General features: G+C 44.6%; 34 protein-coding genes and 1 pseudogene. 22 read left to right on the forward strand and 13 right to left on the reverse strand.

Translation table 11 applies throughout. The annotated features are described in order from the left end of the window. Positions 1-542 (forward strand): annotated as a pseudogene (locus AB4585_RS08875) (hypothetical protein); the annotation flags it as partial. A 2-nt stretch (positions 543-544) separates the two neighbouring features. Beyond that, entirely contained in the window at positions 545-2,224 is a 1,680-nt protein-coding gene (locus tag AB4585_RS08880; RefSeq protein WP_372169582.1) for a BatD family protein, read from the forward strand. Positions 2,225-2,293: 69 nt separating this feature from the next. Here the strand turns inward: AB4585_RS08880 and AB4585_RS08885 are convergent, their stop codons facing one another. From AB4585_RS08885 to AB4585_RS08905, 5 genes are all read right to left on the reverse strand, one after another. Then, positions 2,294-4,438, reverse strand: a complete 2,145-nt coding sequence (locus AB4585_RS08885; RefSeq protein ID WP_372169585.1) for a GGDEF domain-containing protein — start codon at positions 4,436-4,438, stop codon at positions 2,294-2,296. Between the two features lie 335 nt (positions 4,439-4,773). Next, positions 4,774-5,523: a phosphate ABC transporter ATP-binding protein PstB gene (gene pstB, locus AB4585_RS08890; protein ID WP_004732036.1), complete on the reverse strand. Its 750-nt coding sequence runs from the start codon at positions 5,521-5,523 to the stop codon at positions 4,774-4,776. Between the two features lie 90 nt (positions 5,524-5,613). Beyond that, positions 5,614-6,477, reverse strand: coding sequence for a phosphate ABC transporter permease PstA (pstA, locus tag AB4585_RS08895; RefSeq protein ID WP_017064256.1), 864 nt, complete (start codon positions 6,475-6,477; stop codon positions 5,614-5,616). A 15-nt stretch (positions 6,478-6,492) separates the two neighbouring features. Next, the gene (pstC, locus tag AB4585_RS08900; protein ID WP_050643356.1) at positions 6,493-7,422 is read right to left on the reverse strand and encodes a phosphate ABC transporter permease subunit PstC; all 930 of its coding nucleotides are present in this window, start codon (positions 7,420-7,422) and stop codon (positions 6,493-6,495) included. Between the two features lie 111 nt (positions 7,423-7,533). Next, complete coding sequence (locus tag AB4585_RS08905) at positions 7,534-8,355, reverse strand: phosphate ABC transporter substrate-binding protein (RefSeq protein WP_017064254.1); 822 nt, start codon at positions 8,353-8,355, stop codon at positions 7,534-7,536. Between the two features lie 480 nt (positions 8,356-8,835). Between AB4585_RS08905 and AB4585_RS08910 the strand changes: the two genes are divergently transcribed. Then, positions 8,836-10,479, forward strand: coding sequence for a methyl-accepting chemotaxis protein (locus AB4585_RS08910; protein ID WP_136981746.1), 1,644 nt, complete (start codon positions 8,836-8,838; stop codon positions 10,477-10,479). A 107-nt stretch (positions 10,480-10,586) separates the two neighbouring features. Here AB4585_RS08910 and AB4585_RS08915 read toward each other — a convergent pair whose 3' ends face one another. Then, positions 10,587-11,474 carry a lipase secretion chaperone gene (locus tag AB4585_RS08915; protein WP_065583797.1) on the reverse strand — a complete coding sequence of 296 codons (888 nt, stop codon included), beginning with the start codon at positions 11,472-11,474 and terminating at the stop codon, positions 10,587-10,589. Positions 11,475-11,512: 38 nt separating this feature from the next. Further along, positions 11,513-12,454: a lipase family alpha/beta hydrolase gene (locus AB4585_RS08920; RefSeq protein WP_372169588.1), complete on the reverse strand. Its 942-nt coding sequence runs from the start codon at positions 12,452-12,454 to the stop codon at positions 11,513-11,515. A gap of 487 nt (positions 12,455-12,941) precedes the next feature. On the opposite strand from AB4585_RS08920, the gene AB4585_RS08925 reads away from it, so the two are divergent. After that, positions 12,942-14,189, forward strand: a complete 1,248-nt coding sequence (locus tag AB4585_RS08925; RefSeq protein WP_372169616.1) for an SGNH/GDSL hydrolase family protein — start codon at positions 12,942-12,944, stop codon at positions 14,187-14,189. A 115-nt stretch (positions 14,190-14,304) separates the two neighbouring features. Here the strand turns inward: AB4585_RS08925 and AB4585_RS08930 are convergent, their stop codons facing one another. Continuing rightward, positions 14,305-15,636 (reverse strand): DEAD/DEAH box helicase, encoded by a 1,332-nt coding sequence (locus AB4585_RS08930; RefSeq protein WP_017061883.1) that lies wholly within the window; start codon positions 15,634-15,636, stop codon positions 14,305-14,307. Between the two features lie 369 nt (positions 15,637-16,005). Between AB4585_RS08930 and AB4585_RS08935 the strand changes: the two genes are divergently transcribed. Continuing rightward, positions 16,006-16,272 carry an Lpp/OprI family alanine-zipper lipoprotein gene (locus tag AB4585_RS08935; protein ID WP_017061882.1) on the forward strand — a complete coding sequence of 89 codons (267 nt, stop codon included), beginning with the start codon at positions 16,006-16,008 and terminating at the stop codon, positions 16,270-16,272. A 157-nt stretch (positions 16,273-16,429) separates the two neighbouring features. Here the strand turns inward: AB4585_RS08935 and AB4585_RS08940 are convergent, their stop codons facing one another. Next, the gene (locus AB4585_RS08940) at positions 16,430-17,404 is read right to left on the reverse strand and encodes a L,D-transpeptidase family protein (protein ID WP_029235199.1); all 975 of its coding nucleotides are present in this window, start codon (positions 17,402-17,404) and stop codon (positions 16,430-16,432) included. A 346-nt stretch (positions 17,405-17,750) separates the two neighbouring features. Between AB4585_RS08940 and deoD the strand changes: the two genes are divergently transcribed. From deoD to AB4585_RS08960, 4 genes are all read left to right on the forward strand, one after another. Continuing rightward, complete coding sequence (deoD, locus tag AB4585_RS08945; RefSeq protein ID WP_017061880.1) at positions 17,751-18,461, forward strand: purine-nucleoside phosphorylase; 711 nt, start codon at positions 17,751-17,753, stop codon at positions 18,459-18,461. Between the two features lie 82 nt (positions 18,462-18,543). After that, positions 18,544-20,013 (forward strand): lactate dehydrogenase, encoded by a 1,470-nt coding sequence (locus tag AB4585_RS08950; protein WP_017061879.1) that lies wholly within the window; start codon positions 18,544-18,546, stop codon positions 20,011-20,013. A gap of 186 nt (positions 20,014-20,199) precedes the next feature. Continuing rightward, complete coding sequence (locus AB4585_RS08955) at positions 20,200-21,669, forward strand: hypothetical protein (protein WP_017061878.1); 1,470 nt, start codon at positions 20,200-20,202, stop codon at positions 21,667-21,669. Next, a complete protein-coding gene (locus AB4585_RS08960) occupies positions 21,669-23,249 on the forward strand; it encodes a diguanylate cyclase domain-containing protein (RefSeq protein ID WP_372169591.1) in 1,581 nt (526 codons plus the stop codon). The genes AB4585_RS08955 and AB4585_RS08960 overlap by 1 nt, the downstream gene beginning before the upstream one ends. Before the next feature lie 32 nt (positions 23,250-23,281). On the opposite strand, the gene AB4585_RS08965 is transcribed toward AB4585_RS08960, so the two are convergent. Then, positions 23,282-24,184, reverse strand: coding sequence for a DMT family transporter (locus AB4585_RS08965; RefSeq protein ID WP_017061876.1), 903 nt, complete (start codon positions 24,182-24,184; stop codon positions 23,282-23,284). Between the two features lie 250 nt (positions 24,185-24,434). Here AB4585_RS08965 and AB4585_RS08970 point away from each other — a divergent pair, with 250 nt between their 5' ends. From AB4585_RS08970 to AB4585_RS08995, 6 genes are all read left to right on the forward strand, one after another. Next, positions 24,435-24,830 (forward strand): DUF3302 domain-containing protein, encoded by a 396-nt coding sequence (locus AB4585_RS08970; RefSeq protein WP_372169593.1) that lies wholly within the window; start codon positions 24,435-24,437, stop codon positions 24,828-24,830. Then, positions 24,830-25,960, forward strand: a complete 1,131-nt coding sequence (locus AB4585_RS08975; RefSeq protein ID WP_108111021.1) for an HlyD family secretion protein — start codon at positions 24,830-24,832, stop codon at positions 25,958-25,960. The genes AB4585_RS08970 and AB4585_RS08975 overlap by 1 nt, the downstream gene beginning before the upstream one ends. 302 nt (positions 25,961-26,262) lie before the next feature. Further along, entirely contained in the window at positions 26,263-26,811 is a 549-nt protein-coding gene (locus tag AB4585_RS08980; protein WP_017066579.1) for an ECF-type riboflavin transporter substrate-binding protein, read from the forward strand. A 6-nt stretch (positions 26,812-26,817) separates the two neighbouring features. Then, entirely contained in the window at positions 26,818-28,512 is a 1,695-nt protein-coding gene (locus AB4585_RS08985) for an ABC transporter ATP-binding protein (RefSeq protein WP_372169596.1), read from the forward strand. Next, entirely contained in the window at positions 28,509-29,348 is an 840-nt protein-coding gene (locus AB4585_RS08990; protein ID WP_372098644.1) for an energy-coupling factor transporter transmembrane protein EcfT, read from the forward strand. Before AB4585_RS08985 ends, AB4585_RS08990 begins: the two co-directional genes overlap by 4 nt. Before the next feature lie 223 nt (positions 29,349-29,571). Next, on the forward strand, positions 29,572-30,036 hold the full coding sequence (locus AB4585_RS08995) for a TetR/AcrR family transcriptional regulator (RefSeq protein WP_136973659.1): 465 nt from the start codon (positions 29,572-29,574) through the stop codon (positions 30,034-30,036). 96 nt (positions 30,037-30,132) lie between these two features. Here the strand turns inward: AB4585_RS08995 and glgB are convergent, their stop codons facing one another. The 3 genes from glgB to AB4585_RS09010 all read right to left on the reverse strand — a co-directional run bounded on the left by glgB (position 30,133) and on the right by AB4585_RS09010 (position 37,307). Continuing rightward, a complete protein-coding gene (gene glgB, locus AB4585_RS09000) occupies positions 30,133-32,313 on the reverse strand; it encodes a 1,4-alpha-glucan branching protein GlgB (protein ID WP_372169599.1) in 2,181 nt (726 codons plus the stop codon). A gap of 174 nt (positions 32,314-32,487) precedes the next feature. Further along, positions 32,488-34,668, reverse strand: coding sequence for a 4-alpha-glucanotransferase (malQ, locus tag AB4585_RS09005; RefSeq protein WP_372155629.1), 2,181 nt, complete (start codon positions 34,666-34,668; stop codon positions 32,488-32,490). 185 nt (positions 34,669-34,853) lie between these two features. After that, a complete protein-coding gene (locus tag AB4585_RS09010; RefSeq protein ID WP_069597239.1) occupies positions 34,854-37,307 on the reverse strand; it encodes a glycogen/starch/alpha-glucan phosphorylase in 2,454 nt (817 codons plus the stop codon). A 567-nt stretch (positions 37,308-37,874) separates the two neighbouring features. On the opposite strand from AB4585_RS09010, the gene malT reads away from it, so the two are divergent. The 7 genes from malT (at position 37,875) to sstT (ending at position 47,002) form a co-directional block, all read left to right on the forward strand. Continuing rightward, on the forward strand, positions 37,875-40,583 hold the full coding sequence (gene malT / locus AB4585_RS09015; RefSeq protein ID WP_017061867.1) for an HTH-type transcriptional regulator MalT: 2,709 nt from the start codon (positions 37,875-37,877) through the stop codon (positions 40,581-40,583). Between the two features lie 579 nt (positions 40,584-41,162). Further along, positions 41,163-42,083, forward strand: coding sequence for a DUF368 domain-containing protein (locus AB4585_RS09020; protein WP_017066617.1), 921 nt, complete (start codon positions 41,163-41,165; stop codon positions 42,081-42,083). Positions 42,084-42,286: 203 nt separating this feature from the next. Continuing rightward, positions 42,287-42,727 carry a hypothetical protein gene (locus AB4585_RS09025; RefSeq protein ID WP_017061864.1) on the forward strand — a complete coding sequence of 147 codons (441 nt, stop codon included), beginning with the start codon at positions 42,287-42,289 and terminating at the stop codon, positions 42,725-42,727. Further along, the gene (locus tag AB4585_RS09030; RefSeq protein WP_004732104.1) at positions 42,724-43,320 is read left to right on the forward strand and encodes an SCO family protein; all 597 of its coding nucleotides are present in this window, start codon (positions 42,724-42,726) and stop codon (positions 43,318-43,320) included. The genes AB4585_RS09025 and AB4585_RS09030 overlap by 4 nt, the downstream gene beginning before the upstream one ends. Positions 43,321-43,403: 83 nt before the next feature. Beyond that, positions 43,404-43,862: a copper chaperone PCu(A)C gene (locus tag AB4585_RS09035; RefSeq protein WP_017068936.1), complete on the forward strand. Its 459-nt coding sequence runs from the start codon at positions 43,404-43,406 to the stop codon at positions 43,860-43,862. 469 nt (positions 43,863-44,331) lie between these two features. Then, positions 44,332-45,396, forward strand: coding sequence for a ribosome small subunit-dependent GTPase A (gene rsgA, locus AB4585_RS09040; RefSeq protein WP_052879180.1), 1,065 nt, complete (start codon positions 44,332-44,334; stop codon positions 45,394-45,396). A 391-nt stretch (positions 45,397-45,787) separates the two neighbouring features. Then, on the forward strand, positions 45,788-47,002 hold the full coding sequence (gene sstT, locus AB4585_RS09045; protein WP_017068938.1) for a serine/threonine transporter SstT: 1,215 nt from the start codon (positions 45,788-45,790) through the stop codon (positions 47,000-47,002). The last annotated feature ends 181 nt before the right edge of the window (positions 47,003-47,183 follow it).

The raw sequence follows: 47,183 nt of genomic DNA on the forward strand, positions 1-47,183 counted from the left end.
AACAGCAACAGCAACAGCAAGGCGATTCTGACTCCAAAGACCAGAATGACCAAAATCAGCAAGGTCAGCAAGGTCAGCAAGGTCAGCAAGGTCAGCAAAATGATTCTTCGCAAAGCTCTCAGGATCAACAACAAAGCTCCAGTGGCAAGTCGCAAGATCAAAGCAGTAACCAAGATCAACGCGGTAGCCAAGACCAAAACTCATCTCAAGGCCAACCTGAAAATCACTCTGACTCTGAAAAGTCTAAACAAGACGACAAGCAAGCCACGCAACAAAGTAACAGTGATCAGCCGAAACAGAGTGACCAAGAAGGCGCTACACCTCAAAGTGCTAGCGCACAACAAGCTTCAAAAGAAGATGGTGAGCAAAGTAGTCAGCAAGCTGTAGCACAAACCTCAGATCAACCTCTGTCGAGCGACCCTGACATGCGAAAACTTGAGCAAGTAGAAAGCGCCCGTGACCCGAGCCAACTGCTTAAAGCGCAAATGATTTTACAAGCACGACAAAAAAGTGCTCCTAACAACCAGAACAAAAAGTGGTAACCATGCGATTTTTAAACAAGCCATTTTTATCCGTACTCCTAACATTGTTGTTGGGAGCTTTCTCGTCCTTCTCAGTATTGGCTGCAAACGCCGTGGCGAGCGTTTCACATAACAGTGTCACCAAAGATGAAGTGTTCCTTCTTAGAGTTGCAACCGATGAAAAGGTCTCCTCTGATGCTCTAGATCTAACAGCGCTCCAGCAGGATTTCTATGTTGGCACACCAAACTTTGGGTCTTCGATGCGAATCGTCAATGGCAGCCGTTCGGTATCAAGTGAATGGAACATTAGCCTTGCTCCACTGCGTTTGGGTAAGTTGCAAATCCCGAGTTTTGATATTGAAGGGGCAAAAACCAAGCCTATCACCATCAATGTTGCAATTAACAAAGCCGCTCCAACTCAACATGATATGGCAGAGTTCCAGCTTAATCTCAGCAAGAACTCGCTGTACCCAGAAGAAGTGGCTGAGCTTGATGTAAAACTCATCATCAAAGCTGACCCAAGAAGGCTGCAAGATCCTAAAATAGCGCCACCGAGCTCGCCGGGCTTAGATGTGGAACCTATTGGTGAATCGAAGCAATTTCAAGATGTTCTCAATGGACAAGAGGTGACGGTAGTTCAACAGTCTTTCCGTATCTCGTCACAAAAAGCAGGTCAATTTAAGCTGAACGGGCCGAAGCTAACAGGAGCTGTTGTCTACTCAACCAATAACTCTAGTACAACACGTTTGTTCCAACTCGACACACCCGTTGAAACCTTAGATGTCACCGTAAAGGATGTGCCAAAAGGCTACAAGGGTGAGTGGTTACCAACATCAAACTTCAAATTGATACAGCAATGGTCGGATAGCCAAGGTAACGAATTAACCAGTACCAATGGATTAGAAGGCGACAAGCAAGCCATCGAAATAGAAGCGGGGGATTCTTTAACTCGTACTATTACCATGACGGCGAGTAACTTAACGCAGCACCAACTACCAAAACTGAATATCACCTACCCTAAATCGGTTCGTGTTTATGAAGAAAAACCGCAATTTGGCACAACACAGTCCGGCGATGCGGTGGTGGTGCATAAACAGGTTCTAATCCCAAAAGAGGCAGGAAAAATCTCACTTCCGGATGTTTCCCAAGCTTGGTTCAATACTGATGCCCAATCAGAACAAACCAGTAAAGCTCAGGGCCTAGAGCTAACAGTAACAGCAAGTGATCGTGTTGTATCAAGCACACCTCCTGTTGCTAGCGCGCCGCTCCAACAAACAGCACCAACAGTGATTAACGTCGATAGCCCAGGATTCTGGCCTTATCTCACCGCCCTATTTGCAGCTTTGTGGCTAATCAGCTCAGCATTGGCATTCTACTTCTGGTCACGCCGCGGTGTAACGACAAAACCAACACACACTGTTGAACGTCAATCAGATACCGCAGAAGCGCTTATTGAAGCTCTAAGAACGAAAGATGGCGTGATGACCAGAACCTTATTTGAGCAATGGAAATCTGAAAATACAGATCTAAGTGATGAGACGTTACAAACCGTTGAAGCCGAACTCACCAAGCTAAACCAAAGCCTTTATGGTGAAGCCGGTTCACCAGCCCAAACATGGAGCCCTGAGCTGGCAATCAAAACGGTGAAGAAGCCCAAGAGAGTTGCGAGTAAAAAGCATAATAGTTCGCTAGAAAATCTTTAGTCGACGCTGTTCATCAAGAACAGTAAAACACAAAGGCCGTTGATCATCTTGAGATCAACGGCCTTTATTTTAAGAAAGAGAGGCTGTGACTTTTTTACGTTTTAAGGCAGAAACGATTCGATTTCTCCCAGAGTCTTTGGCTTGATACAAGGCTTTATCTGCCTTGCCATACAGTAGGTCGAAGTCAAACTGGTGCTGATCAGAAGTTATCGAGGCATAGCCAACGGATGCCGTTAAATATGGGCTGGTACTACTTTCACAATGCAGGATTTTTGCCTCTTCAATGCATTTTCTAATCGACTCTGCACGTTGCTTTGTCTCTGAGTGATTCGTGCCAATCATCAACAACATAAACTCCTCTCCGCCAATCCGGCAGAAGGTTTCTTTATCATTGTGAACATGGGCATTCAGTATCTCACCTACCGTCCTCAGAGCCGCATCCCCTTCAGTATGACCATAGACACTGTTGTACAAACCAAAGTGGTCGAGGTCGACAAGAATCAAGCCAAATGTAATTTCGTTCTGTAAGGCAAAGGCACCTTGATCGTCACCGTTCAAGTCTTCTAGAACCTGCGACAACATACGGCGGTTTCCAAGGCGCGTAAGAGGGTCAAGCTTAGAAATGATATCCAATTGCTCATTCGCCAACTCTAGCTCTTGGGTACGCTTACTGACTTCTTGCTCCAATGTTTCATTGAGCTTTTTCAGTTCTTCTTGAGCCATGGTTCTTTGCAGCACCTCAGCAAGGCTCGAAGCGAAGATACGTATTACCTCACGAAGCTGTGAGGTTAAAGGACTGCGAGTTAATAGGTTATCAGCAGCGATAAACGCAATCGGCTCACCCGTATTGGTGGTGAGCATGGTCATTGCCGTCCAACCGACTCCCACAATATTGAAATCGTGATAGATAGGAACTGATTCTTCAAAGGCAACTTGATTAGGGCAAGCACGAGCTGCGGCGACAATGTCACGCTCCACCAGCTCTGAGCGATAATAGGATTCATCGACAATATCGCCTTTTATGTCCGTGCCCCACGTACCTTGCATGTAACTGCAATTTTTATCGGTGAGGAAAACAGCCAGTCGGTCGATGCCTAAATGCTGAATCGCAAAGCTCACTGCAGATTTACACACTTCACTGACGGTATCGCAGCGAGACAGCTCCACCATACTTGAGTGCAGCATGCGTATATTTTGTTCTTGGCGCTTACGAATGTAGATCTGAGAAAGCAGAGATCCAAAGGATTCAAGCATCTGCTTTTGATAATTGGTGATGGGTGAACGGTGAATGTAGTTATCCATCGCAATCCAGCCGACGGGTTTATCGCCTTCACGTAAGATCAACATGCCATTCCAACCTTGCCCTACGACCTTGCCTTCGGTGTATAGCGGCGCTTTCTCAATAATAACTAGGTTGATGTGATTGTCAGACAACGCCTCAATGTATTCGGCTTCAAGTTGATGTAAATCGTACTGAGTATGATGCTCGCTGTTAGTTTTTCCCCGCTCATCGGTGCCGTAAGTGCCACTAAAGCAGCGCTTTTTCATATCGAGTAACATGAAGATCGCACGGTCAAAGCCTAGACGGTCGCGCACTGCCTCAACAGAAGCCTTATACAAAGCATCCAAAGAGTCCGGATTAGAAAGCTCTAACGCGACCTGATGGACTAGTTTCATGTTCTCAACAAATAGCTCTCGCAGCTTAATTTCATCAAGGTACTGCGCTTCACGTGTGTCTCTGTATTTTATCTCCAGCGCAGCGTTCTTTTCCGCACGAATACACTGCCAGCGAGCTGCGGCTAGTTGAAGGACATCAAGATCTTGGTCGAAGGTTTGGTTGATCTGGTGAGCATTGCAATTTTGAACAATTAAATAAGTTCTGCAGACAGGCGCGTTGTCTAGCATCATGATGAACGACTCACCACCCAGCACCTCCATGTGCTCCCACTTACAAGTATTGATAGACATTGGAAGCACACCATCTGCGGTATCGAATTGAGAAACCCATGGCCAAAACGTCGCAGGATAATTCTCCAGAGAGGTTAGCTCACCACAAGAAAATAAGGGTAACGAATCGCCTTCTGGTGTTGGCTCGGCAAATACTCCTATCCCTTTTGGTGCGAGCACCTCAACAAGGTAACCAAAAAGAGATTCTGCCAACAGACGGTGGTCGCGAGTAGCAGATATTTGTTTTGCAAAGGCTTTAACAGGCACAGCTTCCGTCCATTGGCTAATGAGATTGAAGCAAAAATACCGAAGCCTTGATATGCAATCAATGTAACTAAAAATGAGATGTTAAGCGGGTCGCAATTTCACTTTTTACATTATCACAAGCATGAGAAGGACGACAAAAATGGGATTTCCTGCCCAAAATTTCATCGACATTAAGACTTTTTTAGCGACATAAAAAAGCCCCACATTAGAGTGGGGCAAAACTTCCATCGCTTATAGTTATAGTGATAATTCTGTCGATCTATTCGATTATCTAACCTGCGTTTCAGTTAGCGTGCTGTCCTTTAAAAAACTAAAACAGCACTGAGTTAATCGAATTAACCAAAGTCACCGTTTACGTAACCTTTAGTACGATCATCTTTTGGTTCGCTGAAGATAACACTCGTTTCGTTGTGCTCTACAAGCTCTCCCATTAGGAAGAAAGCCGTGCGGTCTGAGATACGACGCGCTTGCTGCATTGAGTGCGTTACGATAACGATAGTGAAGTCTTTCTTCAGGTCTTCCATCAATTCTTCAATCTTGTGTGTCGCGATTGGATCAAGTGCCGATGTAGGCTCATCCATCAGGATTACATCCGGTTCCATAGCAATCGTACGAGCAATACATAGACGTTGTTGCTGACCACCAGACAAACCAAATGCGTGTGCTTTAAGACGGTCTTTCACTTCATCCCAAAGTGCCGCACTGCGTAGTGAACTTTCTACTACTTCATCAATGTGTTTCTTGTCTTTGATCCCTTGAGCACGTAAACCGTAAGCGACGTTCTCGTAGATGCTCATTGGGAATGGGTTTGGCTTTTGGAATACCATGCCTACACGAATACGTAGGTCAGCCACATCAATATTGCCGTAGATGTTTGTGCCATCCATATCCAGCTTACCTTTGATAGTAACGCCTTCAATTAGGTCATTCATGCGGTTCAAGCAACGCAGCAGCGTTGACTTACCACAACCCGATGGGCCAATCAGTGCAGTAACCTGACGCGTTGGAATTGGCAGGTTGATAGATTTAAGCGCTTGGTTGTCGCCGTAAAACAGATCCAGGTTCTCAATATCAAATTTGTTCATATTCGTAATCTCTAAATTCTTAAATTCGTGTCTAACTTGATGCTTTCTTTATCACGGTGGCTCTCTTTATTGTTGAGCCAGCTAATGAGCCTAGTAAGTTGCCGTGTTGAAGCGTCTCGCAATCAGTTTTGTAACCATGTTGATCAAGAGAACCAATACGATTAGGACTGTCGCCGTGCCGTAGGCTTGGTTCCACTCATCGATAGTAAATAGCTCTGTTGTCAGCTTATATAGGTGAACCGTTAGTGTACGGCCAGAATCGAATACCGACTCAGGAACACGTGCCACCATACCTGCTGTTAAAAATACAGGTGCTGATTCGCCAATTACACGACCAATACTAAGAATGACCGAAGTTAAGATACCTGGCATTGCGCTTGGTAAGATCAAACGCCAGATAGTGTAGATTTTTGAAGCGCCAAGGCCGTATGAGCCTTCGCGGTAAGTTTGTGGCACTGCCATCAATGCTTCTTCTGTAGTACGAATGATTACAGGAAGAATCAGGATACTTAGCGTTAGTGCACCCGACAGAATCGAGAAGCCAAGACCAAGAATCGAAACAAAGAAGGTCATACCGAACAGACCAAAGATGATCGATGGGATACCAGCTAGCGACTCAGTACAGAATCGAATCACTTTCACCAATCGGCTACCTACTTTCGCATATTCAGTTAAGTATATCGCCGTCATGATGCCTAGTGGTGCGGCTACCGCAATCGATGCAATTACCATGTAGATCGTGGCAATGATCATTGGAAAAATACCACGCTCTTCACCAGTACGAGTGTAATCGTCAGTGATGAAGTTCCAATCTACATATTGCAGACCGTTCGATAGGATGTACCAAATAATCCAGAATAAGAAACCAACGGTTACAGCTGCAGCTGCCCAGATAAAACCTTTTAGGATGTTATCTTTGGTTTGACGTGCTTGTTTTAGTTTTACGCGATCCATATTACTTATCCTCGCCTACTTCGCTTTTTCACGGTTAAGATAAAGTAGAGCACCATTTAACATCATGATGAACACTAGAAGTACAACACCTGTTGCGTACAGTGCGTTAGCGTGAACGCCACTTGCGTAAGACATTTCAATTGCAATGTTTGCTGTTAGCGTACGTGCAGAGTCCAAAATACCTTCTGGCATTGCTGGCGCGTTACCCATCACCATGATGATTGCCATCGTTTCGCCAAGTGCGCGACCGATACCCAAAATCACACCAGTCATAATGCCTGAACGTGCAGCCGGAACGAGTAGCTTAAAAATCGTGTAGATTTTCGAAGCACCCAGTGCAAGTGAACCTTCTTTGTATGTACGAGGTACAGCACGAATCGAAGTTTCAGAAACCGTTATAACGGTAGGAAGAATCATGATACCCAGAACAATGATACCCGCCAGGATAGTGTTACCTGCTGGTACTTGGAAAATGTTCTGAATCATTGGAACGATAATTACTAGACCGAAGAAGCCGTAAACTACCGACGGGATACCCGCTAGAAGCTCAACTGCTGGTCGAATAATATCTGCAAGACGCTTGGGAGCAATCTCAGCAATAAAAATAGCGGTTAATACACCTACCGGTACACCAACAACTACAGCTCCAAGTGTCGAAACAATCGATGCAACAATCATAGTTGCAACACCGAATAGAGCTGGAGGTAACCAGTCAACACCCAGAACGATGCCAGAAACACCGGCCTCTTGGAATGCAGGGATACTCTCTGCAACGATAAAGTAAGCGATAACGGCTAGTGATACGATGCCGATTATAGCACTCGATAAGAACAAGCCGTGGAAGATTCTTTCTCTCCAGTCAATGCGCTTCTTAGCACGTAGACTTGGCTTGTTGATTTGAGTCGCTTCAGTATTCATAAGCTTTTCACTATTTGCGATGGTCATATATAAAATCTCAAACTTTGTGGCTCAATAAGAGCTCGAAATAAACAAAGTTGAAAGAAAAGGCTCAGCCTAAAGCAGGCTGAGCAATAATTAAGATTGAGTCAGTTAAGATTAGTTAACTGTGATGTAGCCTTTCTTACCAGCGATAGCTTGAGCTTCATCTGCAACCATCCAGTCTAGGAATTGTTGAGTTTCAGCTGTTGGAGCTCCGGCTTTGTAAAGAACTAGGAATGGGCGAGCAACTTTGTAAGAACCGTTCTTAACGTTGTCTACAGTCGCAGCAGCGCCGTCGATAGTTAGAGCTTGAACAGATTCGTCAACTGTACCTAGAGAGATAAAGCCGATAGCGTATGGGTTGCTTGCTACAGAAACTTTAAGTGCGCCATTACCGTTTGCAACTTGTGCACGTTGAGAGATAGCCGATACTTTCTTATCGCCAATCTTCTTCTTAAGCTTCATGATGTCTTCGAATGCGCCACGTGTACCAGATGCAGTATCACGAGTGATTGCTACGATTGGCTTGTCAGCACCGCCAACATCTTTCCAGTTAGTGATATCGCCTTTGTAGATTGAAGTGATTTGCTCAGCTGTAAGAGCAGATACTTCGTTATTTGGGTTTACAACAACTGCGATCCCGTCACGAGCGATAACTAGCTCTTTCAGGTCAGCTGTTTTCTCTTCTTCTTTTAGGTCACGAGAAGAGATACCAAGGTCAGCACTTCCATTTTTTGCTGCTTTGATGCCTGCAGAAGAACCTGGTGCTTGAATTTCGATGAACACTGGTTCGCCTTTATTCATGTAGGTTTCTGCAAAAACTTCAACCAGTGGAGAAGCACTGTTAGAGCCAACTACAGAGATAGTTTCTTTAGCTGAAGCTGTATTCACTGTTAGAGCGCCTAGTAGTGCGATTGCACCGATAACTGTCTTTTTCATCACAAATTTCCTTTAGTGGCGTTATTGCCGTAATGTTTTGCTTGAACGAGGCCTACTTTAGAATCCGAATGTGACAGTTGTGTTTCACTTAATTGAAGCCTATATGACAACTACAAATTAATGGCTAATTTCTCTCCTACTCGACTAATTGATAGTCGCGCGCCCATCAGATGCAGTTATTGAATGCAGGTCTCACCATCGTTTTAGCACCAAAAAACTAGATTTCCCTCTCTATTTATATCCAACACTAACCAATATATTTCTCTATTTATCAATCAAGCGGCCCTAAGACGATGGATAAAAAGATGCACCTTTATCGCCATTTCGAACAATAAACAACCATCCATATCAAATACCTATCGCATATAACGAAATCAAAGCCTTTATTGATTGAATTGTCAGTCTCATTAGTTAGAATCGCCAATTAATTCTAATAATAATAATTCTCATCTATTTATTTTATTCAAAAAAGGACATTACATGCGCCAACTTCTCAGTGGCTTATCAATCAAAATACAAATTCTTATACCCGTACTATTTTCCGTCGTTTTACTTTTAGCCGGTGTCATTATCGGTGGTGAAAAGCTAGAAAGTGCATTCAAAGATGTGTCAGTAGCAACCGACCAATTAATCTTACATAAAGAAGAACTCAGCGAAATCGTCGACAACAGCTATGGCATGCGTATCAAAGCGATTTACAGTCTATTCAATGCTGATGACGTAAAAACACTGGTTGAAACACTAAACCAAAAACGTGATCAGAATACTCGCCTACTGAATTCATTAGACACAGTGCCAGGCATGCAAGATGAAGTAGCGGCGATGAACAAAGCGATGAATCACTATGTCGACTTTTCTCGCACCACCATGCTTCCTCTATTAAGAGCGAAACACGGCGATACATCACTCTCTTCAGATTTTGAAAACCGCTACCAGATCGCAATCGACCAATACCGACACGCGGGTAATGACATGGTGCAAGCGATCAACACGCTTTCTAAAAAGTTGAATCTGCTTGCGACTCAAGAAGTCGACATCAATGGTCAGCAACACACCAGCACACTCGATACCGCAACCATTGCGCTTCTAGTGATCCTATCTGTAGCTCTAATTATCAGTTGGACGCTGGCTGGTATCATTGTTAAGCCGATCAGCAACATTCAAGAAACGATGCGGGAAGTAGCAAAAGGTAACTTGTTAGTTAAAGCAGAAGAGTATGGCGACAACGAAATCTCACGCCTAGCGCAAGACGTAAACCAGTCTGTTGAACAGCTGCGTGACACGGTAAGCTCGCTGTCTCGAATCAGTATCGAAGTGGCTTCTGCGTCGACAGAGCTGGCGGCTGTAATGACACAGTCCAGCGTTAACTCAGACCAAGAGAAGCAAGAGGTGGAGCAAGTTGCTTCTGCTGTGAACCAATTGGAAAGCACAGCAGCACACGTTAATGAGAACGCAGTACAAGCCGACTCAGCGTCTAAGCAAGCTGACGAAATGGCGACACACAGCATGAGCTTGTTTAATGAAAGCAACAAAGCTAACGAACAGATGGCGATTCAGCTAAGCGAAGCTGCAAATGTTGTGGGTACGCTAAAAGAGCACTCTGAACAGATTGGTAAAGTGATTGAGGTGATTCAAAGTATCTCTGAACAAACTAACCTACTTGCGCTTAACGCAGCAATTGAAGCCGCTCGTGCAGGTGAAAGCGGGCGTGGTTTCGCAGTGGTTGCTGATGAAGTTCGAATGCTAGCGGCACGTACACAAGATTCAACCAAAGAGATCCAAACCATCATAGAAGGTTTGCAGGTTCAATCCGGTAACGCGAATGAAAGCATGAGCAGCTCATTATCTATGCTGGAACACAACCAAACTCTTGCAGGTGAAGTAAGCGCGGCGCTTTCAGGCATTGCTAACTCGGTAACGGACATGACTGAGATTAACACTCAGGTTGCCTCTGCCGCCGAAGAGCAAAGCCAAGTAACCTCAGACATCAACCGTAACATCTCAAACATCTACAGCCTAGTAAGCCAAAACGTTACCGGCATTACTCAAGCCGCTGCAGCAAGCCACGAGCTTTCTAACCTAGCAGAACAACAGAAGCAGCAGTTGGATTACTTTAAGGTATAGGCTTCAAGGTACGAAGTTCAAGGCAAACAGATTCAGGCTGTATGCTCTTTAGAACTCGCCGATAAACAAAAAGCCAGCCATCATGGCTGGTTTTTCGCTTTTAGACACTACTGACGAGATTCAGCCGCTCGAATTCTTTCAATCGCTTCTACCCTTCTAAGCTGTTCTGGTAGGAAATGTTCAGTCCTAAGTTGCGCAATCTTCTCTTGTTGTTCGGTTTTTGATAGGAATGAATCTTTCAAGACATCATTTCGTTCTGCGAAGTAGACCTCTAACGAGTCTTCAAAGGCCGCTCTTTGTTTATCAAGTGCTTCAAGTCTCTGGGTTGCTTCTTCACCGACAAGTTCGCTTCTCTTTAAGTATTTACCCTGTTCATCGAGACCTTCAGAGCTAGAGAGCTGTTGGAGTAACACCTGATTCTGGTGACTCGACTGAACATAATCAGGTTGCTCAGATAGATAGGATTCGAGTCTTTGTTGGTATTCTTCATCCTCTAATCCCTCCTGTTTCAGAAGTAACTTTTCTAAGGCGATTTCTCTCATTCTGTTGTCGTGCGTAAACAGAATACTTATCTCGCTCTCACTGAAAAACTGAGCTTGGAGGTCAAGGAGCGCTTGATTGAGTGCACGTAGATCATCAGCGGAAATGGATGTGGTACCGAACTGCACGTCCAACGATGTCAGTGCCGACTTATACTCAAGATATTTGGCAAACAGTGCTTCATCAACCACGGTTGTTGATGATTGTTCGTGGTGTTTCGCCACGTTGTCTCGAATATCTTCAAGGGTTAATTCTGTATTACCTGACACGAAATATTCCATCATGTCTTTTGCTGATGCGTTATCGATGTCGGTATCTTGCTGAGAGGTGACTTTCAATGAGGAGACGCGTTGTTCGTCGTCAGTATGTGTATCTTGATTATTTAGATATAAAAAGACCGCCGCTGTGCTCATCAGGGCTATCGTGGTTATCGACAAAATGGCGGTCTTTTTCATCATACTTCCCTTGTTTTCTTGTTAAACGGCTTTGCAGACTACAAGCCAGCCAACTTCAATCGATTGGCATGCTGACGATATAGAGTTACAGGATCTGTCTCAAACAAGTGGTGAATTCCCAATAACCCATTAATCTCATCTAGGTGGTTCATTTTGTAATCATCACCAATCACTTTGCCCAAATGCGCGCTGCATGCTCCTACTAAGCCATCATTAGGTTCGTTGAAGGCTAAGCCTAGGATTGTCATCGCTCCGTCGGTAGGATCAAGAAGGTTGGTAAAAGTGGAAGACCCTGTCCATGAATAGTAATAAACGCCGTTACTTGCTTGCCACTCACCATCGCCACACTCAGACGTCGGAACGCCCTCAGGGTAAAACTGGTTGAAGGCTAGCGAGCCTTCTGTGGTCAATGCTTCAAGAGAAGCGAGGCCGTCTTGGTCGAGATCCGTTCCACCAGATAAAAGGTTAATCAGTGTCGTTAATCCACCTGCTAATTTAACCGCGATACCTTCTGTGACAGAGCCTTCAGATACGTTCCCTCGAACGAGATCAGCGACCTTAGAACCTTTATGCACACCGCCAATACTGGTCACTGAAGCAACAAGATCAGGTCGAACTGACGCAACATAACGAGCCGTAGGCCCACCGTGGCTATGACCAACCAGATTCACCTTACTTGCTCCTGTTGCAGCTAACAGCGTTTCAACTTGGCTGAGTAACTGTTCACCACGGACCTCTGAACTGTTGGTTGCAGAGACGTGAGCGACATATACGTTCGCGCCATCTTTGGTTAGGGATTCAGGTACGCCATAGAAATAGTCAACGCCCGCTAATGTATCGAAACCAAACAGACCATGTACCAACATAATGGGGTATTTCGTTTCAGTGTATCCGCTGGCTTCTAATGCTGATGCGCTCGTTCCGGCATATACGCCAAAACTGGATAGGCAGGCTATCGTCCAAATTAATATCTTTTTCAATGCTCTTTCCCTAAACAGATTAGACCTCTGATGAGTAAAAGAACCGTAGATGATGATTTTATAAAACAGAAAGTAACGACTTCATATTTGTGATGGCGAACTTGAATTAAACAGGTGCGATGAACATCAGGCAAACAGAATCAGGAGAAAAAAACATAAGCAATTGATTAAATTAACATTTAACTAAGGTTGATGAGATTGTTCTTTCAATATCCCGACTCAAATATCAATTCAACATTCTCAATAAACCAAAATTATTCGACAAATAACCGTTTGGAAACAGGTATTTTTCAACCAAAACTCGTTGATAACTTGAGGCTTATTCCATTAACGACACACCACAACCCTGAATATATTGACGCTAATTATTGATTTTAGATATAGGTCGTACCAGTTATTTACTTATCCACTTATCAAGAAACAAGCAACAAGCAACAAGCAACAGCGTTTCTGTTTGGCTCATCTAAATATAAAAGAGAATACAGTGATGAAAAATACGGCTTTAATACTCACGTTAGCCCTGCCTTTTGGCGCTTATGCCGCTGAAGACTCAATACCAACACCTGAATCAATTACATCTGCACAAGTACTCAGTGCACAAGGCTCAGAGACCTATTCATATGTTAGATGTTGGTATCGAACCGATGCCTCTCATGATTCCCTAGCCACCGACTGGAAGTGGGCAAAGAAAGAGAGTGGTGATTACTACACGATCAACGGATATTGGTGGTCTTCTGTTTCTTTCAAAAACATGTTCTACAGTGATGCGCCTCAATCTGAAATCAAACAGCGTTGCGAACAGACGCTCGACATCCAACATGACGCCGCTGACATCACCTACTTTGCCGCAGATAATCGCTTCTCTTACAACCACTCCATCTGGACCAACGATAACGCGTTCCAGGCCAATAGCATCAATCGTATTGTCACCTTTGGTGATAGCCTGTCCGACACTGGTAATCTATTTAATGGCTCACAATGGTTTTTTCCGAACGCAGATTCGTGGTTTTTAGGGCACTTTTCGAATGGTTTAGTCTGGACGGAGTATTTAGCAAAAGCGAAAGATGTCCCTCTGTATAACTGGGCTGTGGGTGGCGCCGCAGGTACCAACCAATACGTGGCATTGACTGGTGTATATGATCAAGTCACCTCTTATCTGACCTACATGAAAGTCGCCAAAAACTATCGTCCGGAAAACTCACTGTTTACTTTAGAGTTTGGCCTCAATGACTTCATGAATTACAACCGAGAAGTCGCCGATGTAAAGGCTGACTTTAGCAGCGCGCTGATCCGCTTAACAGAATCTGGTGCGAACAATATCCTGCTGTTCACCTTACCCGATGCAACCAAAGCCCCTCAATTCAAATACTCTACCGAACAAGAGATAATAAAAGTTCGTGGCAAGATCTTAGAATTCAACCAGTTCATCAAAGCTCAAGCCGAGTATTACCAAGGTATGGGGAAAAACGTGGTGTTGTTCGATGCAAGTGCGTTGTTCGCCAGCATTACCGATAACCCAGAACAACATGGCTTTCGAAACGCGAGTGATGCTTGTCTTAATATCAATCGAAGCTCAGCCGCGGACTACTTGCGAAGCCACAGCTTAACCAATGACTGTGCCACCTATGGTTCAGACAGTTATGTATTCTGGGGCGTGACGCACCCAACCACCGCCACACACAAATACATTGCCGACCACATCTTGGCGTATTCGTTCTCGACGTTCAATTTCTAACTAAATATCGAAAAGTAATGGCTGAGCCAAGGTCGAGATACAAAAAAACCGCCTAATATTGGCGGTTTTTATTTATGTCAGTTTTACTAGCAAACGCTTTAAAACTGGCTGGTGATTACTCGTCGTCCACTTTTGGTGCGACTTTCTTCTTAGGGATAAACACGGTATCACCCACGGCCACATTTTGGTGGAAGCTCTTATCGCGCTTAACTGGTTTCTTCGGCGTTTTCTTCGCTTGAGTGTTGGTCTTCTTCTTAGCAGGACCGCCTTTAGCAAACGCAGGTTTACGTGGCTTAATGCCTTTGAATTTACCTTTTAGGCCTTCAAGTACAGAGAAGGTCAAATCTTGTTGAAGGTAAAGTTCAACACGCTTGAAGCTGTCCCAGTCTTTTGGACCAACCAAAGAAATCGCATCGCCTTTGTTACCCGCACGGCCAGTACGACCTACACGGTGCACGTACTCTTCCGTATGCTTAGGCATATCAAAGTTGATAACGTGGCTCACGTTTGGAATATCAATACCACGTGAAGCAACATCGGTAGTTACCAAGATCTTGTAAACCGCACGCTCGAACTGGCTCATAATAGCATTACGTTGCGTTTGGTTTAGGTTACCACTCAGTGCTACCGCTTTAAGCTTCTTCTCGTTCAACTTATCTGTTAAACGGTCAGTATCAGCGCGTGTTGCTGTGAAGATCATTACCTGACGGTATTCAGCTTCTTCCAGTACACGGTCTAAAATCGCTTCTTTGTGATCTAGGTGATCACATAAGTAGAATTTCTGTGTGATATCTAAGTGTTGCTCGTTAGAAACACCAACAGAGATACGCTTAGGTGCGTCTAGCATTTCATTTGCAATGCCATTTACTTCAGCGTGATCTAACGTTGCAGAGAACATCAACGTTTGACGACGACGGTGTTTAGCTGCATTGGCAATGCGACGAAGTTCTGGAGCGAAACCCAGATCAAGCATACGGTCCGCTTCATCAAGGATTAGCGTTTCAACACCATCTAGGAACAATGAACGATGTTCTAGGTGGTCAGCAAGACGGCCTGGAGTCGCAACGATAAAACGAGGGTACTTACGCAGTGCTTTAACTTGGTCGTTAAAGTTCTCACCACCTAAGATAAGCGCCGCTTCATAAGACAGACCACCAAGCATGCTACGCAGTTCGCCGTAAACTTGCTTCGCTAGCTCACGAGTAGGAGCCAAAATTACACCACGAGGATCTTTAGCAGAAAACGCTTTTGTTTTTAATGCTTTATGTATCATTGGCAACACAAACGCCAATGTTTTTCCTGATCCCGTTTTTGATGAAGCCAATAGATCCTTACCAGCAATAGCAACAGGGATCGCTTTTGATTGGATCTCTGTCGCCTTCTTGAAGTCGTAATGTTTTAAGTTCTTCAGTAAGCGGTTATCTAAGCCTAAATCTTTAAAGTGCAAAGGACTCTCCAGTCATGATGGTATTGAATAAAATTAATTTAACGTGACATGATACCGCGAAAGTACTTTATAAGGATAGAGATCACAGTAAATTTATCCCTTTATCCCTTTATCTATCTTTAGCTAGAACAACGTATGCATTGCTAGCAAAGGGATAGCTCTCCAAAAACACCTTCAAGTCGTCTCTAAATCCTTCATCTCATAAATGAGACACAACGTGATACTTAGCTAATTACCTCAAAAATTTAGCAATTTCTTTAGTTATTGTTTTTGCAGTTAAAAAATTAGTCGCTACAATCATTAATGAAGCGACTATATGATAAAGAATGTATAGCGCATCTTTTGATGATAAATAAGCAAGGAGTTCTTATGAATAAGACGTTAATCGCAGCTGCAGCATCAGTTTTCATTTTAGCCGGTTGTTCTTCAGAACCAGAAGAAGCTGCAGTGTCAGAAATGGATCAACTAACTAACCAAGTGGCTCAACTTACAAGCGAAGTTGAAGCACTTAAGAGTGACAAAGCAGCCGCAGAAATGAAGGCTCAAGAAGCAGAAGCAGCCGCTATGGCAGCGAAAGAAGAAGCGGATCGTGCTAACGAACGCATCGACAACATCGCTGAGTCTTACACTAAGTAGTTTGAGATCTAATCGCGATTAAGCTGTAGATTAAATAAGTCGCAAAAAGCAGTATATAGACAGCACCACTTCTTATCGGATGTGGTGCTTTTTTTGGGTGACACTAATGCGAGTAAACAAGATAAAACCGCCCCTTGTTGCAGAAGAGGCAATCGAATTAAAACTCAATCACAGGTGGTGCTATCTCTACAGGTACGCCGTTTTGAGCAAAGATAACCGCTTTCGCCTTTGAATTTGGCAGTTCTGCGTCTTCAAGCCACCATTTTAGTTCCACAGGGATCTGTAATGATTTCTTTGAACCATCACTTCGAGTTAATGGCTCGTGCGCTTCTACAAACACACTTCTATCAGGCTCTAATGACACCTTAATCGGCTCATTGATAATGGTGACCTGTTCACCACGGTTCACTTGCTCAAACAGCCACTCAATGTCTTTAGGTTCCATTCGGATACAACCAGAGCTAACTCGTAAACCTATCCCGAAATCTTTGTTTGTACCATGGATCAAATAGTCGCCAGCGCCATAAGCAAGCCTCAAAGCGTACTCTCCCAATGGATTTTCCGGCCCGGCAGGAACCACTCTCGGTAATTCAATGCCCTTTTCAAGATACTCGTTGCGGATTGAATTTGGTGGCGTCCATGTTGGATTCGGTCTTTTTTGGCTTATCTTGGTGATCATCTCGGGAGTATCACGCCCCACTCGACCGATGCCGACAGGGAAAACATGCACCTGATTTTTCTCAGGCTCAAAGTAATACAACCTTAACTCAGCAAGATTGATGACAATCCCCTTTCTTGGGGTGTCAGGCAAAATCAAGCGGCTTGGAATGCTTAACACATAGCCTTCCGCGGGAAGAAAAGGATCCACCCCTTTGTTGGCTGCCATTAAAGAGAGAAAACCAATATCGTATTGCTTGGCAATGATGGCCAAGGTTTCGCCCGCCGCCACTTCATGCTGCTGGATTCTGCCCACAATGCGGCTTTCCGTTGGTGGCAATTCAAAGGTTGCAGCAGACACCCACGATGAAGCTATCCCGCTGGCAAGCAAAGTAGTTCTTACAACAAGCGACGCCGCCCTGTGGAGTCGTGTTTTCATTGACTGCAAAGGCGTCGAGTTAACGCAATACGACATACAAATCCTTGGTTTGTCTTTTATCAAAGTTTAGATTATCTCTGATCAAACGTCTCTACAACGTATTGTTGTCTCGAAACTAATAGGCAACAAGTTTATATGTAAGCCTTTTCTTCTCATTCACTTGCAATTTACCCATACAAAATCGATTGCCTTTACGCTTTCAACATATTTGGTTATCAATATTAATAAAACTATAATGGCAGACCTATTTTGTGACTAAAGTCTCATGGAGCCACGTTCTAACTCGCTAATATTGCCTCAACAAAACGAATTCAATTCAACAGAATCGGTAATTGATTAAATCCTGTTCCTATAATTACCGTTTAAACTTTGGAGAACGACCATGGCTACACCTCATATTAATGCTCAAGCTGGTGATTTCGCAGAAACAGTACTTATGCCGGGCGACCCGCTTCGCGCAAAATACATTGCAGAAACATTCCTTGATGACGTGAAGCAAGTTTGTGACGTTCGCAACATGTTTGGCTACACAGGCACTTACAAAGGTAAGAAAGTTTCTGTAATGGGCCACGGTATGGGTATCCCATCATGCTGCATCTACGTACACGAGCTAATCGCTGAGTTCGGCGTGAAAAACGTTATTCGTGTAGGTAGCTGTGGCGCGGTACGTGACGACGTTAAACTAATGGACGTTGTTATCGGCATGGGTGCATCTACTGACTCAAAAGTAAACCGCATTCGTTTCAACAACCACGACTTCGCTGCTATCGCTGATTTCGGTCTTCTAGAAGAAGCAGTAAACCAAGCTCGTGCACAAGAAGTTCCAGTTAAAGTTGGTAACGTATTCTCTGCAGACCTTTTCTACACTCCAGAAGCTGACCTTTTCGAAAAAATGGAAAAGCTAGGCATCCTAGGTGTTGATATGGAAGCGGCTGGTATCTACGGCGTTGCTGCAGACCTTGGTGCTAAAGCACTAACTATCCTAACAGTATCTGACCACATCATCCGTGGTGAAAAACTAAGTTCTGAAGAGCGTCAAAAGTCTTTCAACGACATGATGAAAGTTGCTCTAGAGACAGCAATCAACATCTAACGATTTGATAAAAGATACATTGAAAAGCGTTACCCCGCAGCCAGGCTCGCTTGGCTGCTCAAATAATCCCGAGGGGGAGATCGTGTCTAACGACAAGCTGCCAAAAGATGCGGATGGTTTGCAACTCAACTTTTGTAAAACATTGGCGTGTGACAACTTTGGCTTGAGCGATGCAAAACGGTATGTTTTGCAACACGCGAACCCTAAGCGTCCAGCGATGGTTTGTCGTGAATGTGGAGCTTTCCCCCCCTTACTTAACAATCGTGAAGTGTTAAGCGAACTTCATCGCCTAAGACAACTTCACAGCGACGGGCTCCCTGCTTGTCGTAATGATGATTGCGATAACTTCGGCTTATCGGTTCATACCCATAAACATCTTTATCATGCCTTCGGCTACAGTGGCGACAGGCAGCGTTATCGATGCAAAGACTGCCAAACAACCTTCGTTGATAAATGGTCTGGATCCAATAAAAAACTCCAATTTCAAGAGAACCTCATGGGCTTACTGTTCATGGGCTATTCCGTACGTGAAATCTGCCGAAAATTAGAGATCAACCCAAAGACTTTCTATGATCATGTTGACCATATCGCGAGCCGTTGTCGTCGTAAATTAGCGATGATCGATGCACGATGGGTTAACCATGCGAAAGATTACGAGTTCGCATCTCACTACCAGCGTCTGCAACCACAAAGTAACAACGGTGTGGTGTGGATAGCGACGGGCGAGGCGCATTCTGGCTATATACTTTGCCAACACGTTAACTACTCTCAAAATGAAGAACCATCAGGAAACGTCGACCATAACCCTTATGATGATGTGGCACGATTTGTATCCAAAGAGCACTCTTCAGAAGCAAATCTCGAACTGCCTCAGCCCTCTGACAAACTAAAAGAGCGCATTGAACAGCAGTACCAAGTGATTCTTGCGAGAGGTAACGTTGAGGACCCTATGGGTAACCTCACCACATTTAGTTACCCTTCAAAAGGCGCTCTCATTCGACCGCCTTATACCTCTTATGCTCACTTCTTACATGTGTTGGATATGTGTAACGAAGACAAGCATGTCGCCATCTATATGCCACAAGATCCATTACTAAGATCTGCCGCTTTAAGTGTATGTTTGCCGCGCATTCAGAGTCAAAATATTGACCTCATGTATGTCGAAGAAGATTCAGGCTGGCAAGACGACCAAAGTTTTGAAAAGATCGACATCGTTCACATGAGTTGGTGGCGAGATCGCTGGGCTATTGCCAATCAGGGTGATAACCAGAAAGGTATCTGCTACCTAACCGGTAACAATCCAGAACCAAAACAGTGGTTTAACACAGCCTCAATTCAACAAACTAAGTTCTATCAACAGCGCTTTCAGTTGTTATTTGATAGCTTTATTAATGAGCCCAGACGTAAGCTTCGTCCTGGGGGCATTCTTCCATTGCTCGACATATTTAGAGCTTGGCACAATCTGTGCTACCAAGATAAGCAAGGGCTCACGGCAGCACAACGCTTAGGCGTAGGGGAGCTGCCATTAACTCTAAAGCAACTACTTTCATAGCAACAAAGCCTCTAGGTAATTATTCGGGAACTCATTGATTTTAAAGCGACAACATGAGGTAACACCCATAATTAGAAAAGATCGATGTTCCTTTGACGCTCTACGAAAGATAATTGGTGCTTATCTCAAATTACACTCTTATAATGATTGTGTTATCAATATGTTCGATAATCATGGATGTAAGTCTTGGACAAAAATCAGTACCTTCTTGAAACAGAATTAGAAAAACTCAAAACTCGTGTCGACTCTGAGCCATCGGTGATCCTAGAGATTGCCCAACAGTGCCTAGTCCGATCAGAGCAAGTTCTGTTTGAAGAGGGTGCCATCCAGTCATTAATGTTAATGGCAAGATGTAGCTGGAACCTGATGGATTACCAAAAAGGTTTAAAATACATCAAGGAAGCCTACAAGCGCCAAAGCCGATTAGATACCGACCTTTTTCTCCCTGAAATCCTCCATTTACACGCGCTCCAGTTCTGGGGACAAGCCAAGTACTATTCCGCCCAACAGTTCTGGATCAATGCTTTAGAGCAGTCCGCGTTGGTTGATGAAGTCGAAATTCAAATTGAATGCCTCATTGGCCTTGGCAATATTTGGCGGATGACCCACGAATATAAACTTGCACGTTCTACCCACCAGCTTGCCGTTAAAGTTGCTAACAACAGCCGCATTGGTTGGTTAGAGGGTAAAGCCAGAATACTGCTTGCGTGGGATTACTACCTGCTCAACAACTATGTTGAAATGCTGTCGGTATTGGACGGTGCAGAAGAAGCATTAAAAGACCATAAAGATAACACTTGGCATGCAGAGGTATGGGACTTTCGAGGCCTTGCCCTACTTGGTCTTGAACGCTTAGATGACGCGGAGCGCGCCACGGCCAAAGCGCACAATCTGGCAGTTGAACACAACCTAGTTTGGATGAAGGCGCACTCATACATCAGCCGAGCTAGATTGGAGCTCCTGAGAAAAAGACCAGAACAAGCGGCGGAATTACTGAGGCTCGCAGAACAATCCGCAAACGAGTTCGATAATGGCGAGTTGCTGAGCCAAATCTGTTACCAACAATCCTTGGTGGCGGAAGAAAACCAAGACTTCCAAGCCGCGCTCGTCGCCTTTAAAAAGTACCGTCAATATTCTATCGGCATGCTCAAAGAGCAAACGACACGTGTCGGTTTGGACAAAGCACGCAGTTCAAAACGCCAACTTGAACAGAGAGCACGAAAACTGATTAATCGTATTCGCGGTCAGCACGAGTACGATCCTGAAAAGCACCTCTCTTACGTTGTCTCTGAAACCTTTTGGTGGGAAAAGTTGGTGCTGTTCAAGACAGAGCTTAAACGTTCAAACCACAGCATCATTATGTTCCATCATGTCGATACTGATTACTTAGATGTCTGTACCGAGATTGCTCATGCTTTATGTAACCAGAATGACTTCATCGCAAGGCTAAGTTCTGAACGTGTGGCCCTTATGCTTTCCGAAAAAGGCGAAGCCGCAGAGCAAACCTTCCAAACTCTCAGCACCATGCTTGATATCTATCCATGGCATAGAAAAGGACTAAAGGGTTCGAAACCGACCGTCAGCCTCAATGATATTTTGACGTTCCCGTTCACGCTTGAACAATTAGAAGAAGACGATGCTGAGGTAATAGAATAATGGAAACTCTATTAAGCAAGATCACAGACGCCGGTTTAGACCCTTCATCAGTATCAGGTGAAGAAGCGATCATCTTCTGGAACCACATTCGTCAGCACGTTTCGACAACGCAAACAGAGCAAGCGCACTGCTATATCATTAGCTCTGAATACCGTGCCGAGTTACAACAAAATCAAACCAGTATCGAAGAGTTGAGACGAGCACTCGATCTGCTCCACCTTCCTGCCGATATCGAAGATATTCTGACAGTCAAAACCAGTTTAAGTGACCGCTTAGTTGAAACTGGTGATTACACCTCAGCACTCAATGAATTCGTCAGTTCATCGACTATCGCGGTTGAACACGGTCATATCGATGAGTATGTATTAGCTATTTTAGGCATGGGCAACCTGTGTGATTCCTATGGCGATCACAACAGAGCACTTCGTTACTACCAAAAAATCAGCAGCATAGACCATGCGATAAGCAGTCGCTCACTTCGCCTCAAATTCAAGCTGCATATGGTAGCAAGCCTACTTCTACTCAATCGCATTACAGCAGCCAGCGATTTACTGAATGAGTGCGAAGAACTGAGTATTTTGGTCAGTGACAAGTTGCTCACAGCTCAAATACTGCTTTACCAAGCAAAGGTGCTGCGCGCTAAGAAAAAACACCATGAAGCGCTACGCTGTCTGTCTAAGGTTCAATACCCAGCCAACAGCATTCAAGCAAGCTGGCTTGCAACCATGACTCGTCTAGAGCTCGCACATTGCCTAAGTGCAACCGGCAAGCAAGACTACGCGAGCATGATTTTGTCGAGCACAGACAAACGCGTGAAAGCCTACTCGTCGCCAGTACTTGCAAAACGATTCTACGATTCGCTGAGTGATGTGTGTATGAATCAAGGGCGTTTTCAAGAAGCGCTAAGCTATGAGAAAAAAGGCTACCGAATTGAAACCGATCTGATGAAGCAGATCCCGATCAGTGAACTCGGTGCAAGCCAACTACGCCGCCTGTCCCGTTTTGAATTACAACTCAAACTCATTCTCTCTGAACAAGAAAACAAAGAGCTCAAAGAGACAACCGAACAACACAAGAATGCGGTGGCTCAGCTTCAACAAGACGTATTCACAGATCCATTAACAGGGTTGCACAACCGCCGCTGGTTAGATGTGAAACTGAAAGACATGCTGCTGCACGATACCTCTTTCGCGCTGATGGTTATTGATATTGACCACTTCAAGTCTATCAATGATGAACTGAGTCACTTAGTGGGCGATAAAGCGATTGTTAGTGTGTCTCAAGAGCTACGTTCATACTTTAAGTTTAGAGGCGCGTCATGTGTCAGATTTGGTGGAGAAGAGTTCCTCGTCATTCTAGAGAACACTGATCTTCCGAAGGCAGAAATGCACTCTGAAAATTATCGAGAGCGCATTTTCCAATTTGGATGGCATGAAATACTTGGGGAGCGTGGTTTGACCGTGAGTATTGGTATCACTTTGCATCGTGACGGAGAGAATACTCAACGCACCTTCTACCGTGCGGATAAAGCGCTATACCGAGCTAAAGCCAACGGCCGTAATCAAGTGTGTACAGAGTAGTGGCATATAGCTCTGTAGCTTAGGCCAACTGCTTATTGATAAAAGAACAGAGAAATACCAGCAAGGGCGGCAAGTGTGCCTATGATACTTTGCTTTGACACCTTCTCTCCTTTCAGCGCATAAATCACCAAAATAAAGACCGGGCTGGTCGCTATCAACGTTTGTGCAATCGCAGGGTTAGCATTCTTCAACGCCACTTGTTGAAGCCATAGAGCGAGAAACGTCCCGACAAAGATTGCTCCTAATAACCACAGTTTATCGAGCTTGGTCATTTCCCATAAATCTCTTTTTATCGATGAATACGGCTTCTTTTCAACGAAAGGGATAATCAGCATCACAGCAAACACGCCAATCGTCAGGCGAATCAAAGCACCTAACAATGGTGGGATATCACCCGCCACTAACGCGTAATGAGAAATAACCACACCAGATGCCTGACAGACACTCGCCACAAGCCCATAACCAATGCCACCCCACTGCGCTTTGTTATTCGATTCACCGCTCGCCGATTTTGATGGCTGGAAGACAACGAAGGTCACCGCTAGTGTTGTAATCACGACACCGAGCCAACTTTGCACTGTCAATACAGCGCCCAGGAACATTAATGCCAGCACACCAGAAAGAGGCGGGGCTAAAGATTCCAGTAACAGCGTCTTATTGGCACCGATTCTTTTCAACGCCGCAAAATAGGCGCTATCTCCAATCGCAATGCCAATCACACCTGAAATTGCCAATATCAGAAAATGGTTGGTACTCAGTTCAAACTCCGGCATCGGAATAAGAGGCATCACCAGCAACATCATCCCTGACGCCACTACACCCTTAACAATGTTCAATTGCATCGCAGAGAAGCGATGACCAAACTGTCCATAAATCCATGTCGCACACGCCCACACAATCGCAGCACCAATAGCCGCCAATTCACCTATATACATCCGTGTTTATCCTTTGTGGTTGTGCACGTCATTTAGAATCGTAGCTGTCATCATTTCAGCTAAAATACCAACCAGAAAGCCGAAATAGCCTCTTCAAACGCGATGAGATTTTATAAGATTCGTCAATAGTTTTGCTCACATTAGAAGCGAACACTCATCATTTATAACTCAGCAAATCATTTTTATAACAATTACTTGGATGATAGCGTACTATATTTATAACTAACATCTAACATTACAAGGATCTGTTATGTTTTTAGACTACTTTGCACTCGGCTTACTCATTTTCGTTGCTCTAGTCATCTTTTACGGCATCATCGTTATTCACGATATCCCTTATGAAATAGCCAAAGAACGTAATCATCCTCACCAAGACGCAATTCACGTCTCAGGCTGGGTTAGCCTATTCACTTTGCACACAATTTGGCCCTTTCTATGGATTTGGGCAACATTATGGCGGAAAGACCGAGGCTGGGGCTTCGAAAAACTCGAAGAAGAGCAACATGATATTCATCATCGCGTGGATATTCTCATCGATCAAGTGAGTACCCTTCAGGAAGAGATCGCACAGCTGAAACAAGCGAACACCGAACCAAGCAGCACAGAAAAAGAGTCAAACAACGTTCAAGATCAGGAGGCTAAGTAATGGATTTACTACTGATAATGACCTACGCGGCACTTTGCATCACTATTTTCAAAGTATTTAATATTCCGCTAAATAAATGGACAGTACCTACCGCTGTGCTCGGTGGCGTGATCATCGTAGGAACATTGATTTTATTGATGAACTACAACCACCCTTTCACACAACTTGGCAACCAAGTTTACTCAACAACGCCAATTGTTTCAGGCGTTAGAGGTAAAGTCATTGAGGTTCCTGTTGAGGCGAATTCTCCTTTAAAGAAAGGAGACATCCTCTTTAAAATTGACCCTATCCCTTTTGAAGCAGAAGTCGCTAAGCTCGAAGCGAAAGTAAAAGAAGCAAGCCAAGGAGCACTTGGGCTTGAATCTCAAGTTGCTGAAGCTGAAGCTGCTAAAATCAAAGCGATTGCAGAAAGAGACAAAGCGCAACGCGAATTTTCTCGTTATAAGCGTGGCTTTGAAAGTGGTGCGTTTACCGAACAACAATTGGATACTCGTAGACAAGCTTATAAGGCATCGGAAGCAGCAGTAAAAGTAGCAGAAGCAAGTCAACAACAAGCTCAGATCGCTCTAAATTCTGAAATTGGTGGCGAGAACACCGCAGTGGCAGGATTACTTGCAGACTTACGTAAGGCTCAATTCAACCTTGACCAAACGGTCGTGAGAGCACCAACGGATGGATATGTTACACAACTAGCACTGCGTCCAGGCGTAATGGCTGTACCGCTACCTCTTGCTCCTGTCATGACATTTGTCCATACGGAAGAAAAATACTACATCGCAGCATTCAGACAAAACTCATTGCAACGACTGCATCCTGGTTTCGAAGCTGAATTTTTATTCAGAGCACTACCAGGCAAGATTTTCAAAGGACGCATTGATGAAATAATCCCAGCTATTGGTGAGAGTCAAATTCAAGCGCGCGGGACACTTATTGGTACCAATGCACTTCGTACTAATGGACGCGTATTTGCTAAAATGACCATCACTGATGACCTGTCTGACTACCATTTACCTATGGGTACCGCGGTTGAAGTTGCCGTTTATTCTGACAGCTTCACCCACGTTTCAATCATGCGCAAGGTCCTTATTCGCATGAAGAGTTGGCAAAACTATCTATACCTAGACCACTAAACGGTCAAAGGTACGTGACGAACCCGCTTAACACATTGTTAAGACGAATGAAAAAGTCAGACTCGCTCTGACTTTTTTGTTGCTGGATTAACCGTAAAATTACGCTTTTTACACGATATTTAGGTGTTCAGATGGAATTTTAGACATCTAGACACTTACCTTCCTTTATGGAAGGGTTCTACTGTATAATGCGCGCCTTATTTTTTATATTTGCCCAAAAAACGTTCTCATTGAGACGCATATTAATAATGGCGAATATTTATTCTTTATTTTGCTTTATTTTTCAGAATTCGAGGTTATCTATGAACTTTTCAGCTAAAACAGTGGTCGTTATCGCCATTGGCGCTGCACTGTACGGCATTGGTGGTTTACCTATGTTTGGTGTCCCAGTGTTTGCTAACACGACATTGAAACCAGCAATGGCAGTTCTAGCACTGTTTTCTGTTTTGTTCGGCCCTATTGTTGGCTTCTTGGTTGGCTTTATCGGTCACTGGGTAACGGATCTGTTCGCAGGCTGGGGTGTGTGGTTAACTTGGGTTTTAGGCTCAGGTATCGTAGGCATGGTTATCGGCTTATTCCCGATGTTGACCAAGAACCGCCTTCAGCAAGGTGAGTTGCCTATGAAGGACTTCGCGCTGTTTGTGGTACTTGCCCTTGCCGGTAATGTGGTTGGTTACGGCTGCTCTGCATTCCTAGATACCATCCTTTATGCAGAACCGTTTACTAAAGTCTTCACTCAACTCTCTATCATTGCTGCCGGTAACACCGTTCTGATCGCTGTTGTTGGCTTACTGATCCTAAAATCAGTCGCTAAACGCAACAAACAAAGCCGTAACCTGACTGAGGCATAAGCGATAATGACTATAGCATTTTCGAACTTCTCTTTTAGATATGAGTCGCTGGATAAACCGACGCTAAAAAATATCAATCTAAGGATAGAGAAAGGAGAGAAAATCGTCATTATTGGACCAAGCGGTAGTGGTAAATCTACCCTAGGTCAATGCCTTAACGGTCTGATTCCTCATGCTATCAAAGGTGAGGTGACTGGCTCTCTAGAGATCAACGGTAAGAACATTTCTGATTTTTCTATGCACGACTATACCGAGCAGGTTGGCACAGTATTACAAGATACTGATAGCCAATTTGTCGGTTTGAGTATTGGCGAAGACATCGCATTCGCACTGGAAAATCAGTTAGTGTCGAACATTGATATGTACCCTCTGGTTAAGTCGACAGCAAAAATGGTCGACTTAGCAGATATGCTTGATCGCTCGCCACATGATTTATCCGGCGGCCAGAAACAACGCGTGTCATTAGCGGGCATCTTAGTTGATGACGTTGACATCCTGTTGTTTGATGAACCTTTGGCTAGCCTTGACCCGAAAACGGGTAAAGCGACTATCGAAATCATCGACCAACTTCATAATGAAACCAACAAGACTATAGTCATCATCGAGCATCGCCTTGAAGATGTACTACATCGCGATATCGATCGAGTGATCTTGATGGAGCGCGGTGAAATTGTCGCGGACATGACACCCGATGAAATCTTAGCTTCTGAACTGCTTGAAACACACGGTATTCGTGAACCACTTTATTTATCTGCTCTGAAGGCAGCGAAAGCACCTTTGACCAGTGAAGATAAGCTATCAAACCTCAAAGCTCTCGATTACAAAAGATTCCGCCCTGCGGTTCAGGCTTGGTTTGCAGAGCGCCCGACTCCAGTTGCCGAGAAGCAGTACCAACCTTTGCTTGAGGTCCACGGCCTAACTTACTCTTACGATGGTGAAAAGAACGCTCTCGAAGATGTCAGCTTTAAGATTGGTAAGGGTGAGTTCGTTTCAATTTTAGGCAAAAACGGTTCAGGCAAATCTACCATCACTAAACTCATCATGGGTGTGATCGATGCCGATTCAGGCTCTTCCTATCTAAATGGTGAAGACCTATCTGAGCTTTCTATCTTTGAAAGAAGCCAGAAAGTCGGTGTCGTGATGCAGAACCCAAATCATATGATCTCGCATCATATGATTTTTGATGAGATTGCTTTTGGTCTTCGTAACCGCAACATTGCAGAAGAGCTGATCACAGAAAAAGTAGAGCATGCTCTTGAGTTGTGTGGGCTGAGTAAGTTCCGCCACTGGCCGATCGAAGCACTGAGCTACGGTCAGAAAAAACGAGTAACCATCGCTTCTATTTTGGTGCTGGAGCCTGAGCTTCTTATCTTGGATGAGCCGACAGCAGGTCAAGACTACCGTAACTACACATCCATGCTGGCATTCATCCAAAAGCTTAATCGTGATTTGGGTATTACCGTTGTGATCATCTCACACGACATGCACCTCGTTCTCGAGTACACCACACGTTCAATCGTAATCGCAGACAGCAAGTTGATTGCCAATGCCGCGATGACGGAAGTATTTAGCCAACCATCACTTCTAGAACGTGCAAATCTTTGTACCACCAGCATTTATGAACTCGCGACTATGATGAAAATCGACGACACCAATGCGTTTATGCAGTACTTCATCGACTACGAGAGAAGCGCTCAATGAACGCATCAAAAGTAAAATTCGGCATCAATTACATTGATACAAAATCACCGCTTCATGCACTTAACGGCATCACCAAATTTGCGCTCTTCTTAGCTTGGGTAACCGTGGTATTGACTACGTTCGACCTAAGATTGATTACGCTGCTTATTGTGACTGGTTTATACCTGCTAAAGCTCACCAATGTGCCTGTACGCGTATATAAGCCTCTGTTATTGGGTACGGCGAGTGTATTGAGCCTAAATGCTTTGTTCATGTATCTGCTGGCTCCACAGCAAGGTACTGAGCTCATCGGCAGCAAAACCTTATTGCTGACATTGCCGGGTAACTACTCGTTGAGCCAAGAGACTCTGTTTTACTTGGTTACTGTGACGCTCAAATACATGAGCATGTTCCCGATAGCGTTGATTTTTGTCTTCACAACGCATCCGACTGAGTTTGCAGCTAGCCTCAACCGTATCGGTGTTCCTTACAAGATCGCCTATGCGGTCAGCTTAACACTGCGTTACTTGCCAGAAGTTAAGAAAGACTTCATCAATATCATGCATGCTCAACAGGCTCGTGGTGTAGAGCTCTCAAAGAAAGCGCCTCTAATTACTCGAATCAAAAATGTGGCTAAGGTTCTAGGCCCGCTCATTTTCTCTAGCTTGGACCGAGCAGACGAGATCTCTAACGCAATGACGTTACGAGGTTTTGGCCGACACAAAGCTCGCACTTGGTATAGCTATGCACCTTTGAAACGTATCGACTTTGTTTGTTTAGGTGTCATCGCTTTTATCGTGGTGTTAGCCATTGCGAAACGCATTCTAGAGCCGCAGTTATTTTGGTATCCGTTCTAGTCATCTGAATTAGCATAGATAAACAAAGACTTTAAATAACACACCGCTCAATAGGGCGGTGTTTTTGTTTATGCCAAAATCTGATTGATAATTGAACCAATGACACAATACTGACTATATTTAACGATAAATTGACCAGTTATTTACCCTTGGAGTTTGAGATTTAATTCATAAGCTCTTAATATACTCTTTTACAGAATGTTACAATCAATAGAGATTTGTAATGGCTCGAATTACTCAAGTACAGAAACTAGAAAATCAAAAAAACTACGATGAGATCGTACTAAACCTTTTTCTGGCTGAAGGACATGAAGCACTAACTTATGCAAGGATTGCTCAAGAGATTGGCATTAGTTTAACGACGCTTCAGGGCTATTATCCGTCGACCCGCGCTATTCGTTCAGTACTTCACGAACACATGCTATCGATCGTTATAGACAGTCTAGACTTTTCATCGGAAGCGCTTTTTATCCAATCTTGGCAAGCCGCTCTAGATAATGAGCAGTTTCGATACGTGATTAAATTGATGTTTTTCCATGCTTCGCAAATAAAGAACCCTGAGCAATTTAACCTCAGCTCGAACGGCGAATTTCGTGAAAAGATGTTGGACAGTTTAGGCAACGACTCAGTTCGAATCCTTGAAATGGTAGTCGGACGCTCAATGTTCTATCTCACCAACTTCAAGTAACGCTAACCAGCTTACTGAAATAGAAAAAGGGAACCCTAGGGTTCCCTTTTTCTATTTCAGAAAAGTGAGCAGCGATGACCTGCTCAACTTATAGACCTAATTTAGCTTGTAAAAAACGGTCGATAACGGCGGCAAACGCAGCTCAATCGATGTGTCTAGCCCTTCGCTCTCTACAGATTCAATCTCAGCAGTCTGCTTCACTTCAAAACCGCTGCCTGCATAGTCGACAGAGTCTGTATTCAACAACAATGCGTATTCACCTTTTGCAGGAACACCTAAGCGGAAATGCTCGTGAGGCACTGGCGTAAAGTTAGAAACCACCAATACACGCTCGCCTGATTCACTGATACGCTCATGAGCTAAGATACTCGCTTCAGCTGAATCCTGTAGACGCCATTCAAAACCTTTCGGGTCGAAATCAAGATCATGCATTGCAGCTTCAGAACGGTAAAGATTGTTCAAATCTTTCGTTAAGCGCTGAACACCTTGATGACGTTCATAATCTAGCAAGAACCATTGCAGTTGATCATCGTGGTTCCATTCCGCCGTCTGACCAAATTCAGCACCCATGAAGTTCAGCTTCTTACCTGGTTGCGCATACATGTAACCCATATAAGCACGTAGGTTTGCCGTTTGCTGCCATTCATCACCAGGCATCTTGTTGTGGATAGAACCTTTACCGTAAACCACCTCATCGTGAGACAGAGACAATACATAATTCTCACTGTGTGCGTAAACCAGTGGGAAGGTAATCGTATCGTGGTGATATTTACGGTTGATTGGGTCTTCTTGAATGTAAGACAAGCTGTCGTGCATCCAACCCATGTTCCACTTAAAGCCAAAGCCTAAGCCGCCCATAAAAGTCGGTGCTGAAACACCAGGGAAAGCCGTTGATTCTTCAGCAATCGTCATCGCATTCGGAAAGTGTTTATACACTTCTTCGTTCATCCACTTAAGGGTTGCGATAGCGTCGTAGTTTTCGTTGCCGCCATCCGCATTCGGGATCCATTGGTCATGGCTACGCGAATAGTCGAGGTACAACATCGAAGCAACCGCATCAACACGGATGCCATCAATGTGGAATTGCTCGAACCAGTACAGTGCATTAGAAACTAAGAAACGACGAACATGCTCTTTACCTAAATCGTAAATGTACGAGTTCCAATCTTGATGCCAACCACGACGTGGATCTGGATCATGGAATAATGGCGTACCATCGAAGTTTGCTAGGCCGTGATCATCACTTGGGAAGTGAGCAGGAACCCAGTCCAGAACAACGCCAAGACCCGCTTGGTGACATTGATCGACGAAGTATTTGAAATCATCTGGAGAGCCAAAACGGCTAGTCGGTGCAAATAGACCTACAGGCTGATAGCCCCAAGAACCGTAGAATGGATGTTCTGAAACTGGCATTAGTTCAACGTGCGTGTAGCCAAGATCCGTTAGGTATGGGATCAGCTCTGCCGCAAGCTCGCGATAATTTAAGAATTCACCTTCAGCGTTACGCTTCCAAGAACCTGCATGCAATTCATAGAACGAAAGCGCTTCTTTGCGCTTTTGCGTTACCGGGCGATTTTGCCATTGAGTATCTTGCCACTGGTAACGAGCGTGATCGTAAGTTACAGATGAGAACGATGGGTATTGCTCAGAGTAGAAACCCCATGGGTCAGCTTTGTGTGGTAAGCCTTCGCCATTTGGTCCTTTTAATTCAAACTTGTATTGAGCGCCTTCTTCCAGTTCAGGAATGAATAAGCCCCACATACCGTAATCTAGGCGTTGCATTGGGTGGCGGCGACCATCCCAAGCGTTGAAGTTACCCACCAAGCTTACCGCAGTTGCATGCGGTGCGTACACCAAGAAACGCGTACCTGAAATCGTCTGTCCATCACGCTCTAGCGTAATAAACTGAGCCCCCATGTGATGATACATATCTTTCGGTGTATGAAGATCTTCATAACTCGCGTACAGATCGTGGTACTGGTAAGGATCATCGATGATCTGTTCTACGCCAGCCCAATCAACCGCAAGCTTATAGTGAGTAAAACGTAAGTCTCTCTCTTGCTTAAGAATGAAACCACTTTCACCCTCTCGCGCTAACTCAATACGAGGTTCCTTTCCAACAATCAACTCGACTTTATCTGCCCCAGGAATCCACACACGTAATGCACCTTGCTCAGAAGGTAGGTATGGCCCTAAAAACGCGAATGGGTCTGTGAAACAAGCCTGTGATAGTTGGGTATATATTTGTTTTTGCTTTGAAATCGAACTTAGTTCCAAAACGTTTCTCCCTAACCAAACATCCAAAAAACATAATACAAAAATGCCCGCTATTAGTGCGGGCAATATAACGACGGTTTATTCTACCAGATGAGCATTCATTATTGAGTGACCGAGGTTGTAGTTTCGTACGGCGTAAGCAAAAAACCACCTAATTTCAAGTCACTCACGTCATTACTTAGCGGCTTTTTCTCGAACGTCAGTCAGCTTAGAAGCGATACGATTAACGCCTTCGTGAGCAAATATTTCGTCCAAGTTCATTGATAGTTTACGACGCCAGTTAGGGTATTCATCAACCGTGCCAGGAATGTTTACTGGCTTGTCCATCTCTAGCCAATCTTCTAGCTGAACGCTCAGTAGTGTTGAACCACCAGCCGCTACGTGCAGTTGAAGTGCCTCAGCAAGGTAAGAGTCCATCGGTACTTGGCTCGCATCGCGGCCCACACCTTCTGGTAGGAAACCATGCCATGCTACTGAATCTAAGATACCTTGCTTGCACTCTAGGCGGTCATCGAACAAGGTTTCTAATTGTTCTGCATCTGGATATAAGCCAATCTCTTGGCCCATTTTCAGGTCATCACAGTGCCAGAAGCCACGAAGCGTTGGCATATCGTGAGTACACAGTGCCGCCATCGATTGTGATGCGTAGTGTTTTGGTGAGATGAAACCACCGTCATCTTCTGATGTTTCGAAGAAGAACACTTTGTAAGAGTGCACGCCAGCATCTGCAAGGATGTCGACAATCTGATCCGGTACCGTTCCTAAATCTTCACCGATAACGCTACATTGGTAACGGTGAGATTCAAGCGCCAGAATAGACAGCATATCTTGTACTGGGTAGTAGATGTACGCGCCCTTAGTTGCGTTCTCACCCTTTGGAATCCACCACAAGCGCAGTAGACCTAAAACGTGGTCGATACGCAGTGCACCACAGTGCTTCATGTTCGCACGAAGTAGCTTGATGTAAGCGTCGTAGCTTGTTTCTTGAAGCACTTCTGGGTTTAACGGAGGTAGACCCCAGTTCTGACCCAAAGGACCAAGAATATCAGGTGGAGCACCAATGCTCGCATCCATCACTAGGTTGCCTTCGTCAGCCCAAGTCTCGCTGCCTGAATCTGCAACACCTACCGCTAAGTCACGGTACAGGCCAACAGCCATGCCCTTCTCTTCTGCAAGAGACTGTGCATCGTTGATCTGGCAATCTGCTAGCCATTGCAGGTACATGTACAGATGAACGTTTTCTAAGTTCTCTTTGATGTATTTCTGTGTCGCTGGGCTGTCGAATGTACGGTACTTCTCAGGGAATACCGGCCATCCCCACATGCCAGAATCTTCTGCATGCAGTTCACCATGTAGAGCATCAAACGCCGCTTGATGCATCAGGCTATCGCCACCCTCTTCTACGAAGGCTAAGAACGCTTGTGCACGGTCGCTGTTTTTGTCTAGATGACGAGTCTTAAATTCTGCGAATAGCAGAGGCAAGATGCTCATCTTAAGCTCAGACACTTCGGTGTAGTTTACCCAGTGTGCTTCACGCGCTTTTTGTAGACGCTGTTGGAACTCTGCGCTGCCGACTGTTTGTTGTGCTTCTGCACTTAGTGCAAATTCAGGAACTGAACTCACATCAATGTATAAGATGTTCAACCAGCGACGAGAAGATGGGCTATATGGGCTCGCACCTTCAGGGTTCGCAGGGAACAATGAGTGAATTGGGTTTAGACCAACGAAGTCACCACCACGAGAAGCGATATCCGCAACAAGCTGTTTTAGGTCTCCGAAATCACCAATACCCCAGTTATGCTGAGTTCTTAGGGTATAAAGTTGAACACTGGGTCCCCAAAGCTTTTTGCCTTGCTCGATTGGTGACTGCTTGAAACACGCTTTTGGCGTAATAATCAGTGTCATCTCGTAAGGCTTCTTACGGCGCTTACGGCTCACAATGAGCTTGTGATAACCCCATGCCAAATCACTTGGCAATGCAAACACTAAAGGGCCACCCTCGGCACGCTCGTCACGAATGACTTGAGATTGAAGATAGCCTTCAAGTACCTCTCCTTGCTCGGTTTCTAAGCGCCAGCTGAACTCACTTTCACGAGCACTTACACCTAGATTAAGCGCCACTTCTACTGGCTCACCGTCACGCAAGACAAGAACTGGGTCTAGTACATCTTTTTTGTGTTTTCTTTCTGCTGACTTAAGCAGTGCATCATCGCTGCTTGTATCGTAGCCCAACGAAGCCAATAGAGACGTGATCGTCTCGTCTGATACTTGTGCTTCATCGCCCCACGCACTAACGTAACTGTCGGCAATGTTTGCCATTTCTGCGACTTGTTTTAATACGGTCTGTTCTTTCATCGCTCTCTCCGAAAACGTTCTGACGCTTTCTATTTTGTAGGGTTGTTAATTTAATTTTTACTAATCAATTAGCTTGTGACAATCGGTTTGTAAGCAGCTTGTTTATAAACGAAACCTTTAAGCCTTTCGTTTGCTCACAAGCTAATTGAGCCAAGGCAGAAACTGCCTTGGCTACTTTGGAAGTATTAACGGTTAACCGCTTCAAGTTTCCAGATGTTGTTCACGTAGTCGCGGATAGAGCGGTCTGATGTGAACTTACCAACCAATGCTGTGTTAAGAATTGCTTTCTTAGCCCAACCTGCTTGGTCTTTGTATTGCGTGCCCATGTCTTCGTGCGCTTTCACGTAAGATGCGAAGTCAGCAAGACATAGGTAAGGGTCACCACCGTCTAGCAGGCTATCAAACGTTGCACGTAGAAGGCCTGGTTGACCTGGAGTGAACTCATCGCCAGTCAGTAGGTCTAGAGATGCTTTCAGTAGTGGGTCTGCATTGTAGTAGTCGTATGGGTTGTAGCCTTGAGCTTTCAGAGCTTGAACACCATCAACGTCTAGGCCGAAGATGTAGATGTTTTCATCACCCACTTCTTCACGAATCTCAACGTTTGCACCATCCATCGTACCGATAGTTAGCGCGCCGTTTAGAGCCATCTTCATGTTGCCCGTACCAGATGCTTCTTTACCCGCTAGTGAGATTTGCTGAGAAACGTCTGCTGCAGGGATGATGATTTCAGCCATGCTTACACGGTAGTCAGGAATGAATACCACTTTCAGTTTGTTACCGATGCGAGGGTCGTTGTTGATCTTCTCTGCAATCTTGTTAACCGCGAAGATGATCTCTTTCGCTAGGTGGTAACCCGGTGCTGCTTTCGCTGCGAAGAAACATACGCGTGGCTCACACTCGAAACCAGGTTCGTTAAGAATACGGTGGTACAGAGATAGAATGTGTAGCAAATCTAGGTGCTGACGCTTGTATTCGTGAAGACGTTTGATTTGAACGTCAAAGATAGCGTTAGTATCTAGCTCGATACCCATGTTCTCTTGAACCCAATCAGCTAGGCGCTGTTTGTTTTCTTTCTTAACAGCCATGAATTCTTTTTGGAATTTCGCGTCTGTTGCAAACTTAGCGATGCCTTCTAGCTGCTCAAGTTTTGCTGGCCATTCAGTGCCGATCTTACCCGTGATTAGCGTAGATAGACCTGGGTTACAGAACTTCAACCAACGACGTGGCGTGATGCCGTTCGTTACGTTAGTCAGTTTACCTGGGAAGATTTCGTTGAACTCAGGGAACAAGTCTTTCTTAACCAGTTGTGAGTGAAGCGCAGCTACACCGTTTACTTTGTAAGAACCAATCACACATAGGTTTGCCATGCGAACCATGCGGTGGAAACCTTCTTGGATGATAGAAAGCTTCGCTTGCTTCTCACCGTCACCAGGCCACATCTTGCGAACTTCTTGCATGAAGCGGTGGTTGATTTCAAAAATGATTTCCATGTGACGTGGAAGAAGACGGTTGATCAGTGATTCAGACCAAGTCTCTAGTGCTTCAGGAAGTAGTGTGTGGTTCGTGTATGCGAACGTATGAGCACTGATTTCCCATGCTTGGTCCCAAGATAGACCTTTCTCGTCAATCAAGATGCGCATTAGCTCAGGAATCGCAATCGTTGGGTGCGTATCGTTAAGCTGAATCGTTTCTTGCTTAGGCAGATCTTCTAGAGAGAAACCTGCTGCTTCGTGACGACGTAGAATATCGCGAACAGACGCTGCTGAGTGGAAGTACTGCTGCATTAGGCGCAGAGTCTTGCCTTTCTCGTGGTTGTCGTTCGGATAAAGTACTTTAGTGATGTTACCTGCATCGATTAGCGAGTGTTGCGCTTCGAAGTAGTCACCGTTGTTAAAGCTTGCTAGTGAGAATGGTGCAATTGCCTGACATTCCCAAAGACGCAATGGGTAAACCGTGTTTGACTCGTAACCTACGATAGGTAGATCCCAAGGCATTGCTTTCACTTCCATACCTGGAACCCAAGTACGTACTTCTTTACCGTCGATGAATTCAACTTCTACATGACCGTAAAAACCAATGTGTTGTGCTAGTTCTGGACGAGCCACTTCCCATGGGTAACCTTCAACACCGCGCCATGCGTCAGGTGCTTCTTGCTGACGACCGTCTTGGAAAGACTGTTTGAATAGACCGTATTCGTAGTGAAGACCGTAGCCTACTGTTGGGTATTCTTGAGCGGCACAAGAATCCATGAAACAAGCAGCTAGACGACCAAGACCACCATTACCTAGTGATGGGTCACGTTCTTCTTCTAGAAGGTCAGTTAGGTTTTGACCTAGCTCTTCCATTGCATGAGTGATCTGTTCGTATAGACCCATGCTGATCAGGTTGTTACCTGTTAGACGGCCAATCAAAAACTCAAGTGATAGGTAGTTAACGCTCTTCGCGTTCTTAATTTTTTCGTCATTTTCAGTTTCTAACAGATCAAATGTTGTGAGTTCTGCTAGCGCACGCCCCATTGCTAGGTACCATGCGCGGCTATCTGCGTTTTCAATCGTTGTTGCGTAGGTTGCAGATAAATGTTTCTTAACACTCTCTTGGAATGACACTTTATCGAAAGTTTTTTGCTGAGTTGGTTTCATTTCAGAAATCTCGCTTTTAATAGTTCTAATTCATCTGTGACATATCGTGCATGGTCACCATAAACTAAACATCCTCCCGCTAATGCAACTGACTAGGAGTAGATGGGAGGGCGTAGGGGGCGTACCGACTTAGGGTTAGTGATCTGACTCTCATGTTCTGACTGCGAACAAAAACTTGGAGTGACTAAGATCACAAGCTCCCGTTCGATAACTTAACTTCAATTGATGTGACTTTTATTTAACCCATTTAAAGTCATTGCCAAATCTGAGTTTCAGATCACGAAAATAATTTCCAACTCTCATCTTTTGCATTGATTCCCGTGTAGGGATGAACGAAGTCACATTCACAAACCAACCCGCAACGTGAGCAAAGTCTCAAATAAAGGGCGTAGACACCCAAAAACATGCAGGAGTGCAAGGTTTCTGAGGAGGATCGTAGTCGGTAACGTTTGGCTTCACGTAATATGAGTAAAGACTTAAGTAATTAGGCTCATGTCATTGGAGTGCACTCAACGATAGATTGGGATATTCCAGAACATAGCCACGGAATAGGTGTAAAACTTCGATATGTGGATCCCTTCGAAACTGACTCGTCCCGGCCGCTTACATAATGCAATCCTACGACCTAGGGTTCTCGATCTGCTTCACAATGCAGATTGCTATAAGCTTGTGTTGTTCCGCTCTCCAGCGGGCTACGGCAAAACCACCATGGCTGCACAATGGTTGGTAGATAAACCTAATGTGGGTTGGTACAGCATTGATGATAGCGACAATGATGCCTTCCGCTTTATCAACTACCTACTTCAATCACTTAATAAAGCGACTCAAAATGCCTGTCCGAATGCCCAAAAACTGGCAGAAAAGCGACAGTTTTCATCGCTGCATTCTTTATTAAGTGAAGTATTTGCCGAGATGTCGGAATTCCATCACGAGTGCTTTCTGGTGTTGGATGACTATCACTTGGTCAACAATGACGACATCCACGAAGCCATGCGCTTCTTCCTCAAACACATGCCCGATAACCTAACGTTGGTTGTCACCAGTCGTGGTACGCCACCACTTGGTACAGCAAACCTGCGCGTTCGTGACTTAATGATCGAATTAGGTAATGACTCGTTGGCGTTTGATACCGAAGAAACCACACGCTTTTTCAACCAACGCGTAGCCGACGGCATTGATGACACCACGGCAGATAGCATTTGTAGTTATGTAGAAGGTTGGCCTTCTGCACTGCAACTTATCGCGCTACAAGCACAACACCAAAAACGCACTCTTGCACAGTCCGCGGAGTCGTTCTCTCACTTTAACCACGCCCATCTTTGGGACTACTTGGTTGAAGAAGTATTCGACCTGCTAGACAAAGAAACCCGACAGTTCTTGATGCAGTGTTCAGTGCTTGATCACTTCAACGACGAGCTTGTTTGCGCACTAACACAACGTGAAGACGCGCTCGGTATGATCGAATCACTTAACCGATTTGGTTTGTTCATCTACCCTCTTGAGGGCGAGAAAAACTGGTACCGCTTCCATAATCTATTTGGTGAGTTCCTCGCCCACGAGCGCCAAGCTCGAATTCCTCAGCAAGAAGCTGAACTGCATCGAAGTGCTGCAAAAGCGTGGATCAAGCAAAACACACCACACCAAGCACTACGTCACGCACAGCGCGCTGAAGATCCAGAACTGATCATTCAAATCCTGACTGAGCACGGTTGGCCGATGTTCAACCAAGGTGAGCTGTCGTCACTAGAGATGGCGATCAAGCAACTGACTACCGACCAACTTTACAGTGAGCCAAAGCTTTCGATGTTGCGTGCTTGGCTTGCACAAAGTCAGCACCGTTATGACCAAGTGGGTACTTTGTTGGAAGAGGCTGAGACTCAATATCAAGCGCGAAACATTGAACTCGATACTCAGCAGCAAGGCCAATACAACGCCTTACGCGCACAAGTTGCCATCAACAGCAATGAGCCTGAGAAAGCATTGGAATTGGCTGAGCTTTCGTTGAGTCAGTTGAACACCACCGTTTATCGTAGCCGCATTGTCGCAACCTCGGTTGTGGGCGAAGTGAATCACGTAATGGGTAACCTAAGCCGTGCGCTACCGATGATGCAACAAACAGAAAAACTGGCACGTCAGTATCAGGTTTACCATCAGGCCCTGTGGGCGATTCTGCAACAAAGCGAAATCTTGATTGCTCAAGGTTATGTTCAAGCTGCATTTGAGCTACAAGACAGTGCATTCAAATTGATTGAAGAACATCAGCTGCAATACGTACCTCTGCACGAATTCTTGCTGCGTGTTCGCGCTCAGATCTTCTGGTGTTGGAACCGACTAGATGAAGCGGAAGAGTGTTGCTACAAAGGCTTAGATATCCTTGGTCACCACTCTCCGAGTAAACACCTGCACAGCTATTCTATGTTGGCTCGTATTTCATTGAGCCGTGGTGAGATTGATAAAGCGTCGAAATTTATCGACCAGATTCAGCACCTATTGCGTCAATCGACTTACCACGTAGATTGGACGGCAAATGCTTCTCTTTCTTTGATTCTGTTCTGGCAAGTAAAAGGCGATAAAGAAGCTATCCGTGATTGGCTGAGTGTGGCTGTTCGACCTGAATCGGCAAGTAACCACTTCTGCCAACTTCAGTGGCGAAACATCGTTCGTGCTCACATCATCCTTGAGCAGTATGAAGACGCAGAAGAAGCGCTGACCTTCCTTAAGAGTGAAGCCCAGCGTTCGCACCTGATTACAGACACCAACCGCAACTTGATCGTTGAAGCCGTGTTACGTACACAAATTAACGATGAAGACAGCGCACGAATACTACTCGAAGAAGCGCTTCATATGACTAACCAAACCGGTATGGTCGGTAACTTCTTGGTAGACGGTGGGACTATCGGGCATATCTTGGATAAGTTGAGCAACAAGCCAGGCTTAGGTGATTTAGAACGTCACCGCGCACAACAAATCATGAAAGATATTTCCGCGACCCAACGCAGCCGCTCGGTTCACTTCGATGAAGACTTTGTTGAGAACTTGGTTAATCACCCGAACATTCCTGAGCTTGTGCGTACTAGCCCACTCACCCAGCGTGAATGGCAAGTACTTGGTCTGATCTACTCAGGATTCAGTAATGAGCAGATCGCTCAAGAACTCGATGTAGCGGGTACCACAATCAAGACTCACATCCGTAACCTTTACCAAAAGCTCAATATTGCTAACCGTAAAGAAGCAATCAGCACAGCGGAGAACTTGCTGCAGTTGATGGGGTACTAAAACGGATTCGAGATTCGAGATTCGAGATTCGAGAAAAGTTTAAGCTAGTCACCTATGGTGGCTGGCTTTTTTTCATCTGAAGTTTAGAGCCTAAAAGTGTAGGAACGGGAAATGAAAAAAGACAATCACCAAATGACAAGCAAAAAAATAGCCAACCGCAATAATCGCGATTGGCTCTATATATTTGTGAACAAATCATAAGTTCACTAACAACGTCAGTTGGCTAGGTGACCCTCGGCTTAAGAAGGGTCAATGTATATAATGCAGTTAGCGTGCCAACTTTTATTCGACGTTTTATAAGCCCTGCATCGCATAAAAACCATGAATTTGTCATGCGAATTGCAAAGTGCATTTGCATAATGCAACCAAGATGCAATATCGATAAGAGATCAGTTTCATCGCTGCTCTTAATGACAAATCACTAAGTGGTTGTTATATTAAATGTTAGGCAAATATTCACTTCAACTTATTACGTTACAATTAATAGAGTAATAAAAGCCTTTCCCCAAAAGCATATCCATACTTTTTTTACACTAAAGTTTGTATACTGCACAAAATCATCCTCAACTCTATGAAGCAATGAACTACTTAAGTACTTTTTTCAAAGGCATGGCTATGGGCGCAGCAGACGTTGTTCCTGGCGTGTCGGGCGGAACCATCGCATTCATCACTGGTATCTACGATACGCTGCTAGAAAGCATTCGCAGAATTAACCCTAGCGTACTTGGCTTATGGAAACGCGAAGGCTTCAAAGCCGCGTTTAATCACATCAATGGTTTCTTCCTAATTTCACTGTTCGCGGGCGTATTCACGAGCATTGCGACATTCGCAAAATTGATTTCTTGGTTATTAGTCACCCACCCTGTTCCACTGTGGTCTTTCTTCTTCGGCCTGATCTTGGTCTCGGTTTTCCATATTCTTAAGCAAGTAGAGAAACGCGATATGATTCGCTTCGTGTTTTTGCTGCTTGGCGTTGCTTTCGCTTATAGCATTACCGTGCTTAAACCGCTGCAAATGGAACCAACCAGCATCAACGTATTGATTGCGGGTGCGATTGCTATCTGCGCGATGATTTTACCCGGTATTTCAGGCAGCTTTATTCTGCTCCTGATTGGCATGTATGGCCCCGTGCTTGGCGCCGTTAAATCATTTCAAGTCGATGTACTTGCGCTATTCCTTGCGGGCTGTGTGATCGGACTGCTGACTTTCTCACATGTACTGTCTTGGCTATTGCGTTCATTCCGCGACTTCACATTGGTATTCTTAACCGGTTTGATGATCGGTACGCTGCCTAAGATCTGGCCTTGGAAAGAGACCATCAGCTGGCGCACAAACTCAAAAGGTGAACAAGTTCCTCTGATTCAAGAAAACCTGTCACCGTTTGATTTTGAAGCCGTAACTTCTCAGCCTTCTCAGCTGGTAATGGCTATTGTGATGATGTTTGTTGCGATTGCATTGGTTCTAGGACTAGAGAAGTTTGCAGAGCGTAATGCTGACTAATCATTCAGCCAGCTTCTGGAAAGCGTTTAGAACGGATAATGCTTAGAAATACTAAGCTCACATATCTATTAAACAGACAAAAGCGAAGCCAATGGCTTCGCTTTTTTAGTTCTACCATACGCACAAAATTGCTTTTTGATACAAGCACGTATTGAGGGGTGTGATAACATCGCCGCTCTTATAAAATTAAATGAGAACACGACATGCACTCTGCATTAAAGGTTGCTGCTGTTGGGATCGCTCTCGTGGCAGGCTTTTATGGGCCGCAAGCAATTCAGCAATTTAAATCAGCGATGGAGCACTCAACTGCCGACGTCAGCTTGGATGATTACTGCATGCTTTCAACCACATCGTGTGAGCAGGAATCCATTTCAATGTCGCTTGACCGAGAAACCGCGCAACCTCTTCTACCCACAAAGATAAAGGTAGTTTGGGAAGGTGCTGCATCTGAGACACTGGTGTTATCGCTCACAGGTTTAGAAATGGAAATGGGATCAGCGCGTTTTCAATTAAAGAGCATTGGCAACAATACCTATGAAGGTGATGTGATTTTACCTGTATGTACTTTAGATAAAATGACATGGATCGGTGAACTCACTGATGGTGTCGATACTGTAAACCCTGCAATAAGGATGGCAAGATGAGTAGAAATTGGTCGTTAGCATTGGTTGTCGCTTTTGTACTTGGCTTTGGTGTCAAAAGCTATCTTGATGGGCAAAACGAAGTTCAAGAACAACACGCTGCAAAACAAGAGTTCTCCGCAACGACTCTTTTCGGCAAAGACAACCAACCAACGGAAATCTTTGACCAAACCGATGACAGAATTCGTATCGTTTACTTCGGTTTCACACGCTGCCCAGATGTGTGCCCCACTTCTTTGGCTATGTTGGCCGGAGCACTTAACCAAGTCTCTGATGAAGCAAAAGCCAAGATTCGCCCGATGTTTGTCTCTCTCGACCCTGAGCGTGATGCAGCAGAAGCCTCATACGAATACGCACAATACTTCCACCCAATGATGGAAGGATTAAGTGGTCCTTTGGATGTGACAACCACGCTTGCACACAACTACGGTGTTATTTTCAGAAAGACCAAGCTGGAAGGTTCAGAGTTGGAATACACCCTAGACCACAGCTCATATTTTTATTTTTTAAAGCCCGACGGTACCTTGATTACCAAAGTACCGCACACGTTGACGCCAGCGCCAATTGTTGAGGCTATCAACAAGCTGACGCAGTAAAACGTAAAAACAAAGAACTTACTCAATAAAGTTCAAAAAAAGTCAGGTCCCAGACCAAAAACATAAAAATTAAGGACAACAACATGAAGTTAAAAGCACTTGCTCTAGCAGGCTTATTGCTCACCCCTTTTGCTCAGGCTAGTAGCGATATTATGGTTCATGACGCGTACGCTCGTGCAACCCCGCCTTCAGCAGTGAACAGCGCGGTGTTCACGACTCTGATGAACCACAGCGATAAAGATCGCGCTATTGTTTCTGCAACAACACCTGCAGCAGGTAAAGTAGAACTTCATGATGTAATCATGGATGGCGATGTTATGAAAATGCGCCAAGTTCAAGAGATCACCATCCCTGCAAACGGTGAAGCGGTACTTAAACCTGGTAGCCTACACATCATGTTGTTCGACCTAAAAAGTAGCCTAAAAGAAGGTGAGCAAATCGAGATGACTCTGACTTTCGCTAACGGTGAAACGCAAACCTTCGACGCACCAGTGAAGAAAGTGATGAGCGGCATGAAAAAGATGAACCACGACCATCATTAATCGTATTCACAATTGATAAAATAATTTAAGCCACGATGACTTCTCGCCATCGTGGCTTTTTGTTAAACTGAGCGCGCTTTTTATTCAAAGCCTGAACACATTAATAAACCAAGGAGAATAGAAGATGATTGTAATGAAAACACTAAAACTGGCAGTAAAAGTAACGCGTTAATTTGTTTGGTTAATCAAACTTTAATCTCGAACTACCAACATTAAGCCATCAGCTGGCTACCGCACACTTTTACCCGGTTTACTGTTGATCGTAAGTGATCAATATCTGCATGCCTGTAAAGCATGACTCAAATCCGGGGTCCTATCGATTTTGAATTCGACCCAAGCTCAAACATTTTTGACGTCTCGACGCTTTTTGAACTGACCAACGCTTTTCGATCTCATCGACAACCTGAGATCTTACAAGACGTTAATGCTCTCATAAGAAAAGAAAGCTCGCACGTCTGGGTAAATAGACATGAATTCACAAAACGCATTTTCTCATCCAATGTCACTTCAACAACTTGGATGGCAACCTGTATTCCAACAACAACTGACACTCGAAGACTATGACCACTCCGTCATTGCTCGTATCGTCGCACATCACCGTAGTGGCTATACATTAGCGTCAGAGCAAGGTGAAATTGTTCTACCCATCCACCAAAACCAACCAGCAATGACCGTTGGCGACTGGGTGATTTTGAACTCTGATCTGCAATTCGACCGCTTACTAGACCGTCAATCGCTCTTCCGCCGTAAAGCTGCTGGCAGTCGCGTAGCTGAACAATATATTTCAGCCAATATCGACACGGTTTTTATCGTGGTTTCGTTAAATAACGACTTTAACCTAAGCCGCATCGAGCGTTATCTCGCTCTCGCTAATGAAGCGCAAGTTGAAGCCGTTATCGTACTCACCAAGAAAGACTTGTGTGACGACTACCAAGACAAAGTACAGCAAGTACAAAGCCTAGACCCAATGCTGATGATCGAAGCCGTTAATAGCCTAGACCAAGACTCTACTCAAGTATTGTCGCCTTGGTGTAAAACGGGCAAAACGGTGGCTTTGATGGGGTCGTCTGGTGTTGGGAAATCTACGCTGGTCAACTCGCTGCTTGGGGAGACTCAGCAGGCCACGGGTGGCATTCGTGAAGACGACAGCAAAGGTCGACACACAACGACGTCACGCTCACTGCATTTACTGACATCGGGCGGCTTACTGCTTGATACGCCAGGAATGCGAGAGTTGCAACTTGCAGACTGCGCCGAAGGGGTAAGCGAAACCTTTTCTGATGTCGAAGAGTTAGCTATGCACTGTCGTTTCTCTGATTGCCATCATGAATCAGAGCCTGGATGCAAAATACGCAAAGCCATTGAGAGTGGAGAGTTGTCTGAAAGACGATTTAATAACTATCAAAAGCTATTGCGAGAGCAAGCCAGAAATGGTGCCTCATTGGCAGAGCAACGTGCTAACAGTAAGCAGCTTTCGAAGATGTACAAAACCGTTCAATCAGAAAGTCGAAATCTTAAAAAAGCTTCTGACTAAACCTTTAAGTTAACGACTATAAGTTGTATTTGAGACAAGCTTAGCCCCTTAGTGTTAAACACGTGGGGCTTTTTGTTTCAATTTGGTCTTAGTGTGACTATTTATGCACACAATGTTCTTACCAATAGTCGTTTACATTTCCAAATTTACAGTATATTGAGTCTATTAAATGTCATTTTGTAGATTTATAGCTCAATCAAAACACATTTGATTAACATTTAGCTCTAAAAACACCACGTAGCGCAAACAATCACCCTAAAAGTAAACTATTCCTAGACACCCTCTTAGATCCCGCTAATATGACCGCCCATTCCACTAGTGTATAGTTGGATTTGGTACAACTTTATAAAAAAATACATCACTATAATAAATTAACAATTGCAGGTATTTTATGCAAAATCACAACATGCTCGCCCGCATCGCTCGTGGAAATCTCGTTCTACAGATCCTTGCTGGTATTGTTTTCGGTGTCGTTCTCGCCATGGTTTCTCCTTCAGCAGCTCAAGATGCAGGCCTATTAGGTAGTCTGTTTGTTGGTGCTCTGAAAGCTGTTGCCCCAATTTTAGTATTCATTCTTGTTGCAGCTTCTATCGCAAACCAAAAGAAAGGTCAGCATACTCATATGCGTCCAATCATTGTGCTTTACCTGATTGGTACGTTCTCTGCAGCACTGACTGCTGTAGTACTGAGCTTCATGTTCCCAACCACTTTGACACTGGTTGCTGGCGCTGAAGGTGCTAACCCTCCTCAAGGTATTGCAGAAGTTCTTCATACGCTTCTATTCAAGCTTGTAGATAACCCAGTTAGCGCACTAATGAACGCGAACTACATCGGTATTCTTGCTTGGGCAATCGGTCTTGGTCTTGCACTGCACCACGCATCTGCAACAACCAAAGCGGTTTTCGAAGACCTTAGCCACAGTGTTTCACACATTGTTCGCTTCATTATTCGTCTTGCGCCATTCGGTATCTTCGGTCTTGTTTCGGCTACATTCGCAACAACGGGCTTCGATGCACTAGCAAGCTACGGTCAACTGCTAGCGGTTCTACTAAGCTCAATGCTTATCATTGCTCTTGTCGTTAACCCACTGCTTGTCTTTGTAAAGACAAAACAGAACCCATACCCACTTGTACTGCAATGTATTCGTGAGTCTGGTGTAACGGCATTCTTCACTCGTTCAAGCGCTGCAAACATCCCAGTGAACATGAACCTTTGTAAGAAGCTAGAGCTAGATGAAGACACTTACTCTGTATCAATCCCTCTAGGCGCAACCATCAACATGGCAGGTGCTGCAATCACCATTACTGTGTTAACGCTTGCAGCTGTACACACAATGGGTATTGAGATTGATATCTTCACTGCGATTCTACTAAGCCTTGTTGCTGCAATTTCTGCATGTGGCGCATCAGGCGTTGCCGGTGGTTCACTGCTACTGATTCCTCTAGCTTGTGGCCTATTCGGTATCTCAAACGATGTAGCGATGCAGGTTGTAGCGGTTGGTTTCATCATTGGTGTGATTCAAGATTCTGCTGAAACAGCGCTTAACAGCTCAACTGACGTAGTGTTCACTGCGGCTGTATGTAAAGCTGAGCAAAACAAAGCTTAACAGCTCTTGGTATTAGGCTTTAGCTCTAAGCTCTAAGCTCTAAGCTCTAAGCTCTAAGCTCTAAGCTCTAAGCTCTAAAAGCAAATAGCACACAAATAAAAAGGGAAGCATTCGCTTCCCTTTTTTGTTGTCTTGGTTTTCTAGATTACGGTTAGAAGCTATATAGATTTATAGATTTATA

Origin of the sequence: Vibrio sp. 10N.222.49.C9, assembly GCF_041474985.1 — a bacterium.
GTDB lineage: Bacteria > Pseudomonadota > Gammaproteobacteria > Enterobacterales > Vibrionaceae > Vibrio > Vibrio crassostreae_C.

Bases quoted from the DNA above. Each gene is read 5' to 3' on its own strand.
- AB4585_RS08880 (WP_372169582.1), top strand. From the start codon at position 545: ATGCGATTTTTAAACAAGCCATTTTTATCCGTACTCCTAACATTGTTG.
- pstB (WP_004732036.1), bottom strand. From the start codon at position 5,523: ATGAACAAATTTGATATTGAGAACCTGGATCTGTTTTACGGCGACAAC.
- pstA (WP_017064256.1), bottom strand. From the start codon at position 6,477: ATGGATCGCGTAAAACTAAAACAAGCACGTCAAACCAAAGATAACATC.
- pstC (WP_050643356.1), bottom strand. From the start codon at position 7,422: ATGACCATCGCAAATAGTGAAAAGCTTATGAATACTGAAGCGACTCAA.
- AB4585_RS08905 (WP_017064254.1), bottom strand. From the start codon at position 8,355: ATGAAAAAGACAGTTATCGGTGCAATCGCACTACTAGGCGCTCTAACA.
- AB4585_RS08910 (WP_136981746.1), top strand. From the start codon at position 8,836: ATGCGCCAACTTCTCAGTGGCTTATCAATCAAAATACAAATTCTTATA.
- AB4585_RS08915 (WP_065583797.1), bottom strand. From the start codon at position 11,474: ATGAAAAAGACCGCCATTTTGTCGATAACCACGATAGCCCTGATGAGC.
- AB4585_RS08925 (WP_372169616.1), top strand. From the start codon at position 12,942: ATGAAAAATACGGCTTTAATACTCACGTTAGCCCTGCCTTTTGGCGCT.
- AB4585_RS08935 (WP_017061882.1), top strand. From the start codon at position 16,006: ATGAATAAGACGTTAATCGCAGCTGCAGCATCAGTTTTCATTTTAGCC.
- AB4585_RS08940 (WP_029235199.1), bottom strand. From the start codon at position 17,404: ATGTCGTATTGCGTTAACTCGACGCCTTTGCAGTCAATGAAAACACGA.
- deoD (WP_017061880.1), top strand. From the start codon at position 17,751: ATGGCTACACCTCATATTAATGCTCAAGCTGGTGATTTCGCAGAAACA.
- AB4585_RS08960 (WP_372169591.1), top strand. From the start codon at position 21,669: ATGGAAACTCTATTAAGCAAGATCACAGACGCCGGTTTAGACCCTTCA.
- AB4585_RS08965 (WP_017061876.1), bottom strand. From the start codon at position 24,184: ATGTATATAGGTGAATTGGCGGCTATTGGTGCTGCGATTGTGTGGGCG.
- AB4585_RS08970 (WP_372169593.1), top strand. From the start codon at position 24,435: ATGTTTTTAGACTACTTTGCACTCGGCTTACTCATTTTCGTTGCTCTA.
- AB4585_RS08975 (WP_108111021.1), top strand. From the start codon at position 24,830: ATGGATTTACTACTGATAATGACCTACGCGGCACTTTGCATCACTATT.
- AB4585_RS08980 (WP_017066579.1), top strand. From the start codon at position 26,263: ATGAACTTTTCAGCTAAAACAGTGGTCGTTATCGCCATTGGCGCTGCA.
- AB4585_RS08985 (WP_372169596.1), top strand. From the start codon at position 26,818: ATGACTATAGCATTTTCGAACTTCTCTTTTAGATATGAGTCGCTGGAT.
- AB4585_RS08990 (WP_372098644.1), top strand. From the start codon at position 28,509: ATGAACGCATCAAAAGTAAAATTCGGCATCAATTACATTGATACAAAA.
- AB4585_RS08995 (WP_136973659.1), top strand. From the start codon at position 29,572: ATGGCTCGAATTACTCAAGTACAGAAACTAGAAAATCAAAAAAACTAC.
- malQ (WP_372155629.1), bottom strand. From the start codon at position 34,668: ATGAAAGAACAGACCGTATTAAAACAAGTCGCAGAAATGGCAAACATT.
- AB4585_RS09010 (WP_069597239.1), bottom strand. From the start codon at position 37,307: ATGAAACCAACTCAGCAAAAAACTTTCGATAAAGTGTCATTCCAAGAG.
- malT (WP_017061867.1), top strand. From the start codon at position 37,875: ATGTGGATCCCTTCGAAACTGACTCGTCCCGGCCGCTTACATAATGCA.
- AB4585_RS09020 (WP_017066617.1), top strand. From the start codon at position 41,163: ATGAACTACTTAAGTACTTTTTTCAAAGGCATGGCTATGGGCGCAGCA.
- AB4585_RS09025 (WP_017061864.1), top strand. From the start codon at position 42,287: ATGCACTCTGCATTAAAGGTTGCTGCTGTTGGGATCGCTCTCGTGGCA.
- AB4585_RS09030 (WP_004732104.1), top strand. From the start codon at position 42,724: ATGAGTAGAAATTGGTCGTTAGCATTGGTTGTCGCTTTTGTACTTGGC.
- AB4585_RS09035 (WP_017068936.1), top strand. From the start codon at position 43,404: ATGAAGTTAAAAGCACTTGCTCTAGCAGGCTTATTGCTCACCCCTTTT.
- rsgA (WP_052879180.1), top strand. From the start codon at position 44,332: ATGAATTCACAAAACGCATTTTCTCATCCAATGTCACTTCAACAACTT.
- sstT (WP_017068938.1), top strand. From the start codon at position 45,788: ATGCAAAATCACAACATGCTCGCCCGCATCGCTCGTGGAAATCTCGTT.